Origin of the sequence: Ferrovibrio sp., from assembly GCF_041906005.1 — a bacterium.
GTDB lineage: Bacteria > Pseudomonadota > Alphaproteobacteria > Ferrovibrionales > Ferrovibrionaceae > Ferrovibrio.
The window spans coordinates 112306-168705 of record NZ_JAYRJY010000002.1 but is presented as its reverse complement, the minus strand read 5'-3'; the positions used below and the strand labels follow the sequence as shown (position 1 = coordinate 168705).

Here is a 56400-nt window from a genome sequence, read left to right as displayed (position 1 = left end):
ACTGCCGCGCTTCGGCGATGGAGAATTCGCAGACCTGGCCGATATTCAGACCGCCGACCTTCACCGCCAAAGCCTCGGCCTTCAGGCGATAGCCGCCGCAGGTTTCGCAGGCGGTCTGCGACTGATAACGCGACAATTCCTCGCGGATCATGTCGGACTCGGTTTCGCGCCAGCGCCGTTCGAGATTGGGCAGCACGCCCTCGAAGGGGCGTTTCACCGTGTAGGTGCGCATGCCGTCGTCATAGGTGATCGGCACGATGTCGTCACCCGAACCATGCAGGATGGCATTGCGGGTTTTGGCCGGCAGATCCTTCCATTTGGTCGCCAGCGAGAACTTGTAGAATTTGGCCAGCCCTTCCAGCGTCTGCAGGTAGTAGGGCGAGGGCGTGGCGGCGCGCGACCATGGCACGATGGCGCCGTCGCGTAGCGTAACCGCCTCATCCGGTACCACCATAGCCGGATCGAAATACATCTTTGAACCCAGGCCGTCGCAGGTGGGACAGGCGCCATGCGGGCTGTTGAACGAGAACAGCCGCGGTTCGATCTCCTCGATGGTGAAACCGGAAACCGGACAGGCGAACTTTGCCGAGAAGATGGTGCGTTCGTCCTTGTCGGCGTTTTCGGCAAAGGCGATGCCATCGGCCAGGTTCAGCGCGGTCTCGATGGAATCCGCCAGACGGGTCTGGATGCCGTCGCGAACCACCACGCGATCGACCACCACCTCGATGTCGTGCTTCAGCTTCTTGTTCAGCGCCGGCACTTCGGCAATCTCGTGCAGCTTGCCGTCCACCTTCACGCGCTGGAAACCGCGTTTCTGCAGATCCTGCAATTCCTTTTTGTACTCGCCCTTGCGGCCGCGCACGATGGGCGCCAGCAGGTACAGGCGGGTGCCTTCCGTCATGGCCATGACGCGGTCGACCATCTGGCTGACTGTCTGGCTTTCGATCGGCAGGCCGGTCGCCGGCGAATAGGGCACGCCGACGCGGGCGTAGAGCAGGCGCAGGTAGTCGTAGATTTCGGTGACCGTGCCGACGGTGGAGCGCGGGTTCTTCGAGGTTGTCTTCTGTTCGATGGAGATCGCCGGGCTGAGGCCGTCGATGTGATCGACATCCGGCTTCTGCATCAGTTCCAGGAACTGGCGCGCATAGGCCGACAGGGATTCGACATACCGTCGCTGGCCCTCGGCATAGATGGTATCAAAGGCCAGCGAAGATTTGCCCGACCCGGACAGGCCGGTCAGGACCACCAGCTTGTCGCGGGGAATATCGACGTCGACATTCTTGAGGTTGTGCTCGCGGGCACCGCGGACCGAAATGAACTTCTGCATGGTTTTTGCGCCGAGTCTCTGGGGGGCCGAATATTGCGCTTTTCAGGACAGTTCTTCACTATACGCCATTCGCATGATATAAGATCACTTCGTGAACGGATAGGGGTTAAGATATGGCTGGCAGCGTTAACAAGGTGATCCTGGTCGGGAATCTAGGGCGCGACCCCGAAATCCGTAGCATGCAGTCCGGCGAAGAGATTGCCCAGCTCTCCATTGCCACCTCGGAGACTTGGCGCGACAAGGCCTCGGGCGAGCGCAAGGAACGCACCGAATGGCATAGAGTCGTGATTTTCAACGAAAATCTGGTCAAGGTCGCCAAGCAGTTCCTGAAAAAAGGCTCCAAGGTCTATATCGAGGGCTCGCTCCAGACCCGGAAATGGACCGACAAGGACGGCCAGGAGAAATACACCACCGAAATCGTGCTGCAGCGCTTCCGCGGCGAGCTGACCATGCTCGACGGCCGAGGCGAGGGTGGTGGTGGCTCCTTTGGCGGCGGCGACGACTATGCCGGCGGCGGTTCCTCGGGCGGATTCGGCGGCGGCGCGGGTGGCGGTCGGTCCTCCGGTGGCGGCTCGCCGGCCCGGCGCGACGATCTGGACGACGAAATCCCGTTCTGACCCGAATTCAGACCCGGAATGTAAAAAAGGCGCAGACCGGAATCTGCGCCTTTTTTCGTTTCCGATGGTCTAGCGCCGGATCAGCGAGGTGAGAAGCACCCCAAGTCCTGCTGCAATTCCAACTGCGGCAAGCGGGTGTTCACGTGCCACCGGCTCGATCTGGCTGCGCAGTTTCTCGACCTCGTCCTGCAAGCCATGGCTTGGCCAGTATTGCCAGAGCAGAGCCGCGATCATGCCCAGTAGAACGATCAGCCCGACGAGAGTGCCGCCCGCAGCCACCGCCGCCCAGACGGGCAGCATGCTGGCGCCATAGGCCAGGAACAGTGACCAGCCGAACAGCATGAAAGCGGCCAGCAGCGCGGCGCAGGCTATGGTGCCTAGGCCGGCCACCACGGCGATCCGCTGTCGCTGTCGGCGGGACGCAGCGGCCTGCACCCCGCCAATGAGCAGGCCAGGCAGCAGGCTTGCCAGCGGGCCGAGCATTATTTGCGCAGCAACAGGGTGAGGGCGGCGCCTGCGGCGAAAGCCGCCAGCAGGCTGGAGCCCGGATGCTCCTTCACCGTTTCCTCGACTCGACCGAGGGCTTCACGGCCGCGATCTTTCCAGTCGCCGGCCAGCGACTGAATGCGGCTCTGCAATTCCGATAATTCGGCCTCGGCCAGTGCGGTGCCCTCCTTCTTGGCGCGGGAGATCAGGGCACCAAGCTGGGTGCCGATATCGGAGACCTGCTCGCGCAACTCGGCCAGGTCGGCTTCAGCGGCAGCGGTTTGGTTTTGTCGGATCATGCGGGCCATAACTCTACTCCTTGAGTTCAATGAGACTCAGTGGCGGCGTTCGGTGTGCGACAGGTCGTTCAGCCAATCGGCAACCTGGCGTTCCGCCTGATCGGTGATGATGCCGTAGCGTTCCTGGATTTTGCCCACCAGTTGCTCGCGCCGACCATTGATGACGGCGATGTCGTCATCCGTCAGTTCGCCCCAGCGTTCACGGGCCTTGCCGGAAAACTGTTTCCAGTTGCCCGCGATGCGATCCCACGACGGCAGGGCGGCTTTCACATTGGCTTCCACGCGTTTTCCTGTATTCGGCATGATGCAGTCTCCTCAAATTGGTTTGATGTGATATCGGGATGCCGTTACTTGGACTGGGCTTTCTCCCATTCGTCCACCTGTTTTTCGGCCTCGTTCTTGGCGATGCCGTAGCGTTCCTGGATCTTGCCGACCAGTTCCTGGCGCTTGCCGTTGATCACGGTGATGTCGTTGTCGGTGAGCTTGCCCCAGCGCTGCTTCACCTTGCCGGCAAACTGGTTCCAGTTGCCTTCAACCTGATCCCAGGTGCCACTGGCGGCGTATACAGCCGCAGGCGGAGCGGCAGCCAGAAGGGCGATCGCGGAAATGGCGGCAACAGCGATCTTGCGCATGCAAAACCTCCTTTGAATATGAATTGTGGAACGTGATGAAAACCCGCAGACGCGGGGATGGTTCCCTGTGAAAAGGCGGGAACTTTCACGTTTACAGACCCTGCTGGACTACAGCGTGCGCCTGAGTTTTCAGAGAATAATCAAAGCCTGTGGCCAGGCTGTGGAAATGCCGAGGTCATTCTGCGACCAAGATGTGGCGGGAATACGGCCAACTGACTGTTGAATCAGGAGCCGCTTTTTTCTTTTTTCTTCACGATGTTCCAGGCGGCATCCATGGCCGCAAGGTTGCAATCGGTCAACGCCTTGCCTTCGTCGTGCAGGATTTTTTCCATGGCGGTGAAGCGGCGTTCGAATTTGCGGTTCGCGGCGCGCAAGCAGTCTTCCGGGTCGAGCTTCAGGTGACGTGCCAGATTGGCCACCACAAAAAGGAAGTCGCCGAATTCTTCGGCAGTGGCTTCCGCATTGCCTGATGCGATCTCGTGTTCCAGTTCCTGTAGTTCTTCCTTGATCTTTTCGATCACTGGTCGTTTATCGGGCCAGTCAAAGCCAACGCGCGCGGCGCGGTTCTGCAATTTCACGGCCCGCAGCAGGGCGGGAAGACCTGCCGTGACACCGGCCAACACCGGCGACACATCGTCTTTCGAGCTCTCTGGTTTAGCCGCGCGTTCGGCCGCCTTGATGCTTTCCCAATTGGCGCTGACGGCATCCGGACGATCCGCAGAGACGTCGCCGAAGACATGCGGGTGCCGCCGGATCATCTTGTCGCTGATACCGGCCGCTACATCGGTGAAGGAAAAGTGACCGGCTTCTTCCGCCATCCGGCTGTGAAACACCACCTGCAGCAACAGGTCGCCCAACTCGTCCTTCAGCCCGGCGATATCATTGCGGGCGATGGCATCCTCGACCTCATAGGCTTCCTCGATCGTGTAGGGTGCGATGGTGGCAAAAGTCTGCTCCAGGTCCCAGGGGCAGCCGCCATCGGGGTCGCGCAGCTTGGCCATGATGGCCAGCAATTCGGTCAGGCTGGAAAGGTCGGGGGCGGCAGTCATGGGGGCGCACCGGCTCAACAATCGTCTGGGCGCCCAAAATGCGGTCCTGCCGCCTCGGATGCAAGATGCAGATCGAAACCTAAACAGGGGGTGCCGCGGACTTGAGCAATTTGATCACCTGCTCATCCGATACCTGTGGAAATTCATGGTAATGCGCGCCGACGGCGTAAAAATCCGCTGGCGTTTCCAGGCAGACGATGCGGTCGGCCAGCCCCTTGAATTCTTCCAGCGTTGCGGCTGAGGCCACGGGAATCGCCAGAATGATGGATTTCGGTTGGGCCGCGCGCAGCAACATGAGGGCCGCCTTGGCCGTCGCGCCCGTGGCAATGCCGTCATCCACCACGATAACGGTGCGCCCGTTCACATCGGGATGCGGCTGGCCAATATCGTAGCGTTTGCGACGGCGCTCGATCTCGGCAAGTTCGCGCTGAGCGGCGGCGCGCAGGTAGTCATCGTCGACATTCAGGCTGTCGGCCACTTCACGGTTCACCACCAGCCTGGGTTTCTGGCCATCGGCTACGGCAGCCACGGCCAGTTCGGCATGGTGTGGCGCACCGATCTTGCGCACCAGCAACAGATCCAGCGGTGCCTCCAGCGCCGCGGCGACTTCGGTTGCAACCGGAACGCCACCGCGTGGCAGCGCGAGGACAACCGGCTTTTCATCTTTCATGTCCAGCAGTCGTTTCGCCAGTTTCTGCCCAGCCTCGTTTCTATCCAGGAACATCCGCCGCCTCGCTTTGCAATAGATGGTGGCTGAACCATGTGCTGGCATGGCCGATTGCCTGATCGAGGGTACCGGGTTCCTCGAACAGATGCGTGGCACCCTGCACGATCTGCAATTTGGTCGTGCAATGCATATGCGCCATGGCCTGGCGGTTGAGGCCCAGCACTTCACGATCCAGGCTACCGACGATCAGCAAGGTGGGGGCCGTCACCAGCGGCAACGCCGCGCCGGCCAGATCGGGCCGGCCGCCACGACTGACGATGGCGCCAACAGGACAATCCGGCTGGCTGGCGGCCACCAGGGCGGCAGCCGCGCCGGTACTGGCGCCGAAATATCCGATACGTGGGGCAACGCGCTCCATGCGGTGGCTCAACCAGCTCGTGGCCAGCATCAAACGTTCGGCCAGCAGCTCGATATCGAAAACAAGATTGCGATTGCCAGCCTCGGATTCCATCAGAAGATCGAATAACAGAGTGCCAAATCCTGCCTGCTGGAGTGCGGTCGCCACATGCTGATTGCGGGGGCTGTGGCGGCTGCTGCCACTGCCATGGGCAAATACGATCACGGCACGGCATTCGGTCGGTCGCACAAGCAACCCTTCAAGCCCGAATGGCGGAATGGCCACCAGCTCTTCCGTATATTGCCCCTGTTGTTTTCTCCCAGGCGTCATCCGCGTCATCCGTCGGCACTGACTGCTGAGACGGATTTATAGCTGGCTGCCGGTGGACCGGCGTTGATCTGGATCAGCCCTCGCCGAAGCCGGCGCGGACCAGATCGATCAGACGGCCGATCCGGCTGGCTAGGCCAAGCCGCTGTTTGGGCGGCGTTGTCCTCGTTTCATGGTGCTGGTCTTCCTGCAGCAGAACCATACCGGCTTCGGAGCGCTGCAGCTGTAAATGGCGCGTAAAAAAACCATTCTGGCCGCTGTGATGGCCGACTGCCAGGATGGTGGTCTCGGGCAGCATGTCACCAAGGATATGCATAAGCGCAAGTTCGGATTGTTCATCCATCCCATCCGTCGCCTGATCGATCAGAATCCACGATGGACGGTGGAGCAGCAGCCGGGCAAAGCCGATCCGTTGCAAATCGCCGGGACTGAGGATCTGGCTCAATTCGGCTTCCGCATCCAGTTGCGGCACGAGGAATTCAAGGCCAACATGGCGAAGGGTCTCGGCTAGCGTGGCGTCATCAGCCTGGGTCGGTGTTTCAGGATAGAGCAGGGCATGGCGTAAAGTGCCCGGCGGCATGTAGGGGCGTTGCGGCAGCAGGGCAAGCGGTTCCACCGGCACCTCGATCCGCCCGCTGCCCCAAGGCCATACGCCGGCCACGGCCTTGCACAATATGGCCGCGGCATGCTGATCGCCGGTCAGCAGTACGCGCTCGCCCTTCTGGATGCTCAGCGACAGGCCGGTGGCGAGAATACGTTGGTCTGGCTCTGCCAGTGTCACGTCATGGAAGAACAGGACCGGTTTTTCACTGGTGGCGACGATGATGCGCTGCGCGGATTGTTCGGCTGCGGCTCGCGCCTCGGTTTCGGTGACTGCGTTATGCAGTTCCAGAACGCGTTCAGCCGACGCGCGCAATTCGGCCAGACGCGGAAAATTGTCGATCGGCCAGGACAGCGCCGAGGTAGCCTGCTGGAAAGCCTGCGCCGTCTGCATCAGGCCGCCCAGGCTGATTTCTCCCAACAGATACCGCGGCGTGCTGACCAGGATGGGGAAGACAGTCGCGACGGTGCTGTAGGCCGACGAAAACAGGATCAGCCGGCGCAACCCAGACGTCTGGTTGTGCCATGATTCAGCCACCGGCGAAAACAGACGCAGCAGGAAGCCCCGTTCGTCGGCTTCGCCCCTGGCAATGGCTATCGCTTCGGCATTCTCGCGACTGCGACCCAGCGCATAACGCAAATCAGCTTCCACCGTCTGGCGCAGGTCGGCGGCCGATACCAGCGTGCGGCCGATGAACAGCGCCAGGGCTGAACCAACACCGGAATAGAGGAAAGCCAGCCAGACCATATGGCCGGGCAGATCGAATTCGAAACCGTCAACATGCACGGGGAGGCTGCCGGACAGGCCCCACAATATGCCGATGAAACTGACCAGCAGCAGGATGCAATAGATCAGCGAGTGGAACAGATCGACGGCTGCTTCGGTGGCGATACGGATATCCTCGGCGATCCGGCCGTCAGGGTTGCTGTGGTTGCCGGGTATCATCGCCAGCCGGAATTGCCGGCCGTCCTGCATCCATTCATTGACCAGCCGGGCGGTGAGCCATTCGCGCCAGCCGAGTTGCAGCTTGCGCTTGAGGTGAAGGTGCACGGCATTGACGGCCATCGTGCCCAGTACGATCACGACGAAAACAACCACCTGACGCATGAAGCCTTCCATCGAGCGGCGTTCCAGTGCGTCGAACAAGTCGGCATTCCATAAATTCAGCCGGATGGCCAGCAGCACCTGTGCCACCGCCAGCACTATGATGGCGATCAGCAGAAACCAGGCCGTCCACCGTTCGGGTCCGCCCCAGTATGGTCGCGCAAGATGCAGGAAGTCCGATGTCAGTCCGATGGACGTGACCCGCGGTTTGCGATTGCTGTCGGGCGGCTGCACCGGTTGGGCTCCTAAAGGGCTTCGGCCGCGATCATGGCCTGCAAACCCAGAATAGCAGGTTCGGGATGCAGAATCGCGTATACTGGCAGCGGCGCGAGATACTCGCGAAGCCGCCCTTTGGTCTCAAACCGTTCCCGGAAAGCGGATGCCTCCAGCAGGTCGACCATGTGCGGCAGGATTCCACCGGCAAGAAAAATCCCGCCGCGGGCGCCGAAAGCCAAGGCCATATCGCCGGCAAACCCCCCCAATAATTGGCAAAACAGGCTCACCGTACGGACACACAGGTCGCAGTTTTTTTCACGGGCTGCGGCAACGATACCGACGGCTGTATGAGCCGCGACGTCCTGGTGCGACACGGTGGCCAGGGCGCGATGCAGGTTCTCCAAACCGGGGCCGGATAAAGCCCGTTCTGCCGATACATGCCCGAACCACGTCCGCAATTGGGCGAGGACCGAGTCTTCCTCGGCATTTTGCGCAGCCAATGTGATATGGCCGGCTTCGCTGGAGATTACGGTGCCTCCTCCGCGTTCGTCCGGAACAAAGGCGCTGACGCCAAGGCCGGTGCCGGGACCACAAACCACTTTCACGCCGCCGGGATCTGCCCGTGCTCCATTGATCTGATGAATGTCAGCGGCCGACAGGCTTGGCAAAGACCAGGCGGTGGCAACGAAATCGTTCACCAGATGCACGGAAGAGATTTTCAGGCGATCCTGCAATTGCCTGGCATCGACCGGCCAACCCGTATTGGTCATCACGACATGGTCGTTCTGTAATGGCCCGGCAATCGCCAGCACCGCTTTGTCCGGCGGAGGAGAATCTGATGCATCAAGATAGGCGGCGATGGCGTCGCCAAGGCCGCCGTAATCGGCGCGATGCAGTGTGGTGATCGGGCTGCATTTCCCCTGCGCGGCCAGCGTAAAACGCAGATTGGTGCCGCCAATGTCGCCGAGCAGAAATCTTTTACCGCGGGTCATGGTCTGCTGGCTGGATGGGTTGCGGTTTCGCGTGCGATCCGGTCTGCATACCAGCGTGCAGAGGCTTTTGGGATGCGGCGCAGGGTGGGGTAATCGACATAAACCAGGCCGAAACGGTCGCCGTAGCCGGCACCCCATTCAAAGTTATCCAGCAGTGACCAGACGAAATAACCGCGCACATCCGCACCGGCGGCAATGGCCGTCTGCATGGCGCTGATATAGGCATTCAGATAGTCGATGCGATGCTGGTCTTTCACCCCGCCGGCGTGATCGAGTTGGTCGCGGCCGCCGGTACCGTTCTCGGTCACAAAGATGGGCAGGCGATAGCGTTTCGAGGCATCCAGCAGAATGTCGCGGAATGCATCGGGCTGTACCTGCCAGCCAATCTCGGATTGCGGCATGCCGGCCGGTGGTCCGGCCCAGGCGTAGCCAAGCGGCGCCTCCTTGTCGCCGCGGGCGTATATCGGGGAATAGTGATTGATGCCAAGCCAGTCGAGCGGCCGGCAGATGCGCGCCATGTCGCCAGGGGCGATCTGGGGCGCCAGTTCTTCGGCCAGTGTTTTCGGGTAATAGCCGAGGATTTGCGGATCCGGGAATGCCTGATTCCAGTGCATGTGCAGCCGCGCGGCAGCGGTCAGGTCTTCCAATGCGGCCGAAGCCGGCAGGCAGGGTTGCATATTGTGGATCACGCCGATGCTCGCACCGGATACCCCGGATCGCAGGGCGTCGACGGCCGCGCCATGCGCCAGATTGACGTGATGGATCGCTTTGCGATGGGCGTCGGCATCGATAACGCCGGGCGGCTGCCAGCCAAAACCGAAGCCAAACAGGGCGAACACCCCGGGTTCGTTGAAGGTGGCGAAACGCTTCACCCGATCACCATAGCGCCGGGCCACCAGGGTCGCGTAATCGGCAAACCAGCCTGCGGCATCGCGGCTGAGCCAGCCGCCTTCGTCATCAAGTGCCTGGGGCAGATCCCAGTGATACAGGCAGAGCCATGGCTCGATACCGGCCTCGAGCAGTCCGTCTATCAGCCGGTCGTAAAAGGCGGCGCCCGGCTCGTTGAAATGGCCCCGGCCGGTAGGCAGCAGGCGCGGCCAGGCCACCGAAAAACGATAAGCCTTCACACCCATTTCGCGCATCAGCGCGATGTCTTCGGGAAAGCGGTGATAGTGATCGCAGGCGATGTCGCCGGTATCGCCGTTCGCAATACGGCCCTTCTGCTGGCAGAAGGTATCCCAGATGCTGGCCCCCCGGCCATCGGCCTTGGTGGCCCCTTCGATCTGGTAAGAGGAGGTGGAGACACCCCAGATAAACGTCTCGGTGGGGCGGGCTGATAGTTGATTCATGTATTCAGGCCTTCTGTGCCAGCCCAGTGATCGGTTAGGCTGTGGCGATGGGAGAGAGTATTGCCGAAATATCGGATGGCCGTCTGCAGGTATCGCTGCGGATGGCCGCGCCATTGACCCTTCATACTCCGGATTTTGCCCGCACCGACGCCAATAGCCCCATGCTGAGTGACCGGAACGGCGCGTTGCTCTTCTTTTCGCATTACCAGCCGCGCGGCCATTCCTACCGGCGACTCTTTGACGTCGGATTGCGGGATGGGCAGGCACCACAAACCGTGCGCTGGATCGACGAACCCGAACCCATGTTGGGCAAATGGATCGAAGCCGTCTGGCGCGATCCCGGCACGGGCCGCCTGTATGGCTGGTATCATGCCGAGGAATTTGTTGGGGGGCCGGCTAAACTGTTCGTACCGCATATCGGCGCCATCGCGTCGGATGACGATGGCCTGTCTTGGCATTTCCTGGGCGAGATGCTGCGGGCGCCAGCCCACCTCACCGATATCGGATATTGCAACGGTTTCCTGGCTGGCGGTTATGGCGACTTCTGCGTCGTCCCGGATCGGGCAGGGCAGTATTTTTATCTCGCATTTTCGAGCTATGTCGCCGACGAAGCCGCGCAGGGCATTGCCATGGCCCGTTACCCGCTCGATACGCGCAATGCTCCGGCTTCGGCGCTTGAATTGTGGAATGGTTCGGACTGGGTCGCTGCTGCAGGCCGTTTGCCGGTCCCGTTGTGGCCCGTGCGGCGTGGCTGGCGGCATGCCGATCCGGATGCCTTCTGGGGACCGGCGATCCATTTCAACCGGCAACTCGATGCCTATGTCATGCTGCTCAATCATACCGCTGGCGGCTATCACAACATGCTCCAGGAAGGCGTTTACGTTTCCGTCTCGCGCACACCGGAAAACCCGGCATCATGGAGTGCACCGCTGCGGTTGATTGCCGGCGGCGCCTGGTATCCGCAGGCTATTGGCCTGGCTGCAGGCAGCGGCGACAGTTTCATCGATGGACCCGCGCGATTCTTCATGGCCGGACACTCCGCCTGGGAAATCGAATTCAGCTGGGCCTCTTCGCCTGAACCGAAAGACCGCGTCCTGGAAGCAACCAAACCTTTGTACTACAGCCTGTTCGGCGACCGGTATCCGGCGCCGTGGTGACCTGCAACCTTGATAATCCCAATCGCGTTGCGGGGTTTTGATTCTGGTCAACGGTCAGGCCGGGATGGCCAGGTCGCGGTCCCAGACCGGGTCCGGCCCATACAGCTCCTGCAGATAGGCGATAAAGGCATGCACGGCGGCCGGAACGAACTTGGCCGGCGGATAGACGGCGAAAATCCCCACATCGCTGGCCCCCGGATGTTCGGGTAACACCACCTGCAGACGGCCAGACCGTAAATCCGGGCCGATATCCCAGGTCGATCGTAGGGCAATGCCCATCCCGGCCAGCGCCAGTTCACGCACAACCTCGCTGGAATTCGTGCGCACGATGCTCTCGCCCGGCACGATCACCGGTCCGTTGCGGCCCTGCAGCCGCCAGGGCAGTTGCGCCGCCGCCGCCAGCAGGCAGTGGCGGTTCAGGTCGCCCAGTTTTTTGGGCACGCCATGAGTCTTCAGATAATCCGGGCTGGCGCATAGCACGCGCCGGTTCGGGGCCAGCCGCAGGCCGGTCAGCCCGCTGCCGATCGCAGGTGCGATGCGGATCGCCAGGTCGATCCGTTCGGCCAGCAGGTCGACATAGGCATCGGAGAGATTCAGCTCCAGTTTCAGGCGCGGCCAGCGATCCAGGAATGGCTTCAGGTGCGGTGCCACATGCAGGCGGCCGAAGGAGGTGGGGGCGGTAATGCGCAACCTGCCGGCCGGGGCGCCATCGGCCGCGCTGACCAGGCTTTCGGCCTCGCGCGAGGCGGCCAGGATATCGACCACGCGCTCATAAAATCGCTGTCCGGCTTCGGTAGTGGTGAGTTTGCGGGTGGTCCGGTGCAGCAGCCGGGCACCCAGCCGTTCCTCCAGCCGGGCGATCCGCTTGGAGACCATGGCTGGCGACAGCCCCATGGTGCGGCCGGCGGCGGCCAGGCTGCCGGTCTCGATCACGCGGGCATACAGCTCGTATTCCCTGTCCATGATAATTATTTCCCATATGGAACGACTGCTTTCAATTCTTTTCGTCTACAGAATGAATGGCAGGCCTGCTATGGTCGGCGCCACTGAGTCGAAAGCAGAATTCCGGGAAACGCCATGAGCAAAACCACAGACCGCGCCGGCCTTGCCGTGGCCCAGAGCCTTGCCCGCTTCATCGAGGAAAAGGCGCTGCCCGGTACCGGGATCGAACCGAAGGATTTCTGGACCGGTGCGGCGGCCGTCTTCGCCCGTTTCACGCCGGAAAACCGGGCCCTGCTGGCCAAGCGCGATGACCTGCAGGCCAAGATCGACGCCTGGCACGCCGAGCGCCGCGGCAAGCCGCATGATCCGGCGGCCTACGAAACATTCCTGCGCGAGATCGGCTATCTCGTGCCCGAGCCGGCACCGTTCAAAGTCACCACCGCCAAAGTGGATGACGAGATCGCCCGCATGGCCGGGCCGCAGCTTGTGGTGCCAGTGCTGAATGCGCGCTTCCTGCTGAATGCCGCCAATGCGCGCTGGGGCAGTCTATATGATGCTTATTATGGCACCGATGCGATCCCGCACGATCCCAATGAGAAAAAGGGCTACGATCCCGCGCGCGGCACCAAAGTGATCGCAAAGGCGAAGGCCTTCCTCGATCAGGCCGTACCGCTCAGTTCAGGCAGCCACGCCGACGTGAAGGGCTGGTCGGTGAAGGATGGCAAATTGTCGCCCGCGCTGAAAGATGCGTCGGCCTTCGCGGGTTATCGCGGCGATGCGGCAAATCCCAGTGCCGTGCTGCTCAAACACAATGACCTGCATATCGAGCTGGTGATCGATCGCAATCATCCAGTCGGGAAGGACGATCCGGCCGGCATGGCTGATGTGGTGCTCGAAGCCGCGCTCACAACCATCGTCGACCTGGAAGATTCGGTGGCCGCCGTCGATGCGGACGACAAGGTGGAGGCTTATGCCAACTGGCTTGGCCTGATGCAGGGCGATCTCAGTGCCACCTTTGACAAAGGCGGCCGCAGCATGACCCGTGCGCTGGAGCCGGATCGCGACTATGTGGCGTCCGACGGCGGCAAACTGATCCTGCCGGGCCGCAGCCTGCTCTTTGTGCGTAATGTCGGCCACCTGATGACCACGCCGGCAATCCGGCTGCCCGATGGTTCGGAGGCGCCGGAAGGTATCCTGGATGGCATCGTCACCAGCCTGATCGCCATGCATGACCTCAAGCGGCGCGGTCGCTTCGTCAACAGCCGAGCCGGTTCGGTCTATATCGTGAAGCCGAAGATGCACGGCCCGGAAGAAGCGGGATTCACCAACCGCCTGTTCGACGCCATCGAGGATATGCTGGGACTGGCGCGCCACACCGTGAAGGTCGGCGTGATGGACGAGGAGCGCCGCACCTCGGCCAACCTGGCGGCCTGCATTCACGCCGTGAAGGATCGTATCGTCTTCATCAATACCGGCTTCCTGGATCGTACCGGCGACGAGATGCACACCTCGATGCAGGCGGGTCCGATGGTGCGCAAGGCCGACATGAAGGCCAGTGCCTGGATCAAGGCCTATGAGGAGCGCAATGTCGCCATCGGCCTGGCCTGCGGCCTGTCAGGCAAGGCGCAGATCGGCAAGGGCATGTGGGCCGCGCCTGATCGCATGGCCGACATGCTGGACCAGAAGATCGGCCATCCTAAGACCGGCGCCAACACCGCCTGGGTGCCAAGCCCGACGGCCGCGACCCTGCACGCCACCCATTACCATGTCGTGGACGTCTTTGCCCGGCAGGCCGAGGTGGCGAAGCAGCCAGTGCCGCCATTGGCTGCGCTGCTGACCATTCCGCTGGCCACGGGACAGAATTTATCCGAGCAGGATGTGCGCGACGAACTGGACAACAACGCGCAGGGCATTCTGGGCTATGTGGTGCGCTGGGTCGACCAGGGCATCGGCTGCTCGAAGGTTCCCGATATCCACGACATCGGCCTGATGGAAGACCGGGCGACGCTGCGGATTTCATCGCAGCACATGGCCAACTGGCTGCTTCATCGGATCTGCACGGTCGAGCAGGTCGACGCCGCGTTCCGCCGCATGGCGGCCAAGGTAGACACACAGAATGCCGGCGATGCGGCCTATCGCCCGATGGCCGCCGATCCGGAGAACAGCCTGGCCTATCAGGCTGCCCGTGCGTTGGTGTTCGAGGGTATACAGCAGCCCAATGGCTACACTGAGCCGTTGCTGCATGCCTTCCGTGCCCGGGTGAAAGCAGGGGGCTGACGCTTCACTCCACATGCGGGAATACGATCGTGCGTCAGGTCCAGCCGGCGTCGACGATGAAATCCTGTGCGGTGCAGCCTGCGCTGTCGTCGGAGGCCAGGAACAATGCCATGGCGGCGATATGTTCGGGCTGCAGGCGAATGTCGAGACATTGTCCCTCGCGGCGTTCCCGGTCGCTTTTTTCGTTCAGCCAAAGCGTGACCTGTCGTTCAGTCAGGATCCAGCCCGGAACGATGGTGTTGACCCGGATATTGTCGCGGCCGAAATCACGCGCCAGTGAACGGGTCAGTCCCTGCACGGATGCTTTCGCCATCGTGTAGGCCGCCATGCCACCCTGTTTGAGCATCCAGCTCACCGAGCCGAAGTTGATGATCGAGCCGCCGCCAAGCGCCTGCATCTGCGGGATCACGGCCTGGGCGGCAAAAAACTGCGAACGCTGGTTGATGGCGATCCGCTCATCCCAGTAATCCGGCGACACCTCAAGGGTCGCATGCCGTTCGTCATTGGCGGCATTGTTGAGCAAGATGCCGATATTGCCCAGCCGTTCATGTGTTTCGGCAATCGCTTCGCGCAGGGCGGTAATGTCGGTCACGTCGCAGGGCAGAAACAGGGGCGGCGTCTTGACCTCGTTCCGCAACCTGGCAACCAGGGCCTGGCTGGGCTCCACGGCGATATCGACGAAGGCCACCTTCGCTTCCTGACGCACAAAGGCTTCCACCAGTCCGGCGCCGATGCCGGTGCCGCCGCCGGTAATGAAAACGGTTCGGCCTTGGAGACTGGAATAGCGTGCGGTGAGGGGCATGGCCGTTTCCTCCTGGCAGTGCGGCCCGTCCTCCATCCGGGAAGTCGGTACCTGACTGGCTCATATTTGATGTACGAACCTCATTTGTGTCAACCGCCAATTATTTGAATTTATCTCGTTATTACAAAGTATTCACTAAATAAGACTTGTACAAACAATTCCTGTTGCTGCTGTGCACAATAAATAATGAGTTGCGTACCTCATTTTTGTAAGGCAGCATGATCGCCATGGAAAATGCAAGCCTGCCCGCAACGCTGAAGGATGTGGCCCGCCTGGCCGGTGTCAGCCTCGCCACTGTCGATCGCGTGCTGCATGGGCGTAACGGCGTACGGGCGGTTACGGTTCGCCGGGTGCAGGATGCGATCGACCAACTCGGCTTCCGTCCCCATGCTGCTGCCGCGGAACTGGCCCGCGCAGGGCGGTTGCGTTTCGCTTATGTCATGCCGCGCGGCAGCAACGCGTTCATGCACGAAATCAGCGCCAGCGTGAACGAAGTGAAGGGCTGGCTGGCTGGCCGCCGCGCTATCGCCGAGGTGATCGAGACGGATGTCTTCGATCCTGTCATTCTGGCCGCCACCCTGAACGGGTTTGGCGACCGCTATAGCGGCATTGCCGTTGTTGCGCTCGATCACCCATTGGTGCGCGCGGCCATTGACGATCTGGTTGGGCGCGGTGTGCATGTGGTGACGTTGGTTTCAGACGCGCCAGGCTCTCATCGTGCCCATTATGTGGGTATCGACAACACCGCCGCCGGTCGCACGGCAGCCTCGTTGCTGGGGCGATTTCTTGGTGGTCGCAAAGGCAGGATTGGTGTCGTGGCCGGCTCCTTCGCGCTGCGCGATCATGCCGAACGCCTGTCCGGCTTCATGCAGGTCATGACGGGTGAATATCCCGACCTGCAGGTTTTGGCTCCGGAAGAGGGCCGTGACGATCCGGCACTCAATGAGACGATTGCGCGCCGCATGCTGGCCGCTCATCCCGATCTGGTCGGCATCTATAATATTGGCGCAGGCCCAGAGGGCATCGCCACGGCGTTGATGGAAGAAGCGCGAGCGCAGCGCGTGCTGTTCGTCACGCATGAATCCATGCCGGCGACGCGCCGTCTGCTGAATCTCGGCATCGTCGATGCCCTCATCCATCAGGATCCCGGACACGAGGCACGCTCGGCGGCACGGGTGCTGCTGGCTCTGTGTTCAGGCGAAGCAATCCAGGCCGCGCAGGAGAAAATCCGCATCGAAATCATCATGCGCGACAATATGTATTGAGACACGCGTGTTGGCTGCCGCGGTAACGCGGCGCCGTGCGCCAAGAAATACCCTGCTGATGGTTCGGCGGGGGCCACAGGGCGAGGATAACAACGCCCAACAAGGAGGAAAACGATGACGCCCAGGACGAAACTGCTTTCCGCCGTGTTTGCAATGACACTGCCGGTCCTCATCTCTGGTGCTGCGATGGCGCAGGGCCCCGTGATCGGGGTATCGTGGTCCAATTTCCAGGAAGAGCGCTGGAAGACCGACGAAGCCGCCATCAAGGCAGCCATCGCCAAGGCCGGTGGTTCGTATATCTCTGCCGACGCGCAGTCGTCGCCAGCCAAGCAGTTGACCGATATCGAAGGTTTGATCGCCAAGGGCGCGAAGGCGCTGATCATCCTGGCGCAGGATGCCGATGCCATCCGTCCGGCGGTGGAGAAGGCGGCCCAGGAAGGCATTCCCGTCGTGGGCTACGATCGCCTGATCGAAGTCCCCAGCGCCTATTATATTACCTTCGACAACCGCGAAGTCGGCCGCATGCAGGCTCGCGGCGTATATGCGGTCCGGCCCAAAGGCAATTATGTCTTCATCAAGGGCTCTTCCACCGACCCGAATGCGGATTTTCTCCGTGCAGGCCAGGACGACGTTCTGAAGGATGCCATCGCGAAGGGCGACATCAAGAATGTGGGTGAGGCCTATTCCGATCAGTGGCTGCCGGCCAATGCGCAGAAAAACATGGAGCAGATCCTCACCCGCAACAACAACAAGGTCGATGCGGTGGTCGCCTCCAATGATGGTACGGCCGGTGGTGTTGTTGCGGCGCTGACGGCCCAGGGCATGGCCGGATCGGTGCCGGTTTCCGGCCAGGACGGCGACAAGGCGGCGCTCAACCGCGTTGCCCTGGGCACCCAGACTGTCTCGGTGTGGAAAGATGCACGCGAACTGGGTCGCAATGCCGCCGAAATTGCCATTGCGTTAGCTTCGGGCAAGAAGATTTCGGAAATCCCCGACTCAACGACCTTCGCGGATGGCCCCAAAAAGGCGAAGATGACCGCGCGCCTGCTGAAGCCAATCCCGATCACCAAGGACAACCTTGACGTCGTGATCAAGGCCGGCTGGGTGACCAAGGATGTGGTCTGCCAGGGTGTGAAGGCCGGCACGGTCAAGGCCTGCAGCTGATCCGCGACAGACGTATGCGGCGGCCGGGATATGTCGTTCCCGCCGCCGCGCCGCGTCCATTCCCATTGCGGATATGTGTTAGAGGTATGTCATGAGCGGTTTTCTGGCCAAGCTGGAAATCGATGTTCGCCTGCTTGGCATGATCGTCGCGCTAGCGGTCATCTGGCTTGGATTTGATTATTTTTCCGGTGGCTTGTTTCTGACGCCGCGTAACCTGTGGAACCTATCGGTGCAGACGGCTTCCATCGCCACCATGTCCTGCGGCATGGTGCTGGTGATCGTCACCCGCCATATCGACCTTTCGGTGGGATCGATCCTCGGCTTTGCCGGCATGATCATCGGCGTGGTGCAGGCGCGCATCCTGCCCGAGCAGCTCGGCCTGGGCTTCGACCATCCGCTGATCTGGCAGATTGCCGTGCTGACCGGGCTTATAGTCGGCGCCTTGATCGGCACGCTGCACGGCTTCATCATCGCCTATCTCGGCGTCTCTTCGTTTATCGTCACGCTTGGCGGCTTGCTGATCTGGCGCGGTGCCGCCTGGTGGGTCACGGCGGGCCAGACCGTCGCTCCGATTGATGCCCGATTCAGGATGATCGGCGGCGGCATAGAAGGTTCGATCGGTGCGTCGGCGAGCTGGATACTCGGCGTCACTGCCAGTCTGCTGGCGATTGCAATGATGCAGTTTTCCCGCCGCCGGCGCATCTCTTACGGTTTCGCGGTGCGCCCGGTCTGGGCTGAAGCCCTGATCTCTGCAATCATAGCCGCCATGATCCTGGGCGCGACCTGGGTGGTGAATTCCTACAACCTGCCCACCGCAGTTGCGCGCCGCATCACGGAGGCCCGAGGCGATATCTGGCCCGAGGGCGGCCTCAGCATTGCCCACGGCTTTGCGATCCCGGTCCTGATCGCTCTCGGCGCCGGAATCATTGTGACCTTCCTCGCATTGCGAACCCGCTTCGGTCGATACGTCTTTGCCATTGGCGGAAATCCCGAAGCGGCTGAGCTTTCCGGCGTCAACACAAGACGCACGCAGATGCTGGTCTTCACCCTGATGGGTTTGCTGTGTGGCGTCGCCGCCTGCATCTCCACCGCGCGGCTTCAGTCGGCCACCAACGCCGCCGGCACTTTTGACGAGCTCTATGTCATTGCCGCCACAGTAATCGGCGGCACTTCGCTCGCCGGTGGAGCCGGCACCATCTATGGTGCCATGCTGGGCGCCATAGTCATGGGGTCGTTGCAATCAGGCATGCTGCTGCTCGACATGCCAACACCACTGCAGAACATCGTCGTGGGCTGCGTTCTGATCATCGCCGTGTGGGTAGACAGCATGTTCCGCCGTCGCGTGAAATGAGGGCAGGGAGGTCTTCATGAGTAATTCCTCTGCAACACCCCTTGTCGAGATGAAAGACATCTCCATCGCCTTCGGCGGCATCAAGGCAGTAGACAGTGTTTCGATCGACCTGCATCCAGGCGAAGTGGTCGGCCTGCTGGGTCATAACGGCGCCGGCAAGTCCACGCTGATCAAGATCCTGTCGGGCGCCTATCGACCGGATTCCGGCGAAATCTGCATCAATGGCGCGGATGCACAGATTCATCATCCATCTGATGCCAAAAAATACGGGATTGAAACGATCTACCAGACTCTCGCGTTGGCCGATAACGTCGATGCGGCCGCCAACGTGTTTCTGGGGCGCGAGATTCTCACGCGATGGGGTACGCTTGACGACGGCGCCATGGAGGCCCAGACGCGCAAAGTGATGGCGCGGCTGAATCCACATTTCTATCGCTTCAAGGAGCCGGTGCGGGCATTGTCAGGCGGTCAGAGGCAGTCGGTGGCCATTGCGCGCGCGATCCACTTCGATGCCCGTATCCTGATCATGGACGAGCCTACCGCCGCTCTCGGCCCAGCCGAGACAAAGCAGGTTTCCGACCTGGTGCTGCAGCTCAAGAATGAGGGGATCGGCATCTTCCTCATCAGCCATGATATCCACGACGTCTTCGACCTTGCCGACCGGCTTTACGTGATGAAGAACGGCCGGGTGGTCGGTTCTGCCCGCGTTGCCGATGTGACCAAGGATGAGGTGCTGGGCATGATCATCCTAGGCAAATGCCCGTCAGGCGCCATACCCGGTCCTGGTGCGGCCCGCTGACATGAACCATGAACCGGTTTCAGTTTTCGGCGCCCTGCCGGATGGAGAGCCTGTTCAGCAGGCGCGCCTGACGGGTGGTGACCTTTCGGTCGAGGTCCTCAGCTTCGGTGCGATCATCCGTGCGCTGCGGTTCAACGACCGACCGATGGTGCTTTCGCTCGACCGGCTGGAAGACTATGCCGGCTCCTCAGGGCATATGGGCGCGATTGCTGGCCGCTTTGCCAATCGTATAGCCAGCGGTCGTTTTGAACTGGATGGCAACGTCCATCAGTTGACATGCAATGAAGCCGGCGGCACGCATCTGCATGGTGGAGCCTGCGGCTTCGGTCGGCGCAACTGGCGGCTCGCGGATGTCGCGCCTCAGGCCGTCACGCTGACCTATGACGCGGCGGACAGGGAAGAGGGCTATCCCGGCAGCCTGTCAGCCACCTGCACCTACAGGATTCCGGCCGATGGCGTGCTGGAGATCCGCCTTGAGGCGACCTGCGACCGGCCGACCATCATCAATCTAGCCACCCATTCCTATTTCAACCTGGATAGCGGCGGCCAGATTGCCGGCCATCGGCTGGAAATTCAGGCCGACCGCTATCTGCCGGTTGACTCACGCAAGGTTCCGACTGGCGAGATTGCCGACGTGACGGGAACGCCCTTTGATTTCCGCCGAGCCCGCGCGGTGGGCGACTATCCATACGACCACGCCTTCGTTCTTGCCGGTGGCACCCCGGCAGTGCCGCGTCGGGTGGCCCGGCTGGTCGGGGAGCGAAGCGGCATTGCAATGGCATTGGAAACCACCGAACCGGCGCTGCAAGTCTATGACGGGCGGAACCTGAAGGCCGGACCGCATGGTCCTCGGGCGGGCCTGTGCCTGGAGCCGCAGCGTTTTCCCGATGCCCCGAACCAGCCGGCATTCCCCAGCGCCGTGCTGCGCCCCGGCGAAACCTATCGCCAGATCACACGATACCGGTTCAGCCTGGAATAACCTCGATGGTAGGGAGCCTGTGACGACCTATCCCGGATATCGGATTATCGGATAATGTATATTATGGAAAATTAAAGCTGGATTTATTTCAATAAGTTAGGCAGCAATAGCCAATGTGTGGTTGTCCCATTGTTGTCCAGCCATGCTGCACAGCTCCGTCACGGCGCCGCCTATTGGCCAGGCCGCTATCCGGCCCAGACCGTTACTGACGACGAAGCCCGCACCATCCGCCAGCGTCGCCACGCCGCAGACATCCGGCATCGCGGCCGCCGATAAATAGCGCTGCTCGGCCATGTCCCACAGCAGCATCCGATTGCCGCGCGGACTCGTCACGGCCAGAAACCGGCCGCCATCGTCCATGGCCGCGCTGCCGCAATACTGTCTCAGACCGACGCGCTGCTCTGGCGGCATAGGCAGGAACCGCAGGCCAGACCGGTCTTCCGGCCCGCCATGCCAGGCCACCAGCGGCACCTCATCGGTTTCCGGCCCCTCATACTGCATGGCTATGGCGACCCGGCCATGCCAGTCGATGGCGATATGGCGGATGCTGAGTTGCCGCAACTCGTGGTCTGGCCGCACCTGCCGGATCAGCCGGCCAGTGGCCGCATCCAGGTAAACCAGCGACGGGTCCATGTCCGGGATGTTCAGTTTCAGCCTGGGCATATCGGCCAGCATGAGGATACCGCCATTGGCGACTGCCAGCGTGCGACCGTCAGGCATCAGGCGGATTTCATGCGGATCCAGGCCATGAGTCGGATATTCGCCTATCCGGCGATATCCGTCTGTCGCGGCATAGATGCCCAGTACGCCTTCGCCGGTCGAACCCACAGCCTCGGTCGCGAACAGCAGGCGGCCATCGGCTGCGAACGCGCCATGGCCGCAAAAACTGCGATCCTCGGCAGCAGCAATGCGTTGCCGTTCCTTACCCGTCCATGTTTCGAACACCACGGCGTAATCGCCCGGCCGGCGCGAAAATGCCACGGCGACATCGCGGTTGCGCGCAAAGCTGTGTCCACGTCCCGGCAATGCGAGACTGTATCGGATATGGCCCGCCGCATCGAAACCGGCAACACCGAAGCCGCTTTTGCTGCCATAGGCATTCAGATACAGCCGGTCCGTGTTAGCCCTGACAGTACGCGATTGGGCGATCCCCGTTGGCAACAAGGCCGAAGCCGCCAGGAATCCGATGGCTGTTCGCCGCGAGACGCTGGCCGTCATCTCAGTCACCGTCCAGCGCGTTGAATCCAACCGGTATCTGCAATGCCTCTGGCAGGCGCTGCATCACCACGGCCTTCAATGCCAGCGTATCGGCGGCCAGTTTCTCGGCCGCCTTACGTGCGGCGATGTCCTGCACGGCGTGCTCCAGCGGCATGGGCAACGCCGCAGCCGACGCCTGAGCCTGCGCAAAAGACGCGCGGATGGCCGCATCCAAAGATTTATCCGGCACCTTCGGCGCGAAGGCCGTTGCATATAGATCGGCTGCAGCCGCCAGATTGCGCTGGATATTGCGCAGCGAACGCTCACTGCGCCAGGATTCCGCCAGGCGCGGTCGGGCATCGTCGATCGAGGCGCCCAATGGTCGCGCCAGCTTGTGGTCGGCGGCCAGTTCGATGGCTGTGTAAAGGCTCTTGAACAGTTCAAGCGTGGCTTCCTGCGCATCGCGATAACGCGGATCCGCACCCTGCCCTGGTTTCAGCATCTGCGCAGCAAAACCTATGCCGGGTTCGCGCCATTCCTGCCGCGTCTCTCGTGCCATGACGGCCATATTCTCGGCAATCGCCGTTACATAACCGCAGCGGAAAGCCGCATCCGGGCCCGTCTGCAGCTTTTTCGCATCATCACCAAAAGCCATGCGCTCCATTGCCGGCAAGCCCTGAACCGCCACGCTGCCACGGCCGAGCGTATCCGCATTCAGCGATCCACCGGCATGCTTGGCCAGCAATTCGGACATTTGCTTGCCGATGGTGTTGCGCGGATCGGGCCAGAAGGCAAAACGCTGGCTGCGGAAAAACAGGTCAACCGGACCGAACCGCACATGCTGAATATCCTGCCAGGCATCGGCCGCATCGTGATAGGCCTGCTGTAGGATTTCGATCCGCCGGTCCGCCGCGGGCGCCGCGCAGAAAGCCTTGGCCGTCTGTTCCAGCTTCGCGGTAGCCGCCGCCAGTGCATCGTAGCGCGGCAGTACATGACCATCGACGGCCGCGCGGTTGAGGGCATCGTAATCCTTCATGTCCAGCGCCTTGGCGGGGCCATGCAGGACCAGAAGCGGCAACAGTATCATCAGGCCCGGAATACGCATATCTGTCTCCGCGTTACAGCGAATTGATAAAGGCCAGCAGATCGGCCCGTTCCTGTCGGTTCATGGCTGCCACGCGGTCACGCGCCGCCTGCGCCTCGCCACCATGCCACAGGATGGCTTCCAGCACGCCACGGGCGCGGCCATCATGCAGCAGAAAATCATGACCGCTGACAATGCGGGTCAGGCCAATGCCCCAGAGCGGCGCGGTGCGCCAATGCCGGCCGCTGGCACTACCCTCCGGACGATTATCCGCCAGCCCCTCGCCCATGTCATGCAGCAGCAGGTCGGTATACGGCCAGATGGTTTGTCCCGATTGTTCGGGATAGGCGGCGTCTATTGCCGTCTGATGGCTGGGGATGTGGCAGCCCGCGCAGCCCGCTGCCGCAAAAAGTGACTGGCCACGCCGTACTGCGGCATCATCAGGTTTGCGTCGTGCCGGCACAGCCAGATTGCGCGCATAGAATACCGTCAGGTCAAACATCTGGCGCGGCACTTCGATGCCTCCATCTGGATCGGCGCCCGTAGGCGCATTCCGGCAATCGCGCTGCTCCGCCGTGCATTCGCCATGCGAGGCTTTGGGCAACAGCGGCGTGGAAAGACCAAGATCACCGGCAAAGGCTTCCGCCGTCTGATCGGCCACCGTGGCGGCGCCGGCCTTCCAACCGAAACGGCCAAGCATGGGTCTGCCATGGGCATGGCTCCATACCTGATTGGGTCGGCCCGCGATGCCATCGCGGTCGGCATCCTCCGGATCGGCGTGACGCAGGATATCGGCTTCCGGGATCATCTCCAGCAAGCCAAGGCCAATCATTTGCGGCGTCACACGTGGCGAGATCATGGCTTGCGGATGCAGCGGCCCGTAATTCAGATCGGCGATGCCATAGCGTGGATTACGCAGCGTGATGACCTCGCCATCGGCAAGCGCCACCTCCACGTCGCTGTATCGAATTTCCATGCGGCCTTCGGCCAGCAGACCCTGGACGGAAAAGTTCTGGAGCTGCGTGCCGTAGGTTGGCTCTGGCGTCACATTGCGAAGAAAGGATTCCAGTGCCTGCCGATCTGCCTCGCCTTGCGGCGGAATGCTGAGGCGCAGGAACATCGACACCGCGGCTTCGCCATCTGCCGGCGGTCGGCCGCGACCATCCTTCAGATGGCAGGACTGGCAGGACCGCGCGTTATAGAGCGGGCCGAGCCCGTCCGATGACGTGGTAGAACTCGGCGACGAGGTCCAGAGTTTGCGGAAGATTCCGTCGCCGATCTTGAAATCGAGCTGGCGCTCGAACCGCATGTTGGCGGAAGGATAGGAAAAGATCGAGCTGTTGAGCGGCTTGGTAACCGTCGCTTCTCCACCGGGCCAACGCTCAGCCAACCCGTTCTCCCCCGCCTTGGCCGCCAGCGCCAGCATTGCCGCCAATCCGGCAATGCCAAGCGCCCAGACTTTACTTCCTGCTGACCTTATCGGGCGCATCGAGACTGTCCGAACCTTCGAATGTCGCCTTCAGTTTCAGGGCGGCAACCACCCGTTCCAGCGTCTTTGTCTGGTCGGTCAACCGGTCGATGCCGGCCTGCACCAGCGCATTGCCCTCGGCGTTACCCTCGCCGATCATCTGGTCATAGGACTCCCTGGTTTCGGCACGCTGCTTGATCGCGCTGAAGGCATCAATGGTCGCCTTCAGCTTGCCGCGCATCTCGGTATCCAGGTCCGGGGCAACCACGCGCACCAGATGCGTCATGCCCTGTCCCTTCACCAGGCTGCCATTGATCCGTTTGTATTCGCCGCCATAGACATTCAGCATGCCGGCCACGTCATAGTAGTGCGCATTGTGGGTGTTGTCGGAGAAACAGTCCTGCTCCTCCTCCGGATCATGCAGCAGCAGACCAAGCTTCATGCGCTCGCCGGCCAGCTCGCCGTAAGACAGGCTGCCCAGACCGGTCAGGATCGCGCCGATACCGGCATCCAGGCCTTTCTCGGTCAGCGCCTTGCGTGCCGAGCCATCAGCCTGCCACTGCCTGGCCATCCAGGCCAGGTCGTCGACCAGCATCTGGGTCGCCACCGCCAGATACTGGGCGCGACGGTCGCAATTGCCGTTGGTGCAGCCCTGTTTGGCATAATCGGTCCACGGCCGGTTGCCCGCACCCTGGCGCGTACCGTTCAAATCCTGGCCCCAGAGCAGGAATTCGATGGCGTGATAGCCGGTTGCGACATTGGCTTCCACACCACCAACTTCATGCAGTTTCCGCAGCAGCTTCCAGTCGATCTTTGTCGCATCCAGAACCTTGCCGCCGAACTTGATCTGCTTGTTGGCGATCACGTTTGCGGTATAGAGCGGGTTCTCGTCGGATTCCTCGCCGTAACGATCGGCATCTACGTAATCGATCAGCCCCTCATCGAGCGGCCAGGCATTCACGCGGCCTTCCCATTCATCGACCACCACATTGCCAAAGCGGAATACTTCGCTCTGCATGTATGGCACGCGCGCGGCAATCCAGGCTTCACGCGCCGCCTTCAGGTTGGCCTCAGATGGCGCCGCGACCAGGGCAGATATGGTCTTCTGCAGGTTGCGCGCCGAGATCAGCGAGTCCTCAAAAATCGCCTGGGCGATATCGCCATAGGTCTTCAGCACTGCCGCCTTGATGTCATCCTGACTGGCGGCGGAGGCATTCCCGCCAGCAATCAATCCGAATACGAAAGCAAGCGCGACGGCTAGACGATGCATGGAAATACGTCCTCTAAACGGAATCATTTCAGGAAAAACTGGATTGGCACAACCACATCGAGGCTGTCCTTGCCCAATGCAGCCGGGATCGGTGGCAATGGCGATGCCTTGGCGATCATACGCTCCACGGCGTCGTCGAGCGTATCATGCCCCGTACTCCGCTCGATGCGGTGAGCAATGACACGACCCTGTCCATCGATGGTGAAACGCAGATGCGCAACACCTTCCATACGGCGCAACTGAGCCCGGCGCGGATATTCCTTGTGCCGTTCCAGCCATGCCAGCAACGCGGCATAGTAACTGGCTTCGGCATTCGGGTTCACCGCCACCCGGGGTGCCGCCATCACCGGGCCTGGCGGAGCCGGCGGCGCGGCGGCAACCTGAGGCCGCGCCGGAGCCGGTTCCGCCGCGGGCGCGGACGGTTCCACCGGCGCTTTCACCGGTTCTGGCTGTGGCTTGGGCGGTTGTGGCTTCAGCGGCCGCTGCGCCACGGGCTTGGGCTTGGGCTTGGGCGGCGGCACCGGGTCGACGTCCGGCTCCATTGCAGTCGAGGTGATCGGTTCCGGTTCCTTGATCGGTTCCGGCGGCGGTGGCGGTGGGACATGCTCCACGACGGGCTGCGGCGGCGCCGGCACTTCCATGGGGGGCGCACTCGCCATCAACAGCACTTCCACGCCCTGAAACTTTTCTTCAGCCACGATCGGTTTGGTGAAGAATGGCACGCCGAACAGCAGCGCGGATGCCACGGCCAGATGGGCAGCCACCGATACTGTCCAGGACGAGACCTGGGTTTTCATCGCCCCTTACCGCGTTGGTGCGCCGGCGGCGGCTGGCTTGGTCGCGCCTTCGGCCACCAGAGAAATTTTGCCGTAGCCAGCCTGACCAACCAGGCTCATCAAATCCATGATGCGGCCATATTCCAGGGCCTTGTCGCCGCGGACATAGACCACGGTGTCGGCCTCAGTATTACGCATCTCGCTCAATACCCGCACCAGATCACCCTCTTCCACCGGCTCCTTGCGGATGAACAGCTTTCCGTCCTTGTCCATGCTGATAACCAGCGGCTCCTTGGGCGGCGTTACCTTGGTGGCGGTGGTCTTGGGCAATTGCAATGGTACGCCGACCATCATCAGCGGCGCCGCCACCATGAAGATGATCAGCAGCACGAGCATGACGTCGACAAACGGCGTCACATTGATATCGGCCAGCGGTTTGTAGCTGCCGAAATCGTCAGCCTCGAAGCCGCCACCACCACCGCCTATGGGAGAAATCGCCATTGCGTTTCTCCTACTGACCGGCTTCGGCGTGGCTACGCGTCGTATGAGCGCTGCCACGGGCGAACTGCCTCGCGGCTTCGGAAATCGCGGCATTGAAGCGCTGGGCCAGCCGGCCAAGGTCGGTGCTCAGCTTGTTGTAGGCGATCACGGCCGGGATGGCGGCGACCAGCCCGAGCGCCGTGGCGAACAGGGCTTCGGCAATACCCGGCGCCACGACAGCCAGGCTGGTGTCGTTCGAGCCGGCAATCGCCGTGAAGCTGTTCATGATGCCCCACACCGTGCCGAACAGGCCGACGAACGGCGCGGCCGAACCCACGGTGGCCAGGAACGGCAAGCCGGGTTCGATCTGGCGCAATTGCTGCGCCATGGCCTGACGCATCGCTATTTCCAGACGAGCGCGGAAGTCATGACGGCTTTCGCCGATATCCTGCCCGTCCCGCTTCTCGCGCGCCGCGGCCGCCAGGATGGCGCCTTGCAGGCCATCCAGCGCGGTCTTGCCGCCCGAAGCCAGCAGGGCATCGGCCTTGACTGCCGCCTCGAAAGCCGCTGCTGCGCGGCGGGCGCGGCCGAACTTGGCCAGCTTCTCGATCATGATGGCCCAGCAGGCGATCGAGGTGATAACCAGCATGGCCATCACGATCTGGACGATCGGATCCGCATTGAGGACCATCGCCATGAAGGAAAATTCATGGTTCATCAAAGCATTACTCCAATTGTGGCCGCATCTGCGCGCGGCTTACCGCCCGGGGACTCGGCTATTAATAATGAGAAACGGTCGCAAAATAAAGCCGAATGGCATAAGATAGTTATACTATAACATAAAAATTAGATGCGGAAGATATTCGAGTCCGGTGCGGACTAGATCCAGCCCAGGCGTTGCCGCACGTCCTGGGCGATATGGTCCATGTCATCCAGGCGCCGGCTGTCCCATTGCATCAGGCGGCCATCGAACCACTGGATCAGCCCTTGTTTGAGCAGGCTATCGAAAAAGGCATCGAAACGTTTCGATTGTCCGGGCAGTTTCGCCACCAGCACCGGTTTTCCGGTCGAGCAGGCTTCGGAAATCATCGACACAGAGTCACAGGTCACCACTATGGCATCGGCCAGGCCCAGGAATCCGAAATAGGGATTTGGCCCCTTCCCGTCCCATAGTGCGGCTGGCAGGCTGGCGAGCCCTCCACGCAGGATGTTGGTTTCGGCTTCGCCGCTGCGGCGCGAGATGGTTGCCATGATGCCGCAGCCCGAGCGTTCGCACATGCTGCGCAGCTGGGCGACAAAACCATGCATCCAGTCTTCATCCAGCGTGTAATAGCGGTTGTTGCCGCCAATCAGCACCGCCACTCGCGGGTGCGGCAGATGTGCGTATTCCTGCCGGATGGCCTCGGCGCCCGTCTCCAGTTTCAGCCGGGTCACGCGATGGAGTGCGCCCTTTGAGATCAGCACATTGGGCCCACGCGCGCGATCATGCTCGGGCACAATCAGCAGATTCCAATAACGGGGCGATGCCTTGGGATCCTGGATGTGGATCAGCGTGGTGCGACCACCGCTGGCTTTTTTCACCGCCAGGGCCCAGAGCGCCGATTTGCGGCCGCAGGTGATCAGCACATCCGGCCATGGCTGGTCGCCGAACAGGGCCCGGTTTTCCGGCGTCAGTGCATTCAGGCTGGCGAAAGCGGGATGCATCGGCGCCCAGGTATAGGGCCACCGATACTCGACCTCGAAGCTCTGCGGCAGGCCAAAACCGCCGCCGTTGAACAGGGCCTCGGCCAGACCGAGTGCCTGGTTGAGCATGCCGGCAGCACCCTTTTGCGTCACCGCCCAGATCGACTTCAGCATTCCAGCACCATGCCGTCATAAGCTGGCTCGACGCCAGGCGGCAGCTCGTTTTTCAGTTTGTTGTAATCCAGATCGATATGCATGTTGGTCAGCACGGCGCGTTGCGGCTTGACGCGCGCAATCCATTCCAGCGTCTGTTCGACATGACTGTGGGTCGGATGCGGCGTATAGCGCATGGCGTCGACGATCCACAATTTCACACCCTCCAGGGCCGCGAAGGCATCGTCGTCCAGACCCACCACGTCGTTGGAATAAGCCAGATCGCCGAAGCGAAAACCGAGGGAGTCGATATTCCCGTGGCGCTGCCGGACCGGCGTCACGTTGATACTTCCCACGCTGAACGGCCCATCGATCAGGCGCGGCTCGATGATCGGCGGATAACCGTCCCCGGCTTTCTCGAAACAATAGGAGAATTTGCGACCCAAACGTTCATGGGTGAACGCGTCGGCATAGCCCGGTACGCGCTGACGCGAGGTATAGGCCAGAATGCGCAGGTCATCCACGCCATGGGTCTGATCGGCATGATCGTGCGTCCACGCCACCGCGCTTACCCATTTGATGCCATTGGCCAGGAACTGGCTGCGCAGGTCGGGGCTGGTGTCGATCAGCAGCCGTGTATCATCCTGCTCGACCACAATGGAGCAGCGGCTGCGACGATTCTTCGGCTCACTCGGGTCACAGGCGCCCCAGTCGCCGTCAATGCGGGGAACGCCGGCCGACGTGCCGCAGCCTAGGATGATGACACGCATCGTCTGGCGTCAGGCCGCCCGGCGGTCGATCACCGCCGCCTGCGGTACCTTGTCGAACAGCCGCAGGAAATTTGCCGTGGTCGCCTCGGTCACCTCGGCGATCCCGATCTGCTTCAGCTTGGCCAGGAAGGCCGCCGTATGCACCACGAAAGAGGGTTCGTTGCGCTTGCCGCGCAGTGGTACCGGCGCGAGGTAAGGCGCATCGGTTTCCACCAGCAGATTACGCAGCGGCAGGGTCTGCGCCGAATGCTGCACCTCGCGGGCCTTGTTGAAAGTCAGGATACCCGAGAACGACACCATCATGTCGTGCTTCACGGCCAGTTCGGCCAGCGCGTGACCCGACGAGAAACAATGCAGCAGGCCCTTGAACCGGCCCTTGGTCATCTCGGCATCGATGATCGCGGCGGTATCCTCGTCGGCGTCGCGGGTATGGATCACCACCGGCAGGCCGGTTTCACGCGCGGCCTGGATATGCGCGAGAAAACATTTTCTCTGCGCTTCGCGGTCGCTGTGTTCGTAGAAATAATCCAGTCCTGTCTCGCCGATGCCAACTACTTTGGGATGTCTGGTCAACTCGACCAGCTTTGCGGCGGCCACACCCACATGATCGTCGGCTTCATGTGGATGAATGCCAACGGTGCAATAGACATCGGGATAGGATTCTGCCACAGCCAGCACGCGGTCGAACTGGTCCAGTCGCGTCGAGATGGTCAACATCAGACCGACGCCGGCTTGGCGCGCGCGCTGGATGATCGCATCGCGTTCCTCGGCAAAATCGGGGAAATCCAGATGGCAATGGCTGTCGATCAGCAGGGCCATGTCAGGCGCCTTCCTTCGTCGCCTCGACATAACGCGGGAACACGCCCTGCGGCGCCGGCAGCGGCGTGCCAGCCCGCAGACGGCCCATCTCGCCCAGATGATTGAAGCTGCGCGCAGCTTCCGAGACGCCGAGTTGGTCGAGCATTTTGGCTGCCGAGCTGGGCATGACCGCTTGCGCCAGGATGGCGAGCTGGCGGATCGCTTCCAGCAATGTCCACAAAACGGTTTCCATACGCGCCGGATCGGTCTTGCGCAGGGTCCAGGGCGCGGCAACGTCGATATACTTGTTGGCCGCATCGACCAGGTCGAACCATTGCTGCAGAGCGGCATGGATCGCCTGCTCGTCCAGAGATGCGCGCATGCGGTCAGCCAGGCTGTCGGCCTCGGCCAGCAGAGCCTCGTCCATTTCAGTCAGAGGACCGGGCGTCGGCACGGCCGCATTGGTGTTCTTGGCGCAGAAACTGAGTGTGCGCTGCGCCAGGTTGCCGAAGCCGTTGGCCAGTTCGCTGTTGATACGGCCGACGATGGCAGCGCGGCGAAAGTCGCCGTCATTGCCGAACGGCACTTCGCGCATCAGGAAATAGCGGGTCTGTTCCAGCCCGAATTCCTCGATCAGCGCCAGCGGATCGATCACGTTGCCCAGCGATTTAGAAATCTTCTGGCCCTCGTTGGTCCACCAGCCATGGGCGAAAACGCGTTTGGGCGGCGCCAGATCGGCGGCCATCAAAAAGGCCGGCCAATAGACGGCATGGAAACGCAGAATGTCCTTGCCCACCATGTGCAGGTCGGCCGGCCAGAATTTTTTATAGGTGTCGCTGTTGGTATCGGGATAGCCGGCAGCGGTGATGTAATTGGTCAGCGCGTCGAACCATACATACATCACATGCGCTTCATCGCCCGGCACCGGTATGCCCCACTTGAAGGTGGTGCGCGACACCGAGAGATCCTTCAGCCCGCCCTTCACGAAGCTGATCACCTCGTTGCGACGGCTGGCCGGCAGGATGAAGCCAGGATTCTCTTCGTAGAATTTCAGCAGGCGGTCGCCCCAGGCTGACAGCTTGAAGAAATACGATGGTTCCTTCACCCATTCCACGGGCGCGCCGGTCGGCGCCAGCTTCTGGCCGTTCGGGCCGTCCTGCAGTTCATCTTCCTGGTAGAAGGCCTCGTCGCGCACGGCGTACCAGCCTTCGTAATGGCCCAGGTAGATGTTGCCCGAGGCAGCCACCTTCTGCCACAGCGTCTGCACCGACTTTTCATGCCGCGGCTCGGTGGTACGGATGAAATCGTCATTGGAGAAGTTCATTGCCTTGGCCAGATCGCGGAAGCTCTGGCTGACCCTGTCGCAGAAGGCCTGCGGATCGATGCCGGCCACCTCGGCCGCCTTCTCCACTTTCTGGCCATGCTCGTCGGTGCCGGTGAGGAACATCACGTCATAGCCGTCCAGCCGCTTGAAGCGTGCCAGCACGTCGCAGGCCAGCGACGTATAGGCATGCCCGATATGCGGCTTGTCGTTCACATAGTAGATCGGCGTGGTGATGTAATAGGTTTTGCGGGTCATGGGCTTAAACTAGGGTCAAGGCGCCGGCGATGCCAGCGGCGGGCCCTGTGCTATCACCTGGAGCCCGGTTTTTCCAGCGATTCCAGGCTGTTTGCCACAGTTTGCAGCACCCCGGCCCAACCGCCGCCGGCAGGAGGGCGGAAAATCCGCATCTGCGGATACCAGGGCGTGCCCTCGCCCGCCCCCATCAGGTAGAAAAAGCGGCTTTTGCCTTCCGGCGCCAGCAGCCAGACCGGCTGCCCCAGCGCGCCGGCCAGATGCGCCGTGACGTTGGATATCGTCAGCACCAGATCCAGCGCCGCGATCTGGGCAGCCAGTCCATCTAGGTCGCTTTGGGCATCGATCGCCGGATCGTGGATATAGCGATCGCCGAACATCGAGCGGAATGCCGCATGCTCGGCTTCGGTCGCCCCGTACTGCAGGCATACGAAGCGGCAATCCGGCAGGTCGGCCAGCGGCGCGAAAGCCTCAGGCCGGAGGGACTTTGCCGCCCCCAGTGCCGCATTGGCGCTGCGCCATGACAGGCCAATCAATCTCTCGTCACCACGCCGATAGCGCGTCGACAGTTCCGTGGCCCGTGCCGCATCGGCCTGCAAATACGCTTTGCCCGGCGGGGCGCGGCGCGGCAGGTTGCCCATCGGCAGATGAGCATCGAACGTGCCGGCCAGCAAAGCCGGGTCGGCCTGCGGGGCTTCGGCAGCGAACCGCATCTGCGGAAAACTGCGGCGCAGCAACGGGATCAGGCGCGGATCGGTTTCCAGCGTCAGGTCGGCGTTACCGGCGGTCAGCAGATCAGGCAGGTATTGCAGGAACAGCAGCCGGTCGCCCAGGCCCTGCTCGCCCCACAGCAACAGCTTTTGCGGCACGGTACCGTCGCCCGACCATTCCGGCCAGGGCCAGCTTCTGTGCGGCAGCGGCGGTTCGGCCTTGCGCCAGCGCCAGCGATAGGCCAGCCAGCCATTGGCGAAATCGCCCTGCGCCAACGCCGCCAATGCATAATTCCATTGCCCTTCGGCATCCTGCGGCCGGCGCGACAGCGCCTCGCGGTAAGCCGCGACGGCCGCCGGCAGATTGCCCAGCACGTGCAGGGCCTGGGCCTGGGCCAGCCAGGCATCAGGATGGCCCTGGGTTAGTTGCACCGCCTGCCGCGCCAGCGCCAGCGCGGCATCGGCCTGTCCGGTTTCGCGCAGCGATCCGGCCTTGTTGATCAGGGCCAGCGGGTAATTCGGGCGCAGCCGCAAAGCCTCGTCGAAATGGCCAAGCGCCGTGGCGTGATCGTCCTGCGCGGCCATCAGGCCGCCCAGATTGTTGTGGCATTCCGGCGCTTGCGGCGCGAGTTTCAACGCGCGTTTTGCCGCCTCCAGCGCACCGGGCCGATCGCCCATCTGTCGCAGGCAGTCGCCGAGTTGCAGCCAGGCGCCGGCATGGCCGGGTTTGCTCGCCAGCAGCTGACGATAACCGCCGGCTGCCATCTCCCAGGCACCGGCCAGGCGTTGCGCTTCCGACCACAGATAGAGGACATCGGCATCGTTCGGCGCCAGCCGGCGCGCGGTTTCGGCGGCTTCGCGCGCCTGCACGACCTGCCCTGCTGCCAGCAGGCATTCGGTATAGCTGAGCCACAGGCCGGCTTCGGCCGGCGAACGGTCCAGTGCATGGCGCAGCAGCGGCGCGGCTTCGGTCGCCCGCCCCACCTGCACCAGCAGGCGCGCCAGCAGGTTCGCCGCATCCAGCGTCTCCGGAGCTGCCGCCAGCACGGCGCGATACAGTTTTTCAGCCAGGGCCAGGTCGCCGCGGCGATGCGCATCGAGGCCGGCCTGCAACTGCTCGAGCGCAGCCGGATCTAGTCTGAGCGCGGTGTTGCTCATGTCTCGAAGCGGAAATCGGGCACGTCGATGCAGCGATCCAGCATCTGTTTCATGCGCTGCTCCACCTCGTCGTAGAGCATGCCCATGTTTTCCGGGATCAACTGCGGCGGCACATTGGGCAGGATGTCGCGGCGGAACTCAGCCAGCACATCCTGCTGCATCAGAAACACGGCCTGGGCGAAGAAATTGATCATGCCTCGCTTGTCCAGCACCGTGAGATAGGCGCCGATGCCGCGCAGCAGCGCATGGAAGGCGCGCACCTTCACAGCCGTCACTTCATGCAGGATCGGCTCCCGGGTTACCGGCGGCATGTCTTCCAGTTTGCTTTCGATCACATCGCAGAAGGACAGGAATTCCTGCACCCGGCGGAAGGCGTCGGCATAATCGGAAAAACTGATCAGCACCGCCCGTTCGTACAGGTCGGTGGTGATAGCCTGCATGTCCTGCGCCCGGCCATTCAACACCTGCAGCAGGCGCACGGCCTGGCTTGCGGCCGTATCGGCGGCCACAACGTCGATCTGGTTCTGGCGATAATCCTGCACCATGGCGATCAGCAGAGCAGAAAATGGTTAATGGTTTCGTTGCTGGCCGGCTGCGATTGCTGTATGAAGATTCGTCAAATGTCAGCCAGTCGCGCCGCCAAAACCGCCGAACAGCCCGGCCACGGGTCACCGGTGCCGTTTCCCCACCGCCATCTCCTTGGAATCGAAGGGCTTTCTGCTCAGGATATCGAAATCCTGCTGAATCGCTCCGACTATTACGTGGACCTGAATCGGGCGGTGGAGAAGAAGCAGTCCAGCCTGCGCGGCCGCACGATCATTAATCTGTTCTTCGAGAATTCGACCCGCACCCGCACCTCGTTCGAGCTGGCCGGCAAGCGACTCGGGGCCGACGTCATCAACATGTCGGTCGCCACTTCCTCGGTGAAAAAGGGCGAGACCCTGATCGACACCGCGATCACCCTCAATGCCATGCACCCGGATCTGCTGGTTGTGCGGCACCAGGATTCCGGCGCGGTCGCCCTGCTGGCCCAGAAGGTCGGCTGCGGCGTCATCAATGGCGGCGACGGCAGCCACGAGCATCCCACCCAGGCCCTGCTCGACGCCCTGACCATCCGCCGCCGCAAGGGCCGGCTCGACGGCCTGCTGGTGGCGATCTGCGGCGACATCCTGCACAGCCGCGTGGCGCGCTCCAATATCCATCTGCTGAATACCATGGGCGCCCGCGTGCGCCTGATCGCCCCGCCCACCCTGCTGCCGGCCTTTGCTGAGCGGCTGGGCGTCGAGGTCTATCACGACATGCGCAAGGGCCTCACCGACGTTGACATCGTCATGATGCTGCGCCTGCAGATGGAGCGCTTCCACGGTTCTTTCGTGCCGTCCACGCGCGAGTATTTCCATTTCTACGGCCTCGATCATGAAAAGCTGGGCTTCGCCAAGCCTGATGCGCTGATCATGCATCCCGGCCCGATGAACCGCGGCATCGAGATCGATACTGAGGTGGCTGACGACATCCACCGCAGCGTGATCCACGAACAGGTCGAGATGGGTGTCGCCGTTCGCATGGCCTGCCTCGAATTGCTGGCCCAGCATCTGCCGAACTGGCGCGGCACTACACCGGCCGGAAGCTGAAGACTTAAAACCATGGCCCGTCGCCGCACGCTCTACAACAATGCACGCCTGCTCGACCCTTCCTCGGGGCTCGACGTGAAAGGCGCCCTGCTAACCGAGGGCGACAAGATCGTCGATCTGGGCCCCAAGCTTGCCAGCGGCAGTTTCGCCGGCGATACCGAGGTGATCGATTGCCAGGGCCATTGTCTTTCGCCCGGCCTGATCGACATGCATGTCTGGCTGCGCGAGCCGGGCGCCGAGCATCAGGAAACCATTGCCACCGGTGCCCGCGCGGCGGCGGCCGGCGGTGTCACCACCATGGTGGCGATGCCCAATACCGACCCCGTGATCGACGAGGTCGCGCTGGTGGAATTCGTTGCCCGCCGCGCCGCCGATACGGCGGTGGTGCGCATCCTGCCCGCCGCTGCCGTCACCAAGGGCACCAAGGGCGAGGAGATGACCGAGCTTGGCCTGCTGGCTCAGGCCGGCGCGGTTGCCTTCACCGATGGTGAAAAGCCGGTTGCATCGTCGCGTTTGATGCGTCGCGCGTTGTCCTACGCCACCACCTTCGACCTGCTGCTGATGCAGCATTGCGAAGATCCGTCGCTGGCCAAGGGCGGCGCGATGAACGAGGGCGAGATCGCCGCGCGCCTGGGCCTTGCCGGCATTCCGGCCGTGGCCGAAACGATCATGCTGGAACGCGACCTGCGCCTGCTGGAAGTCACTGGCGGCAAGCTGCATGCCGCCCATCTTTCCACGGCTGAATCGCTGGATGCGGTGCGTCGCGCCAAACAGCGCGGCCTGCGCATCACAGCCGGTGCCGCGCCGCACAACTTCGCGCTCAACGAACTCGATGTCGGCGACTACCGCACCTTCGCCAAGGTAAAGCCGCCGTTGCGCGTGGAAAGCGATCGCAAGGCCGTGGTGGATGCCATCGCCGACGGCACCATCGACGTGATCTCCTCGGCCCATGCGCCGCAGGACCCGGAAAGCAAGCGGCTGCCCTTTGCCCAGGCCGAATTCGGCATCATCGGGCTGGAGACGCTGCTGGCCCTCACGCTGGAACTCTATCACAACGGTTCCGTCCCGCTGCTCAAGCTGCTGGCCTGCCTCACCTGCAACCCCGCCAGCCTGCTCAAGCTGCAAAGCGGCCGCCTGGCGCCAGGCGCACCGGCCGACCTGCTGCTGTTCGATCCCGATACGCCGTGGCGCATCGACGAGAAGAAATTCCGCTCCAAGGCCAAGAACTCGCCCTATGATGGCCGCCGCGTGCAGGGCCATGCCCTGCGCACCGTTGTCGGCGGCGAAACCGTCTTCCAGCGCAAGCGCGAAAGCTAGGCCATGATTGATCCCGCTCTCTGGGCACACGAACCGCCCTATTACGTGGCGGCTGCCGTGCTGGGCTACATGCTGGGCGCCATCCCCTTCGGCCTGGTGCTGACACGCCTGAGCGGCATGGGTGACATCCGCAAGATCGGCTCGGGCAATATCGGTGCGACCAACGTGCTGCGCACCGGCCGCAAGGATCTGGCCGCACTCACCCTGTTGCTGGATGGCGGCAAAGGCACGGCGGCGGCATTGATCGGCGCGCGATACGGCCTCGATATCATGCTGGTGGCTGCCTTCGCGGCTTTCATCGGCCATCTGTTTCCGGTCTGGCTGAAATTCAACGGCGGCAAGGGTGTAGCCACCTTCCTCGGCGTGTTGTTGGGTGCTGCCTGGCCCGTCGGGGTGTTTGCCTGTGCCACATGGCTGCTGGTGGCATTCACCCTGCGCTATTCCTCGCTCTCGGCCCTGATCGCCGCTTTGCTCAGCCCGATCTTTGCCTGGTTCATGATCGGGCCCGAAGTCGCGCTTCTGGCGGCAGTCATGGCTGTGCTGGTCTATATCCGCCATCACCAGAACATCGCCCGTCTGCTGAAGGGCGAGGAACCAAAGATCGGCCAGAAGAAAAAGGATGACGGGGCGCCCGCCGCTTCTGCCTGACTCTGAAAAGCGCGACTGGCTGCGGCTGATCCGCAGCGCGTATCTTGGTCCGATCACATTCCATCACATACTCCGGTATTACGGCAGCGCGGCGAATGCCATCGAACGCTTGCCTGAAATGGCGAAACGCGGCGGCACGAAACGCCGGATTGAACTGGCAGACCTGAAAATCGTTGATGCCGAACTGAAGGCCCTCAAAGCCTGCGGCGCGAAACTGGTCGCCTGGGGGGAACCCGGATATCCGGTTTGCCTCATGCAGCTCGACGATGCACCGCCCTTGCTGGCGGCGAAGGGCGACCCGCTCATTTCGGAGGGTGCCGGCATTGCCATCGTCGGTGCCCGCAATGCTTCGGCCATTGCCCAGCGGTTCACACGCGATATCGCCGGTGAACTCTGTCGACAGGATTTCATCATTGTCTCCGGTCTTGCCCGAGGCATCGACAAGGCCGCCCATGACGGTGCCCTGCAAGTTCATGGCAAAACCATGGCCTTCATCGGCACGGGGATCGACATCACCTTCCCGCCCGAGAATGCCAAACTGCATGACGAAATCGCCGAGCGCGGCGTGATCTTCGCCGAAATGCCGGCCGGCACGCCGCCGCTGGCACAGAATTTCCCGCGTCGCAATCGCCTGATCTCGGGCGCCTCGCTCGGTGTGCTGGTCGTCGAGGCCGCGCTGAAATCCGGCTCGCTGATCACCGCGCGCATGGCAGCCGAGCAGGGCCGCGAGGTGATGGCCGTGCCGGGCTCGCCACTCGATCCACGATGCCATGGCAGCAACGACCTGATCCGCCAGGGTGCCACGCTGGTCGAGCGCATCGACGATATCCTCGCGGTGATCGCGCCGCAGCGGCCGGCAGTGCCGCAAGCTCCGATACGCTCCGTTGCCCTGCCCACACCGGTGGCCGATGACGATCTCGCACGCGCCCATGCCGAGCTCGACCGCCTGCTCTCGCCCAATCCCGTCGACATCGACGAACTGATCCGCCTCAGCGGCCTGCCTTCGGCCACGATCCTCATGGTGCTGACGGAAAAGGAACTGGCCGGTCGGGTGCACCGCCATCCGGGCGGCAAGATATCGGCCAGCTAAAATCCGCTTGCCTTTTGCCACGCTGGCGATAGCTTTCTGCTCCATGGGGACAACGCGGTCTCCCCACCAGATACCCTCCGCCACTCCGGTATCCAAGCGCCGCTACTGAACTTCACGCCCTGATCTGGCGTGACGAGGTAGCATCATGGATACCAACGCCCTGCCCTCCATTTCTCAATCTTCGATTTCCGTGGCCGAACTGGCGCGCGATATTGCCGCTGGCCGCTTTCCATATCTGATCGATGCACGGCGCGAGGAGCGCTACGCCGAGACCGATGCCGTGATCCGGGGCGCGCGGCGGCGCCGACCGGATCAGGTGACGCTCTGGGCGACCGAATTGCCGCGTGATGCCGAAATCGTCGTCTATTGTGTGCACGGCCATGAGGTCAGTCAGGGCACCTGCGCCACGCTGCAATCCCTTGGCCGCCGCGCGCGCTATCTCGCCGGCGGGATCGAAGCCTGGCGCCAGGCCGGCGGACCGTTGCAGGGCAAGCCGCCGGCCGAACCAAGCCGCTGGATCACCCGCGAACGGCCCAAGATCGACCGCATCGCCTGCCCTTGGCTGGTGCGGCGTTTCATCGACCCCGACGCGCGCTTCCTGTATGTGCCATCGGATCAGGTCTTCGCCCGGGCGGAGGACTGGCAGGCCACGCCCTACGATATCCCCGGCGCGGCCTACAGCCATGACGGCGCACTGTGCAGCTTCGATGCCTTCATCGCGCGCCACGGCCTGCATGACGACCCGGCGTTGGGGCACCTGGCCCAGATCGTGCGCGGCGCCGATACCGGCCGGCCCGGTCTCGCCCCGCAGGCACCCGGCCTGCTCGGCATTTCCCTCGGGCTGTCGGTCATGTGTCAGGATGATGACGCCCTGATGCTGGAGCGCGGGATGCTGGTGTATGACGCGCTCTATGCCTGGTGCGCCTCGGCCCAGGCTGAACGTCATGGCTGGCCGCCGGCCGCCTGAAGGGTTAGAGATTGAACATGAACACGACGAATCAGACCGTCAACCAGGCCAGCGTCCCCAGCTTCGGCGAGGCCCTGCGCACCTGGGCCAAGATCGGCCTGCTGAGTTTCGGCGGCCCGGCTGGCCAGATCGCCATGATGCACCGCATCGTGGTGGACGAGAAGAAATGGGTCAGCGAGCCACAATTCCTGCATGCGCTGAATTTCTGCATGCTGCTGCCCGGCCCCGAGGCGCAGCAGCTCGCCACCTATATCGGCTGGCTGCTGCACCGGGCGAAGGGTGGCCTGGCCGCTGGACTGCTGTTCATCCTGCCGGGCCTGGCCGTGATCCTCGGCCTGAGCACCATCTATGTGTTGTGGCGTGACGTGCCACTGGTGGATGGCGTGTTCTTCGGCCTGCAGGCGGCCGTGCTGGCCATCGTGATCGAAGCCGTGCAGCGCATCGCCAAGCGCGCCATCAAGACCCGCTTCCTGCTCGGCATCAGCGCGATCGCCTTTATCGGCATCTATGGCCTGCAGATCCCTTTCCCGCTGATCGTGCTGGGTGCCGCATTGATCGGCTGGCTGGTTGGCCGCAGCAGGCCGGACTGGATCGTCGCTTCGGCAGTAAAGGACGATGCCGACGTGCTACCCAGCGTGCCGCCAAGCTGGTCGCGCAACCTGATCGTCATCGCGATCTTCGGGCTGCTCTGGGGCGGGCCGCTGCTCTGGCTGTTCGCCACGCTGGGTGAAACCCATGTCTTCACCCAGGTCGGCGTGTTCTTCAGCAAGATGGCTGTGGTCACCTTCGGCGGTGCCTATGCCGTGCTGGCTTATGTCGGGCAGCAGGCGGTGGAGGTTTATGGCTGGCTGAATGCCGAGGAGATGCTGCATGGCCTGGGCCTGGCTGAAACCACACCCGGCCCGCTGATCCTCGTGCTCACCTTCGTGGGCTACCTCGCCGGCTTCCGGCTCGGCGGCATCGATCCGGTGCTTGGCGGCCTGGCCGGCGGCGTGCTGGCGACCTGGGTTACCTTCGTGCCGTGCTTTTTGTGGATATTCCTCGGCGCGCCTTACATCGAGCGAATCCGTCATGTGCGCGCCTTCAGCCACGCGTTGGCGGCGATTACGGCGGCCGTGGTTGGCGTGATCCTCAATCTCGCCATCTGGTTCGGCCTGCATGTGCTGTTCAAGCGGATGGAGAGCGTCTCACTCGGTCCACTGAGCTGGGACGTGCCGGTGCTCTCCAGCCTCGATCCCTGGATGGCGTTACTGTCGGCGGCGGCGCTGATCGCGGTCTTCCGCTTCCACCTCGGCCTCAGTTGGCTGCTCGGCGGCACCGCGCTGGCCGGTATGGCGCTACGTCTGTTTCTTTAGCACTCAGCCGAAGCCGAGGCTTTTGCCGGCATTGCTCAGCATCTGCCCGCCGGCAGCCCTGGCATTGTTCAGTGCTTCGCCGAATTGTTGGCCCTGCTTCTCCAGTTCGGAGAGCTGCTGGCGGGCCTGTTCCACGGTCTTGGCCGTGTTGCTGCCGGCCTGACCTGCCTGCTGTTCGATCCAACTGCGTAGCTGAGCGGCCTTCTCCTCCGCTTCTCGCCTTTTGCCGTCAAGGAAGGCGATCCCACCTTGCAGCATGTTCCAGGCATCGACGAAGGAATTCTTCTCGCCACCACCACCGGCGCCGCCGCAACTGCAGCCAGCGCTCGCCGTAGCTAGGCATTGCAGGAACTTCGCCGGATCAATGCCCGGCGGCAATCCTGGCAAAGGGAAAGGTAGACCCGGGAATGGGAATGGGAATGGGAATGGCAGGCCACTCCCGCCCATTGGACCGAGGAAACCGGCCATGGTGGTATTTGCCGGCACTGCCGGTTGTTGATGGCAACCGGCGACAAAATAAGTGGCGAGGGTAATGGCCACACAGACTGCGAAGACAAATGCGATGGCACCGCCTCCCAGCAATGCAGCCACGCCGACCTTCACAAGAATGGCCGCCAAGGGCAGCAGAATTCCAGTCAAAGTCAGAACGCCACTGGCCGCCATGCAGGCGGCACCCACTGCGAAAATCAGGCCGCCGATTCCAAAGGCCAAGGTTAGAAGAAAGATGAGAATGCGCATTCCTGCGCAGGCGGTCGCCGACATCACCCCCTCCATGCGTTGCTTCTGACGATCACGCTTTGCGGCTTGTGATTATAAGGCAGGACCGAGAAATCGCACAGAAGAGGGAAATGATTGGTGCCTCACGACAATTGCGCGCTGATTACACCTGTCTCCACCTCGGCGCGCAGAATCTGTGCACGGAGCAGCACGCGATCTTGTATCGGCGGCATGGAACAAAAAAAAGGGAGAGGCTAGCCTCTCCCTTTCGAATGCAATTGGCGCAGACCTATCCAGCCCGCATTGTCAGCCGTCCTACAGACCGACCTGCGTGATGAACTTGGTGTTCAGATAGGCTTCGATGGCTTCCGAGCCGCCTTCCGAGCCGTAGCCTGAATCCTTGATGCCGCCGAACGGCACTTCCGGCAGGGCCAGGCCGTGATGGTTGATCGACACCATGCCAGACTCAAAGGCCGCGCCGATGGCGGCCGCCGTCTTGGCCGACTTGGTATAGGCATAGGCGGCCAGGCCGAAGGGCAGACGGTTGGCTTCCGCCACCACATCGTCGAACTTCGAGAACGGCACGATCGGTGCCAGCGGGCCGAAGGGCTCCTCGTTCATGATGCGCATGTCGGTGTTGATGCCGGTCAGCACCGTAGGCTCGAAGAAGTTGCCCTTGTTGCCGATGCGCTTGCCGCCGGTCTCGACCTTGGCGCCTTTGGAAACGGCATCGGCGACGAACATCTCCATCGCCTGCACGCGGCGGTCGTTGGCGAGCGGACCCATGCGGGTATCCTTGTCGAGGCCGTCGCCCACCTTCAGCGACTTGGCAAAGGCCGTGAAGCCCTCGACGAACTTGCCATAGACCGATTCATGCACCAGGAACCGCGTCGGCGAGACACAGACCTGGCCGGCATTGCGGAACTTGTTGGCGCTCAGCACCTTCACGGCGGTGTCCACGTCGGCGTCGTCGAACACGATGGCCGGGGCATGGCCGCCGAGTTCCATGGTGATGCGCTTCATGTGCTGGCCGGCCAGCATGGCGAGATGCTTGCCCACAGGCGTCGAGCCGGTGAAGGTGATCTTGCGGATCACCGGATGCGGGATCAGGTATTCGCTGATCTCCGACGGCACGCCATACACCAGCTGGATCGCGCCCGCCGGCACGCCGGCATCGACGTAGGCCTGCACCAGGGCGGCGCAGGAAGCCGGAGTCTCTTCCGGGCCCTTGAGGATGATCGAGCAGCCGGCCGCCAGGGCGGCCGAGCATTTGCGTACCGCCTGATTGATCGGGAAGTTCCACGGCGTGAAGGCGGCGACCGGGCCGACCGGCTCCTTCACCACCAGCTGATACACGCCTTCAGCGCGCGGCGGCACGATGCGGCCATAGGTGCGGCGCGCCTCCTCGGCAAACCAGTCCATGATGTCGCCGGCCAGCAGGGTCTCGCCCTTGGCCTCGATGAAGGGCTTGCCCTGCTCCATCGACATGATCTTGCCGATCTCGTCGGCGCGGCCGCGGATGATGTCGGCGGCCTTGCGCAGCACCTTGTACCGGTCGTAGGGCGAGACCTTCTTCCAGGCCTTGAAGCCCTTGTCGGCGGCGGCCAGCGCGCGGTCCAGATCGGCCTTCTCGGCATGGGCGACCTTGCCGATTTCCTCGCCGGTGGCCGGGTTCAGCACCGGAATGGTCTTGCCGCCGGCGCCCTTGGTCCAGGCGCCATCAATATACAGGGAAACTTCGGGGTACATGCTTCCTCCTCGCCACATCCGGGGACTGAAAAATCAGGCCCGGGATTATGGCGGAAAGGGTCTGTCCCCGCTAGGCGTTGGCGCGGCGTTCAGGCCGCCTGAACCGGCTGGTTCGGATAGGCCAGTTCGTGGCGGGCGCGCCATTCCGGGATCACGTAGTTGACGATGATCGAGCGGCGCACGCCCCTGATGTCGCGCGGCTCGAAACCATGCCAGGTGTCGTTGCCAGGCACGAAGATCAGGCCCTGGTCGAAACCGGCGGGCGCGCGGCCCACATGGCGTTTCTCGTTATCGTAGATATCCGTGCCCCAGTTCGCGCCATCCGGCGCGGTCGAGAGGTAGACCAGCATGGTGAACTTCTTGGCGCCGATATCGGTATGCGGCTCCAGCCAGAAGCCGCCCTTGTCCTGACAGTATTCGATGCGCAGGTAGTTGCCGGCCAGATCGGCGCCGGTCGCTTGCTGCAATGCGGCAATCGTTTCCGGCGCCTGGAAACAGGCCGCCACGTCGCGACAGACGGCATGGTCAGCCATCATGTCACCGGCAAAAAACACCCGGCTTTCGTTGTGGCTGTCGCGCTTGCCGTGGGTGTCGTCGATCTCGGCCGGGCGGACCGGCAGGTCGACGATGGCCGACGCGGCTTCCAGCGGCAGGGCCCGGTCCAGCAGCCAGTGGCGATAGGGCTGCTGCGGTGCCTTGGCGGCCTGCAGGCTGGCGAGGAAATGGCGGCGGATCGGGGTGGTTTCAGGCATGGCAGCGCTTCCTTTTCCCGCAGCTTTACCCTGTCCGCCGGGCCGGGTATTGATCTGAAACAAAGCACCCCCGACAAGGCGAAAAATCCATGGCCTCCCGTCCCAAGAAAGCCGTCAAAAAAGCGTCCCGCCCAGCCGCCACCAAGGCCGCCCCCGCGCCGGCCGATGCCGCGCTGCTGCTGCGCATCGCCGATGCGCTGGAACGCCTCGCCCCCCCGCGGGCGCCGGACTGGGACGAAACCGCCGCCGATGCCTTCGTGTGGCATGCCGAGCCCTTGCCGGGCTGGCTGGAAGCCGTGCCGCAGGTGAATGCCGTTTCCATCGACCTGCTGCAGGGTGTGGACCGCGTGCGCGACATCCTGCTCGACAACACCACCCGTTTCGCCAGGGGCCTGCCGGCCAACAACGCCCTGCTGTGGGGTGCGCGCGGCATGGGCAAGTCGTCGCTGGTGAAGGCCGCCATCGGCGCGATCAATGCCAAGAAAGCACATGCTCTGGCGCTGGTGGAAATCCATCGCGAGGATATTCCCTCGCTGCCCATGCTGCTCAGGCTGTTGCGCAAATCGAACCGCCGCTACGTGCTGTTCTGCGACGATCTGTCATTCGACGCGGAAGACCAGCATTACAAGTCGCTGAAGGCCGTGCTGGATGGCGGCATCGAGGGCCGGCCCGACAACGTGATCCTTTATGCCACCTCCAACCGCCGCCACCTGCTGCCGCGCGACATGATGGAGAACGAACGCTCCACCGCGATCAATCCGCATGAAGCCGTGGAAGAAAAGGTTTCGCTGTCGGACCGTTTCGGCCTCTGGCTCGGCTTCCACTCCTGCAGCCAGGAGGATTTCTTCGCCATGCTGGATGGCTATTGCGCCGCTTACGGCCTGAAGATCGATCAGGCCCAGCTGCGCGCCGAGGCCGTGGAATGGTCGATGACGCGCGGCGCGCGCTCGGGCCGCGTGGCCTGGCAGTTCATCCAGGATCTGGCCGGCAGGCTGGGCAAGCCGCTGAAGCCCGCGAAGTAAGACTCAGGCGACCGAGAGGAACTTGGCGGGGTCCACCGCCTGGGTGCCCTTGCGAATCTCGAAATGCAGTTGCGGCTGACTCACGCCGCCGGTACTGCCCACCGTGCCGATCGCCTGGCCGCGCGTCACCTTCTGGCCCTTCTTGACCAGCGCCTTGTCCAGATGGGCGTAGGCGGTCATCCATCCATCGGCATGGCGCACCAGCAGCAGGTTGCCGAAACCCTTCAGTTCGCTGCCGGCATAGACCACCACGCCATTCTCGGCGGCGATCACCGGCGCGCCGGCCCGCGCGGCGATGTTTATGCCATCGTTGTGCAGGCCATCGGGTTTCGGTCCGAAGGTGGACAGCACGCGACCACGCACCGGCCACGAGAAGGTGCGGCCCGAACGGGGCGGCAATACGGCTTCCTGCTGCGGCGCTGCGGGTTCGGCAGCCGGCGATGGAGTGGATGACGGCGCGCTGCCCGATGGTGCGCTGCCCGGTGGTGCAGTGGCCACCTGCGGATCGGCGGTTTCGGCCTGCGGAGCGCTATGGCTGCGCGCCGGAATCGTCGTCTCGGGCAAGGGCTGCGGCGCGGCCTGTTCGGCCGGCTGCTGTGGCACCGGCGGCAGGCTGGCGGCAGCGGGTTCCTGCTGCGAGGCGGCCGGTGTTCCGGGCGGCGGCGGCAGCGCCTCGACCTGGAAACCACGTGCGGATGGCGTGGCGGCAGGCTGCGTCGTGGGAGATGAAACCGGTGCCGGCGCGGTGGCCACCGCATAGCCGCTTTGCGACGGGATGCGCAGTTGCTGGCCCACGCTGATCGTGTAGGGCGGCTGCAGGTCGTTGCCCTGCGCCATGCTGTAAAGATCGACGCCATAGCTGCGCGAGATGCTGTACAGCGTCTCGCCACGCTGCACGGCGTGGAAGCGACCGCCCGGCAGGCGAAGGCGCTGGCCCGATTGCAGCGTATAGGGCGGTTGCAGGTTGTTGTCGTCGATCAGCGCGCGCACTGGCCGGTTATAGCGCCTTGCCAGCGAATAGACCGTGTCGCCCGCCTGCACCGTCACGCTCTCGGGCACGGCTTCGGGCGCCACCTGCATCGTGTTGACGGCAGAGGTTTGCGTGCTGCCACGGAATTCCACGGCCTGCGGCAACGAGCCCGAACGATGGCCGAACACCACCGGCGCCGGCGGCTGCTGGCCGCAGCCAGCCAGCAGGCCGAGCGTGACAAACACGGCAATTGCCCGAATCCGTTGCATCGGCGGGGAGTCTAAGCCCCTTCCCCGTCCGCGACAATGCAGGCTGACCAAGGTGTTACGCGGATATTACGGGGTTGGAGGCTACTGCGCCGCCGGGCTGGCCTCGCGGGCGATGCCGGGCAGCAGCGGCACGAAACGCACCGGCAACAGCCGTTCCTCCTGCACGTCCTCGCCCCGGCGCGTATAGCGGATCACATCCTGCTCGGTGCTGGTCACCGCCACCGGCGCCACCATGATGCCGCCTTCGGGCGAAAGCTGGGCAATCAGGGCATCCGGGCGCCTGTCCGCCGCTGCCGTCACCAGGATACGGTCGAACGGCGCCTGTTCGGGCCAGCCCTTGTTGCCGTCGCCCAGCCTGGTCACGACATTGGTGATCTGCAGGTCGGCCAACCGCCTTTCCGCCGTCACCAGCAGGGAACGGTAGCGTTCGATGGTGTAGACGCGGCGGCCCAGTTTGGAGAGCACTGCCGTCTGGTAGCCCGAACCGGTGCCGATCTCCAGCACCTTCATGCGATCGCCCAGTTGCAGCGCCTCGGTCATATAGGCCACCACATAGGGCTGGCTGATCGTCTGGCCCTGGGTGATCGGCAGCGCGATGTTGTCGTAGGCGTGTTTGAGGAACTGGTCGGCGACGAAGCGTTCGCGCGGCACCCGTTCGACAGCCGCCAGCACACGGGTATCGGCGACGCCCTGGCGCCGCAATTCCATGATGAGCTGGATAACCCGCGGGTCCACAGTCAGGCCGGACTCAGCGCAAGGCCGTCTTCAGCGCCTTCATGCTGGCGTCATGAGTCAGGTCGAGCTGCAGCGGCGTGACCGAGATCGCGCCATTCTCGGTGGCGCCCAGATCGGTATGACGCTTGGCCTTGCTTTTCTGGCGGCGGAAACCGACCCAGTAATACGGCACGCCACGCGCATCCACGCGCGCATCCAGCAACAAATCCGTTAAGTCGCGCTGGCCCTGCGGCACCACTTCCACGCCGGTCACCTTGTCGGCCGTCACGTCGGGGAAGTTGATGTTGATCAGCGTGCCTTTCGGCCAGCCCGACTTGATCAGCTTCTTGATCACCTTCGGCGCGTGGTGTTCGGCCGTGCCCCATTTCACCGGATGGCCGTGCTGGAAGCACTGGCTCATCGCGATCGACGGCACGCCCAGCAGCGAGCCTTCCATGGCCACCGCCACTGTGCCCGAATAGGTCACGTCCTCACCCAGATTGGCACCGCGGTTGATCCCGGACAAAAGCAGGTCGGGCTTCTTGTCCTTGAAAATCTCATGCATCGCCATCATGACGCAGTCGGTCGGCGTGCCGCGCACGGCGTATTTGCGCGGATTGATCTTGCGCAGGCGCAAAGGCAACGTCAGCGTCAGCGAATGCGAAGCGCCCGACTGCTCGAATTCCGGCGCCACCACCCACACATCCTTCGACAGCGTCCTGGCGATCTTCTCCAGGATTTTCAGGCCCGGCGCGTGGATACCGTCGTCGTTGGAAACCAGGATACGCATCACTTGCCCGCCTTCTCGATTTTGTTCAGCCCGCCCATATAGGGCTTCAGGGCATCCGGCACGCTGATGCTGCCGTCCTCGTTCTGGTAATTCTCCATCACCGCGATCAGCGTGCGGCCCACGGCAAGGCCCGAGCCGTTCAGCGTGTGCACGAAACGGGTCTGCTTCTCGCCCGGCGCGCGGCAGCGGGCGTTCATGCGCCGCGCCTGCCAGTCCCAGCAGTTCGAGCAGGACGAGATTTCACGATACTGGTCCTGGCCCGGCAGCCAGACCTCGATGTCATAGGTCTTGCGCGCCGCGCCGCCCATGTCGCCGGCGCACAACAGCATGGTGCGGAACGGCAGGTCCAGGCGCTTGAGCACCTCTTCAGCCGCACCGGTCATGCGCTCGTGTTCTTCCACTGATTTCTCGGGCGCGACGATGCTCACCAGCTCCACCTTGTCGAACTGGTGCTGGCGGATCATGCCGCGCGTGTCGCGGCCGGCCGCACCCGCTTCCGAGCGGAAACAGGCGGTCAGGGCCGTGAAGCGCCAGGGCAGCTCGCTCTCGTCGATGATCAGGTCGCGCGCCAGATTGGTCAGCGGCACTTCCGCCGTCGGGATCAGCCAGTAGCGAAAGCGCGGCTCATCCATTAATCGTTTAGTTTCTTCATAGTACAAACTCATTTTATCAATAGGATTGATGTCAACTTGAGCTCTTAAGTTCTGTAAGAACTTTTCCTGCTCTATAGATATTTCCGATCTATTTAACGTGCGAAACAGGTCGTCGCCGAATTTCGGCAACTGGCCGGTTCCGAACGCCGTGGCGTCGTTCACCAGCATCGGCGGCTGCATTTCGGTATAGCCGAATTCGGTGGTGTGCAGGTCGAGCATGAACTGCCCGAGTGCACGCTCCAGGCGGGCCAGCTGGCTCTTCAGCACCGTGAAGCGTGCGCCGGCCAGTTTCACGCCGGACGCGAAATCCATGTAGCCCAGCACCTCGCCCAGGTCGAAATGCTCCTTCGGCTTGAAGCCGTAGGTCTTCGGCACGCCGGTGCGGCGCAGCTCGACATTCGATTTTTCGTCCAGCCCCTCGGGCACGTCGTCGCCCGGCAGGTTTGGGATGCGTGACAGCGCATCGGCCAGCGCCGCCTCGTGTTCCTTCTGCTCGGTTTCCAAAACGGCTAGACGATCTTTCAGCGATGCGACTTGCGCCATCAGCTCGGCCGCGCGGGCCTCGTCCTTCTTGCCCTTGGCGATGCCGATCTCCTTCGACAGCGCATTGCGCTTGCCCTGCAAATCATCGAACTCGACCTGCGCGGCACGGCGCTTCTTGTCCAGTTCGATCAGGGCCTGGGCCTGCGGCGCCACGCCACGGCGGGCAATCGCCCGGTCGAAGGCTTCCGGATTGTCCCGGATCGCTTTGATGTCATGCATGGTGAACTACCTTCAAGCGGCCGGCGACGGGCCGGCTTCGTCCTTTTCGGCCTGCTCGGCGGCGGCCTTTTCCTCGGCCTCCCGCTTGGCGCGGTCGCGCTCGATCATCTTCACCGAAATGATGGAGATTTCGTAAAGCAGGATCAGCGGCACGGCCAGGCCCACCTGGCTGATCACATCCGGCGGCGTGACCACGGCGGCGAAAATGAACATGCCGACGATCGCATATTTGCGCTTCGACGCCAGTCCGGCCGAGGTGGCGATGCCCACCTTGCCCAGCAGGGTCAACAGCACCGGCAGCTCGAAGGCAATGCCGAAGGCGAAGATCAGGGTCATCACCAGCGACAGGTATTCGCTCACCTTGGTTTCCAGCTGGATCGGCAGGGCATCGGCACCGCCCAGGGTCTCGAAACCGGCGAAGAATTTCAGCGCCAGAGGCATGATGAAGTAATAGACAAAGCTGCCGCCCATGGCGAACAGCACCGGCGTCGCCACCAGGAAGGGCAGGAAGGCCTTCTTCTCGTGCTTGTACAGGCCCGGCGCCACGAACATCCATACCTGGCTGGCGATCACCGGAAAGCTGATCAGCGCCGCGGCCCAGAAAGCGAGCCGGATCTGGGTGAAGAAAGCTTCCTGCGGCGCCGTGAAAATCATGCGCCGGCCTTCCATGCCGATCGCCTCGATCAGCGGATGCATCAGGATGTTGTAGATCTGCGGCGCGAAGAAATAGCAGGCACAGAAGGCGATGAAAATCGCGCCGATGGAATACATCAGGCGATTGCGCAGCTCGATCAGGTGATCGAGCAGCGGCATGCGTGAGGCTTCAACCTCGTCTTCCGGCTTGGCGTTGGGCTCGCTCACGGCTTGGTCTCGGTCTTGGCCGCGGCAGCGTCCGCGGATTCAGCCGGGCCGGGTTCAGCTGGCGCGGCGGACGGTCCCGGATCGGCGATCGGTGTCGCGGCTGGCGTCGCGCCCGAGATATCTTTCGAGATATCCATGTCCCTGGTGGCGTCCATGATCGCCTGATTATGCTCGGCGAACTGCTTTTCCAGCGACCCGTCGGGATCGAAGGTCTTCTTCACTTCGTTCTCGATGGAAAAATCGCTGACCTGCTTGGCCGCCTTGCGCAATTCGTCCAGCTCGGCCTCGCGCACCATGTCGTCGAGGCCGCTCTGGAACTCGCGCGCCATGGACCGCGCCTTCGCGGTCCACTGGCCCACGGTGCGCAACACTTTGGGCAGGTCTTTCGGGCCGATGACGACCAGCGCCACCACCGCGATCACTCCCAGTTCCGACCAGGCAATGTCGAACATCGCCGCCTACTCTTTTTCCTGCTGCCGCGCCGCGCCGGGGATTCCGCCGCGGCTGTCCATGATCAGCGCTGCGCGGTCTTGTCGGCCGGCTGGCTGCTGGGAGCGGCCCCGCCGGTCGGCTGGTTCTGCTGGTCGATCACCGGGGGCTGGCCGGCGGCGGCGGACTTGTCCTCGCCCTCTTCCTTCATGCCCTTGCGGAAATTCTTGATGCCCGACGCCAGATCGCCGGCCACCTTCGGCAGTTTGCCGGCGCCGAAGATGATCAGGATCACCAGCAGGACAATCAGCCAGTGCCAAAAACTGAACGTACCCATACCCTTATCTCCTCCTGCGGGCCGCCCCGGCTGCGGGGCGGCGCCTGCCGCTGCAGGGCGGCACTATGGCAGAGATAGCGCGCCGAAGGCAATCTTCCGCCCCCGAACTTCGTGCACGGAAACCGCCTCAGGCAGCGGGAAAAACGAAGCAGAAATCCGGATTAAGACCAAAGTGAAGCACCGTGCCGGTGGGCGGCAGCGGCCCGGCCGGCAACCGGGCGGCAAATCGCAGCATGCCCGTGCTCACCTCCAGCCGGCGATAGGCCCCCAAAGCGGTCGCCCGTTCCACTTTCAGCGCCAGCCCATGACCCGTCTCCCGCTCCTGCAGGGCTTCGGGGCGGAACATCAGCAGGGCCTCGCTACCCTCCGGCAATGCACCGGCCGGCAATGCGCCGAACGGGCTCTCGACCCGGCCGCCGGCGGTCACACGCAGGCGGATTTCGTTGGTCTCGCTCAGAAACCGCGCCACGAAGGGCGTGGCCGGCGCGGCATAGACGCGGTCGGGACTGTCGACCTGCTCGATGCGGCCGGCCTGCATGATGGCAATGCGGTCGCCCATGCGCATCGCCTCTTCCGGATCATGCGTCACCAGCAGGGTGGCCGTGCCTGCCTGTTTCAATACTTCAACGGTTTGGTCACGGATCTGGTCGCGCAGGCGACTGTCGAGGCTGGAGAACGGTTCATCCAGCAGCATCACCCGCGGCTCGGGCGCCATGGCGCGGGCCAGCGCCACGCGCTGCTGCTCGCCACCTGACAGGCGATGCGGATAGCTGTCGATATGCGCGGCCAGGCCCAGGCGGCCGGCCCAGTATTCGGCGCGCTGGCGCCGCTCGGCCGCCGGCAGCCGGCCCAGGCCAAAGGCGATGTTGTCGGCCACGCTTAAGTGCGGAAACAGCGCGTGATCCTGGAACACCATGCCGACATGGCGCTGCTCGGTCGGCACGCTGCCGCCCGGACCGGCCATCACCTCGCCGCCGATGCGCACCTCGCCTTGCTGCAGGTCTTCAAGTCCCGCCGCCAGACGCAATGTGGTGGATTTGCCGCAGCCCGATGGACCCAGCAGGCCGAGGATTTCGCCGCGCGCGACCTTCAGGCTGACATTGTCGACGGCCAGACGGGCGCCGTAGCGATGGCTCACGCCGGTCAGATCGAGCCCGGCCGCCTCACCTTTCGGCTCAGGCATCGCTTTCGGACGATTGCGCTTCCGCCTTCTTGGCGTCGGCTTCCTCGTCCACCAGCGGCTCGAGGTATTCGCGGCCGTCGTCGTCCTCGTCCAGCGGATCTTCCGGCGCGGTATCCAGCGCCTCGCCCGGCATCGGAATGCCGCCAGACGCCGGCAGGGCCTCCAGCAGGCCGGAGGCGCGCAGTTCCTCGATGCCCGGCAGGGCATCGGCGCTTTCCAGACCGAAATGCACCAGGAATTCGTCGGTGATGCCGTAGGTCACCGGACGGCCTGGCACGCGGCGACGACCGCGCACCTTCACCCAGTTGGCTTCCATCAGCACGTCCAGCGTGCCCTTGCTGAGGCTGACGCCACGGATGTCTTCGATCTCGGCGCGCGTGCAGGGCTGGTGATAGGCGATGATCGCCAGCGTCTCGATGGCGGCGCGCGACAGCTTGCGCTGCACCTGGCGATGCTCTTCCAGCATATGCTGCAGGTCGGGCGACGTCATGAAGGCCCAGCGGCCGGCCACCTTCTTCAGGTTCACGCCACGCGGGCGGTACTGGTCCTCCAGGGCGGCCAGCACGGCGGGCACACGGGTCCCCTTGGGCAGGCGCTTGCGCAGGGTGGCTTCATCCAGCGGTTCGGCAGCGGCAAACAGCAGGGCCTCGGCCATGCGGATCGCGGTGGCAAAAGCAGCCTCGCGCTCCTCATCGGTCATCGCCGGACCGGCATCCTCTTCGGACTCTTCGCCCTCCTCGGCAGCCGCAGCCTTGCGGGTCCGCTTCGGCTTGGCCGGTGGGGCCTCGGCTACGGCTTCTTCCGCCTCGTCCTCATCGTCGCCGCCATCTTCGTCGTCGGACTCGTCATCCTCATCGGAATCGTCATCGTCCTCCGAGTCATCGTCGTCATCCGACTCATCATCATCATCGTCGTCGGAATCATCATCGTCGTCGTCATCGGACTCATCATCATCGTCCGAATCGTCATCATCGTCGAAATCATCATCGTCATCGTCATCGTCGTCATCCGCGTCGCGCTTGGGCACGGCGGCGGTGGCAAAATCCTCGTCCTCCTCCTCGGCATTCCCCGGGGCGGCGGCGATTTCGATTTCATCCTCCAGCCGGTCTTCACCGACCGGCAACGCGTCGTTGGACTGCATGACGTCTTACTCTTCCGGATTGGAAACGGCCTCGGCCGGCATGTTGCCCTGGCCGCGACGGATATAAATGGGACCGAAGGTCTGCACCTGCTTCAGTTCGATCAGGCCCTGCTTGGCCATCTCGAGGCTGGCATTGAACGTGGAGGCCAGCGCCGATTTCACGGTGAACGGGTCGTCCACCTCGATTGGCAGGAAAGACTGCAGCGTGGCCCAGTCGGGGATCTGGCCGATCATGTTGCGCAGCCGCGCCAGCGCCTCTTCCACCGACACGATGCGGCGACGAGCCATCTTCATGGTCAGCACTTCCGTCGACCCCTTGGAGGCGCGGAACTCGGCATAAGCCTTGAGCAGTTCGTAGAGCGTGGCGTTGTAGACCGACTTGCGGATCACCCGCACGCCCTCGGGCTTGCCACGCAGGAACATGGCCAGGCCGACCTGATTGCGGTTCATCAGCTGGTCGGCGACGCGGCGCATGGCTTCCAGCTTCTGCAACTGCAGCGCCAGGCGCGCCGCCATGTCGGCACCGGAAGGCTCGCCCTCCTTCTCCGGTTCGGGCACCAGCAGGCGCGACTTCAGATAGGCCAGCCATGCGGCCATCACCAGATAGTCGGCGGCGATCTCGATGCGCACCTTGCGCAGTTCGGCGATGAAGGCGAGATATTGTTCGGCCAGCGCCAGGATCGAGATCTTGCGCAGATCGACCTTCTGTTCGCGCGCCAGCGCCAGCAGCACGTCGAGCGGGCCCTCGAAAACCTCGAGACTGAGAACGAACTGCTCGCCGACGCGGACGCCCTCGCCCCCTTCGGCCAGGCCGTCGCGATGCGCCGGCTCGAAAGCCTCGGCGGCGGGAGCAACGGGGGTGTCAGTGGCTTCGGTCACGGGCCTCAAATCCAGGTTGGCCAAAATTTCAAATCGGCTCGCGGTGTTAACCGCTATGCCCTGACAACTCAAGCAGGATATCCCGCAGGCCGGCGACGACCGGGGTGATCAGCTCAAAAAGCGGGTTCCAGTCGGCGCCGAATTCGCGCGCTGCCAGCGGGACGACCAGCAGCAGAATCAGCAGGATGACCATGCCATAGGGCTCCAGCCGGGCCAAGGGCCGCGCCAGCGGCAGGGGCAGCCAGCCAACCGCCACCCGGCCACCATCCAGCGGCGGCAGAGGAACCATGTTAAAAACACACAGTATCAAGTTGATTGAAATGGCATTTTCCAGATTCGCCGCCAGCCAGGCGTCGGGCAGTCCGCCAAACAGCGGCAGCAGGTGGAACAGCAGCATGGCGGCATAGGCCTGGATCAGGTTGATCCCCGGTCCGGCGATCGCCACCACGGCCATGTCGCGCCGCGGCGACGGCAGTTTCCAGAAGTCCACCGGCACCGGCTTGGCCCAGCCGAACAGGAACGGCGCCTTGAACAGCAGCAGTATTCCGGGCACCACCACGGTGCCCATGGGGTCGACATGCCGCAGCGGATTGAAACTCACCCGCCCCAGCCGCTTGGCGGTGTCGTCCCCCAGTTGCCAGGCCACCCAGCCATGGGCCGCCTCATGCAGGGTGATCGCCAGCAGGGCGGGCAGCAGCCAGGTCGAGGCCGCGAACAGGAAACCGGCGGCATCCTCGATCATGCCGGGCCCTCACGCCGCAACAGAAAGCAGCAACTCGGCCAGGCGCGCCCTGTCGGTTTCGGTGAACGGCCGCGCCTGGGCCGGCAGGCCGGCCCGGGCCAGGGCCACCCGGCGGGCGGCAGCCTCCGTCATCGCCGGCAGGGCGGCGAACAGCGCCTGCATCTCGGGCAGGTCGCCAGAGCAATGCAGCACCAGATCGCAACCGGCCCTGAGCGAGGCGACGCCGGTCTCAGCCGGCGTGCCCTTCAGGGCCTTCATGGTCAGGTCATCCGAGATCAGCACGCCATCGAAGCCGATCTGGCCGCGGATCACATCGCCGATCACTCTGGGCGACAGCGTGGCCGGCAGCGTCGCGTCCAGCGCGGCGTAGACGATATGTGCCGTCATCGCCCAGGGTTTGATCCCGGGGGCGTCGCGCAAAGCCACGAAAGGCTCAAAATCGCTGCGCTCCAGCGTGGCCCGGTCGGTATCCACCACCGGCAGGTCGAGATGGCTGTCGGTATGCGAGCGGCCATGGCCGGGAATATGTTTGATCACCGGCAGCACGCCGGCATCATGCAGGCCGCGCATCACGGCGCGACCGATGGCGATCACCGTCTCGGCATCGCGGCCATAGGCACGATCGCCGATCACGTCATGCGCGCCTTCCACCGGCAGGTCGGCCACCGGCGCGCAATCGACATCGATGCCAAGGGCGGCAAGCTCGGCGCCGATGGCGCGGTAATTCAGATAGGCCGCCTCTTCGCCGGCCTTGCGGTCGCGGCGGTAAAGCTGGCCGAATACGGCGCCGGCCGGGAATTTCGGCCAATGCGGCGGCTTCAGCCGCGCCACGCGTCCGCCTTCCTGATCGATCAGCACCGGTGCCAGCGGGTTGCCCACCACGCCACGGAAATCGGCGATCAGCGCCCGCACCTGCGCCGGGTTGTCGATGTTGCGCGCGAACAGGATCAGGCCCAGCGGCTTGCGCACGCCAAACAGCACGCGCTCCTCGGCCGTCAGTTGCTGGCCGGCGCACCCGACCACCACGGGGGCATAGGTTGCCCAGTCAGTCGCCACGTCAGCGGCCGACAACGATGCAGCCCTGGTTCTTGGCCGCCAGCTGCTGACAGGCATTCTGCGCCGCCGCGCGATCCTTCAACGGGCCGGCCTGCAGACGGATGAAGGTGCCCTTCCCCGCGATCTCCACCTTTTCATAGGACGGCTGCAGACCGCCCAGCACATCGGGGAATTTCTTCTGCAGTTGATTCCAGGTGGCGGTGGCCGCTGCCTGGTCTTTCAGCGAAGCCAGCTGGATCTTCGCGCTGCCGCCCGGCGTGGCGGTCACGCTGGGGGCCGCTGCCGGGGCCGTTGCGGTCTGCGCCGGCGCGCGTGCGGCGGGCGCGGCAGATGGTTTCTCTTCGGTTTTCGGCGCAACAGGTTGCGATGCGGCCGGCGCATTCAGCGTCGATGGGCTCGGCGCATCGGTGCGATTGGGCACGCTGCTGGTCGCCGGAGCCTGAT

General features: G+C 63.2%; 57 protein-coding genes (2 of these 57 cut by a window edge). 15 read left to right on the top strand and 42 right to left on the bottom strand.

The annotated features are described in order from the left end of the window. On the bottom strand, positions 1-1327 hold the 5' portion of the coding sequence (uvrA, locus tag ACE3OO_RS17930; RefSeq protein WP_374304956.1) for an excinuclease ABC subunit UvrA. 1562 nt of this gene lie to the left of the window's left edge; only the first 1327 of its 2889 coding nucleotides appear in the window; its start codon is at positions 1325-1327; the stop codon falls past the left edge of the window. Positions 1328-1440: 113 nt separating this feature from the next. On the opposite strand from uvrA, the gene ssb reads away from it, so the two are divergent. Beyond that, a complete protein-coding gene (ssb, locus tag ACE3OO_RS17925; protein ID WP_374304954.1) occupies positions 1441-1944 on the top strand; it encodes a single-stranded DNA-binding protein in 504 nt (167 codons plus the stop codon). Positions 1945-2013: 69 nt separating this feature from the next. Here ssb and ACE3OO_RS17920 read toward each other — a convergent pair whose 3' ends face one another. The 10 genes from ACE3OO_RS17920 to ACE3OO_RS17875 form a co-directional block, all read right to left on the bottom strand. After that, positions 2014-2427, bottom strand: coding sequence for a hypothetical protein (locus tag ACE3OO_RS17920; RefSeq protein WP_374304952.1), 414 nt, complete (start codon positions 2425-2427; stop codon positions 2014-2016). Further along, complete coding sequence (locus ACE3OO_RS17915) at positions 2427-2738, bottom strand: hypothetical protein (protein WP_374304950.1); 312 nt, start codon at positions 2736-2738, stop codon at positions 2427-2429. Before ACE3OO_RS17915 ends, ACE3OO_RS17920 begins: the two co-directional genes overlap by 1 nt. A gap of 27 nt (positions 2739-2765) precedes the next feature. Next, a complete protein-coding gene (locus tag ACE3OO_RS17910) occupies positions 2766-2987 on the bottom strand; it encodes a CsbD family protein (RefSeq protein ID WP_374305440.1) in 222 nt (73 codons plus the stop codon). An 89-nt stretch (positions 2988-3076) separates the two neighbouring features. Beyond that, positions 3077-3319, bottom strand: coding sequence for a CsbD family protein (locus ACE3OO_RS17905; protein WP_374305438.1), 243 nt, complete (start codon positions 3317-3319; stop codon positions 3077-3079). Positions 3320-3585: 266 nt separating this feature from the next. After that, positions 3586-4410, bottom strand: a complete 825-nt coding sequence (gene mazG / locus ACE3OO_RS17900) for a nucleoside triphosphate pyrophosphohydrolase (RefSeq protein WP_374304948.1) — start codon at positions 4408-4410, stop codon at positions 3586-3588. A 79-nt stretch (positions 4411-4489) separates the two neighbouring features. Further along, positions 4490-5134 carry a phosphoribosyltransferase gene (locus ACE3OO_RS17895; RefSeq protein WP_374304946.1) on the bottom strand — a complete coding sequence of 215 codons (645 nt, stop codon included), beginning with the start codon at positions 5132-5134 and terminating at the stop codon, positions 4490-4492. After that, positions 5121-5804, bottom strand: a complete 684-nt coding sequence (locus tag ACE3OO_RS17890; protein WP_374304944.1) for a dienelactone hydrolase family protein — start codon at positions 5802-5804, stop codon at positions 5121-5123. The genes ACE3OO_RS17895 and ACE3OO_RS17890 overlap by 14 nt, the downstream gene beginning before the upstream one ends. A 73-nt stretch (positions 5805-5877) precedes the next feature. Continuing rightward, a complete protein-coding gene (locus ACE3OO_RS17885; protein ID WP_374304942.1) occupies positions 5878-7740 on the bottom strand; it encodes an ABC transporter ATP-binding protein/permease in 1863 nt (620 codons plus the stop codon). 11 nt (positions 7741-7751) lie between these two features. After that, complete coding sequence (glk, locus tag ACE3OO_RS17880) at positions 7752-8714, bottom strand: glucokinase (RefSeq protein WP_374304940.1); 963 nt, start codon at positions 8712-8714, stop codon at positions 7752-7754. Then, positions 8711-10063: a GH1 family beta-glucosidase gene (locus ACE3OO_RS17875; RefSeq protein WP_374304938.1), complete on the bottom strand. Its 1353-nt coding sequence runs from the start codon at positions 10061-10063 to the stop codon at positions 8711-8713. The genes glk and ACE3OO_RS17875 overlap by 4 nt, the downstream gene beginning before the upstream one ends. A gap of 47 nt (positions 10064-10110) precedes the next feature. On the opposite strand from ACE3OO_RS17875, the gene ACE3OO_RS17870 reads away from it, so the two are divergent. Beyond that, positions 10111-11220 (top strand): hypothetical protein, encoded by a 1110-nt coding sequence (locus ACE3OO_RS17870; RefSeq protein ID WP_374304936.1) that lies wholly within the window; start codon positions 10111-10113, stop codon positions 11218-11220. A 54-nt stretch (positions 11221-11274) separates the two neighbouring features. Here ACE3OO_RS17870 and ACE3OO_RS17865 read toward each other — a convergent pair whose 3' ends face one another. After that, entirely contained in the window at positions 11275-12183 is a 909-nt protein-coding gene (locus tag ACE3OO_RS17865; RefSeq protein WP_374304934.1) for a LysR family transcriptional regulator, read from the bottom strand. A 114-nt stretch (positions 12184-12297) separates the two neighbouring features. Here ACE3OO_RS17865 and ACE3OO_RS17860 point away from each other — a divergent pair, with 114 nt between their 5' ends. Beyond that, entirely contained in the window at positions 12298-14439 is a 2142-nt protein-coding gene (locus ACE3OO_RS17860; protein WP_374304932.1) for a malate synthase G, read from the top strand. 34 nt (positions 14440-14473) lie between these two features. On the opposite strand, the gene ACE3OO_RS17855 is transcribed toward ACE3OO_RS17860, so the two are convergent. Further along, on the bottom strand, positions 14474-15241 hold the full coding sequence (locus tag ACE3OO_RS17855; protein WP_374304930.1) for an SDR family NAD(P)-dependent oxidoreductase: 768 nt from the start codon (positions 15239-15241) through the stop codon (positions 14474-14476). 227 nt (positions 15242-15468) lie between these two features. Between ACE3OO_RS17855 and ACE3OO_RS17850 the strand changes: the two genes are divergently transcribed. The 5 genes from ACE3OO_RS17850 to ACE3OO_RS17830 all read left to right on the top strand — a co-directional run bounded on the left by ACE3OO_RS17850 (position 15469) and on the right by ACE3OO_RS17830 (position 20799). After that, complete coding sequence (locus ACE3OO_RS17850; protein ID WP_374304928.1) at positions 15469-16506, top strand: LacI family DNA-binding transcriptional regulator; 1038 nt, start codon at positions 15469-15471, stop codon at positions 16504-16506. A 114-nt stretch (positions 16507-16620) separates the two neighbouring features. Beyond that, positions 16621-17670, top strand: a complete 1050-nt coding sequence (xylF, locus tag ACE3OO_RS17845) for a D-xylose ABC transporter substrate-binding protein (protein WP_374304926.1) — start codon at positions 16621-16623, stop codon at positions 17668-17670. 91 nt (positions 17671-17761) lie between these two features. Continuing rightward, a complete protein-coding gene (locus ACE3OO_RS17840) occupies positions 17762-19021 on the top strand; it encodes a sugar ABC transporter permease (RefSeq protein ID WP_374304924.1) in 1260 nt (419 codons plus the stop codon). 16 nt (positions 19022-19037) lie between these two features. Next, positions 19038-19820 (top strand): ATP-binding cassette domain-containing protein, encoded by a 783-nt coding sequence (locus ACE3OO_RS17835; protein WP_374304922.1) that lies wholly within the window; start codon positions 19038-19040, stop codon positions 19818-19820. Position 19821: 1 nt separating this feature from the next. Then, positions 19822-20799: an aldose epimerase family protein gene (locus ACE3OO_RS17830; RefSeq protein WP_374304920.1), complete on the top strand. Its 978-nt coding sequence runs from the start codon at positions 19822-19824 to the stop codon at positions 20797-20799. Positions 20800-20895: 96 nt separating this feature from the next. Here ACE3OO_RS17830 and ACE3OO_RS17825 read toward each other — a convergent pair whose 3' ends face one another. From ACE3OO_RS17825 to ACE3OO_RS17765, 13 genes are all read right to left on the bottom strand, one after another. After that, positions 20896-22017, bottom strand: a complete 1122-nt coding sequence (locus tag ACE3OO_RS17825) for a DUF1513 domain-containing protein (protein ID WP_374304918.1) — start codon at positions 22015-22017, stop codon at positions 20896-20898. Between the two features lies 1 nt (position 22018). Then, positions 22019-23101 (bottom strand): imelysin family protein, encoded by a 1083-nt coding sequence (locus tag ACE3OO_RS17820; RefSeq protein WP_374304916.1) that lies wholly within the window; start codon positions 23099-23101, stop codon positions 22019-22021. A 13-nt stretch (positions 23102-23114) separates the two neighbouring features. After that, complete coding sequence (locus ACE3OO_RS17815) at positions 23115-24506, bottom strand: di-heme oxidoredictase family protein (RefSeq protein ID WP_374304914.1); 1392 nt, start codon at positions 24504-24506, stop codon at positions 23115-23117. Positions 24507-24540: 34 nt separating this feature from the next. Then, complete coding sequence (locus tag ACE3OO_RS17810) at positions 24541-25818, bottom strand: imelysin family protein (RefSeq protein WP_374304912.1); 1278 nt, start codon at positions 25816-25818, stop codon at positions 24541-24543. Between the two features lie 23 nt (positions 25819-25841). Continuing rightward, complete coding sequence (locus ACE3OO_RS17805; protein ID WP_374304909.1) at positions 25842-26615, bottom strand: energy transducer TonB; 774 nt, start codon at positions 26613-26615, stop codon at positions 25842-25844. A gap of 6 nt (positions 26616-26621) precedes the next feature. Beyond that, positions 26622-27095: an ExbD/TolR family protein gene (locus tag ACE3OO_RS17800; protein WP_374304907.1), complete on the bottom strand. Its 474-nt coding sequence runs from the start codon at positions 27093-27095 to the stop codon at positions 26622-26624. A gap of 10 nt (positions 27096-27105) precedes the next feature. Further along, positions 27106-27792, bottom strand: a complete 687-nt coding sequence (locus ACE3OO_RS17795; RefSeq protein ID WP_374304905.1) for a MotA/TolQ/ExbB proton channel family protein — start codon at positions 27790-27792, stop codon at positions 27106-27108. Positions 27793-27953: 161 nt separating this feature from the next. Then, positions 27954-28931: a mitochondrial fission ELM1 family protein gene (locus ACE3OO_RS17790; protein ID WP_374304903.1), complete on the bottom strand. Its 978-nt coding sequence runs from the start codon at positions 28929-28931 to the stop codon at positions 27954-27956. Beyond that, complete coding sequence (locus tag ACE3OO_RS17785; RefSeq protein WP_374304901.1) at positions 28925-29680, bottom strand: MBL fold metallo-hydrolase; 756 nt, start codon at positions 29678-29680, stop codon at positions 28925-28927. Before ACE3OO_RS17785 ends, ACE3OO_RS17790 begins: the two co-directional genes overlap by 7 nt. A 9-nt stretch (positions 29681-29689) precedes the next feature. Next, positions 29690-30493 (bottom strand): TatD family hydrolase, encoded by an 804-nt coding sequence (locus ACE3OO_RS17780; RefSeq protein ID WP_374305435.1) that lies wholly within the window; start codon positions 30491-30493, stop codon positions 29690-29692. A 7-nt stretch (positions 30494-30500) separates the two neighbouring features. Beyond that, positions 30501-32057: a methionine--tRNA ligase gene (gene metG / locus ACE3OO_RS17775; RefSeq protein ID WP_374304899.1), complete on the bottom strand. Its 1557-nt coding sequence runs from the start codon at positions 32055-32057 to the stop codon at positions 30501-30503. A 53-nt stretch (positions 32058-32110) separates the two neighbouring features. Beyond that, on the bottom strand, positions 32111-33922 hold the full coding sequence (locus ACE3OO_RS17770; RefSeq protein ID WP_374304897.1) for a tetratricopeptide repeat protein: 1812 nt from the start codon (positions 33920-33922) through the stop codon (positions 32111-32113). After that, a complete protein-coding gene (locus ACE3OO_RS17765; RefSeq protein WP_374304895.1) occupies positions 33919-34467 on the bottom strand; it encodes a hypothetical protein in 549 nt (182 codons plus the stop codon). The genes ACE3OO_RS17770 and ACE3OO_RS17765 overlap by 4 nt, the downstream gene beginning before the upstream one ends. Before the next feature lie 75 nt (positions 34468-34542). Between ACE3OO_RS17765 and ACE3OO_RS17760 the strand changes: the two genes are divergently transcribed. The 6 genes from ACE3OO_RS17760 to chrA all read left to right on the top strand — a co-directional run bounded on the left by ACE3OO_RS17760 (position 34543) and on the right by chrA (position 40930). Continuing rightward, entirely contained in the window at positions 34543-35553 is a 1011-nt protein-coding gene (locus ACE3OO_RS17760) for an aspartate carbamoyltransferase catalytic subunit (protein WP_374304893.1), read from the top strand. Between the two features lie 12 nt (positions 35554-35565). Continuing rightward, complete coding sequence (pyrC, locus tag ACE3OO_RS17755) at positions 35566-36870, top strand: dihydroorotase (RefSeq protein WP_374304891.1); 1305 nt, start codon at positions 35566-35568, stop codon at positions 36868-36870. A gap of 3 nt (positions 36871-36873) precedes the next feature. Further along, positions 36874-37518 (top strand): glycerol-3-phosphate 1-O-acyltransferase PlsY, encoded by a 645-nt coding sequence (plsY, locus tag ACE3OO_RS17750; RefSeq protein ID WP_374304889.1) that lies wholly within the window; start codon positions 36874-36876, stop codon positions 37516-37518. Continuing rightward, positions 37490-38608 carry a DNA-processing protein DprA gene (dprA, locus tag ACE3OO_RS17745; RefSeq protein ID WP_374304887.1) on the top strand — a complete coding sequence of 373 codons (1119 nt, stop codon included), beginning with the start codon at positions 37490-37492 and terminating at the stop codon, positions 38606-38608. The genes plsY and dprA overlap by 29 nt, the downstream gene beginning before the upstream one ends. A gap of 145 nt (positions 38609-38753) precedes the next feature. Beyond that, complete coding sequence (locus tag ACE3OO_RS17740) at positions 38754-39575, top strand: chromate resistance protein ChrB domain-containing protein (protein ID WP_374304885.1); 822 nt, start codon at positions 38754-38756, stop codon at positions 39573-39575. A 17-nt stretch (positions 39576-39592) separates the two neighbouring features. Then, positions 39593-40930: a chromate efflux transporter gene (gene chrA / locus ACE3OO_RS17735; RefSeq protein WP_374304883.1), complete on the top strand. Its 1338-nt coding sequence runs from the start codon at positions 39593-39595 to the stop codon at positions 40928-40930. Between the two features lie 3 nt (positions 40931-40933). Here the strand turns inward: chrA and ACE3OO_RS17730 are convergent, their stop codons facing one another. The 3 genes from ACE3OO_RS17730 to ACE3OO_RS17720 all read right to left on the bottom strand — a co-directional run bounded on the left by ACE3OO_RS17730 (position 40934) and on the right by ACE3OO_RS17720 (position 44148). After that, positions 40934-41692 (bottom strand): hypothetical protein, encoded by a 759-nt coding sequence (locus tag ACE3OO_RS17730; RefSeq protein ID WP_374304881.1) that lies wholly within the window; start codon positions 41690-41692, stop codon positions 40934-40936. Positions 41693-41962: 270 nt separating this feature from the next. Beyond that, complete coding sequence (locus ACE3OO_RS17725) at positions 41963-43396, bottom strand: NAD-dependent succinate-semialdehyde dehydrogenase (RefSeq protein WP_374304879.1); 1434 nt, start codon at positions 43394-43396, stop codon at positions 41963-41965. 89 nt (positions 43397-43485) lie between these two features. Further along, positions 43486-44148: a 2OG-Fe(II) oxygenase gene (locus ACE3OO_RS17720; RefSeq protein WP_374304877.1), complete on the bottom strand. Its 663-nt coding sequence runs from the start codon at positions 44146-44148 to the stop codon at positions 43486-43488. 89 nt (positions 44149-44237) lie between these two features. Between ACE3OO_RS17720 and ACE3OO_RS17715 the strand changes: the two genes are divergently transcribed. Further along, positions 44238-45170 carry an ATP-binding protein gene (locus ACE3OO_RS17715; RefSeq protein ID WP_374304874.1) on the top strand — a complete coding sequence of 311 codons (933 nt, stop codon included), beginning with the start codon at positions 44238-44240 and terminating at the stop codon, positions 45168-45170. Positions 45171-45173: 3 nt separating this feature from the next. On the opposite strand, the gene ACE3OO_RS17710 is transcribed toward ACE3OO_RS17715, so the two are convergent. From ACE3OO_RS17710 to ACE3OO_RS17650, 13 genes are all read right to left on the bottom strand, one after another. Beyond that, positions 45174-46385 (bottom strand): peptidoglycan DD-metalloendopeptidase family protein, encoded by a 1212-nt coding sequence (locus ACE3OO_RS17710; protein WP_374304871.1) that lies wholly within the window; start codon positions 46383-46385, stop codon positions 45174-45176. Between the two features lie 105 nt (positions 46386-46490). Beyond that, positions 46491-47150, bottom strand: a complete 660-nt coding sequence (locus ACE3OO_RS17705) for a protein-L-isoaspartate(D-aspartate) O-methyltransferase (protein WP_374305433.1) — start codon at positions 47148-47150, stop codon at positions 46491-46493. A gap of 7 nt (positions 47151-47157) precedes the next feature. Beyond that, positions 47158-47913, bottom strand: a complete 756-nt coding sequence (gene surE / locus ACE3OO_RS17700) for a 5'/3'-nucleotidase SurE (protein ID WP_374304869.1) — start codon at positions 47911-47913, stop codon at positions 47158-47160. Continuing rightward, positions 47913-49328, bottom strand: coding sequence for a serine--tRNA ligase (gene serS / locus ACE3OO_RS17695; protein WP_374304865.1), 1416 nt, complete (start codon positions 49326-49328; stop codon positions 47913-47915). Before serS ends, surE begins: the two co-directional genes overlap by 1 nt. Positions 49329-49340: 12 nt before the next feature. After that, positions 49341-50189, bottom strand: a complete 849-nt coding sequence (tatC, locus tag ACE3OO_RS17690; RefSeq protein WP_374304862.1) for a twin-arginine translocase subunit TatC — start codon at positions 50187-50189, stop codon at positions 49341-49343. Then, positions 50186-50641, bottom strand: a complete 456-nt coding sequence (gene tatB, locus ACE3OO_RS17685; RefSeq protein WP_374304859.1) for a Sec-independent protein translocase protein TatB — start codon at positions 50639-50641, stop codon at positions 50186-50188. Before tatB ends, tatC begins: the two co-directional genes overlap by 4 nt. A 62-nt stretch (positions 50642-50703) precedes the next feature. Next, positions 50704-50955: a twin-arginine translocase TatA/TatE family subunit gene (locus ACE3OO_RS17680; protein ID WP_374304857.1), complete on the bottom strand. Its 252-nt coding sequence runs from the start codon at positions 50953-50955 to the stop codon at positions 50704-50706. Positions 50956-51082: 127 nt separating this feature from the next. Continuing rightward, on the bottom strand, positions 51083-52138 hold the full coding sequence (locus tag ACE3OO_RS17675) for an ABC transporter ATP-binding protein (RefSeq protein WP_374304855.1): 1056 nt from the start codon (positions 52136-52138) through the stop codon (positions 51083-51085). After that, a complete protein-coding gene (scpB, locus tag ACE3OO_RS17670; RefSeq protein WP_374304853.1) occupies positions 52131-53279 on the bottom strand; it encodes an SMC-Scp complex subunit ScpB in 1149 nt (382 codons plus the stop codon). Before scpB ends, ACE3OO_RS17675 begins: the two co-directional genes overlap by 8 nt. A 6-nt stretch (positions 53280-53285) precedes the next feature. Further along, positions 53286-54158: a ScpA family protein gene (locus tag ACE3OO_RS17665; RefSeq protein ID WP_374304850.1), complete on the bottom strand. Its 873-nt coding sequence runs from the start codon at positions 54156-54158 to the stop codon at positions 53286-53288. Between the two features lie 46 nt (positions 54159-54204). Beyond that, a complete protein-coding gene (locus ACE3OO_RS17660) occupies positions 54205-54900 on the bottom strand; it encodes a site-2 protease family protein (protein WP_374304848.1) in 696 nt (231 codons plus the stop codon). A gap of 9 nt (positions 54901-54909) precedes the next feature. Next, positions 54910-55971 carry a beta-N-acetylhexosaminidase gene (nagZ, locus tag ACE3OO_RS17655; protein ID WP_374304846.1) on the bottom strand — a complete coding sequence of 354 codons (1062 nt, stop codon included), beginning with the start codon at positions 55969-55971 and terminating at the stop codon, positions 54910-54912. Next, on the bottom strand, positions 55958-56400 hold the 3' portion of the coding sequence (locus tag ACE3OO_RS17650) for an SPOR domain-containing protein (RefSeq protein ID WP_374304844.1). 424 nt of this gene lie beyond the right edge of the window; the window shows 443 of its 867 coding nt (coding positions 425-867); its start codon lies off the right edge, out of view; the stop codon is at positions 55958-55960. Before ACE3OO_RS17650 ends, nagZ begins: the two co-directional genes overlap by 14 nt.

What these genes read in the sequence shown, in the direction of transcription:
- ssb (WP_374304954.1), top strand. Translation starts at nt 1,441, where the DNA reads ATGGCTGGCAGCGTTAACAAGGTGATCCTGGTCGGGAATCTAGGGCGC.
- ACE3OO_RS17840 (WP_374304924.1), top strand. Translation starts at nt 17,762, where the DNA reads ATGAGCGGTTTTCTGGCCAAGCTGGAAATCGATGTTCGCCTGCTTGGC.
- ACE3OO_RS17810 (WP_374304912.1), bottom strand. Translation starts at nt 25,818, where the DNA reads ATGCATCGTCTAGCCGTCGCGCTTGCTTTCGTATTCGGATTGATTGCT.
- serS (WP_374304865.1), bottom strand. Translation starts at nt 49,328, where the DNA reads ATGCATGACATCAAAGCGATCCGGGACAATCCGGAAGCCTTCGACCGG.
- ACE3OO_RS17920 (WP_374304952.1), bottom strand. Translation starts at nt 2,427, where the DNA reads ATGCTCGGCCCGCTGGCAAGCCTGCTGCCTGGCCTGCTCATTGGCGGG.
- glk (WP_374304940.1), bottom strand. Translation starts at nt 8,714, where the DNA reads ATGACCCGCGGTAAAAGATTTCTGCTCGGCGACATTGGCGGCACCAAT.
- ACE3OO_RS17870 (WP_374304936.1), top strand. Translation starts at nt 10,111, where the DNA reads ATGGGAGAGAGTATTGCCGAAATATCGGATGGCCGTCTGCAGGTATCG.
- ACE3OO_RS17740 (WP_374304885.1), top strand. Translation starts at nt 38,754, where the DNA reads ATGGATACCAACGCCCTGCCCTCCATTTCTCAATCTTCGATTTCCGTG.
- metG (WP_374304899.1), bottom strand. Translation starts at nt 32,057, where the DNA reads ATGACCCGCAAAACCTATTACATCACCACGCCGATCTACTATGTGAAC.
- ACE3OO_RS17875 (WP_374304938.1), bottom strand. Translation starts at nt 10,063, where the DNA reads ATGAATCAACTATCAGCCCGCCCCACCGAGACGTTTATCTGGGGTGTC.
- ACE3OO_RS17825 (WP_374304918.1), bottom strand. Translation starts at nt 22,017, where the DNA reads ATGACGGCCAGCGTCTCGCGGCGAACAGCCATCGGATTCCTGGCGGCT.
- ACE3OO_RS17835 (WP_374304922.1), top strand. Translation starts at nt 19,038, where the DNA reads ATGAGTAATTCCTCTGCAACACCCCTTGTCGAGATGAAAGACATCTCC.
- ACE3OO_RS17895 (WP_374304946.1), bottom strand. Translation starts at nt 5,134, where the DNA reads ATGTTCCTGGATAGAAACGAGGCTGGGCAGAAACTGGCGAAACGACTG.
- ACE3OO_RS17660 (WP_374304848.1), bottom strand. Translation starts at nt 54,900, where the DNA reads ATGATCGAGGATGCCGCCGGTTTCCTGTTCGCGGCCTCGACCTGGCTG.
- mazG (WP_374304948.1), bottom strand. Translation starts at nt 4,410, where the DNA reads ATGACTGCCGCCCCCGACCTTTCCAGCCTGACCGAATTGCTGGCCATC.
- ACE3OO_RS17805 (WP_374304909.1), bottom strand. Translation starts at nt 26,615, where the DNA reads ATGAAAACCCAGGTCTCGTCCTGGACAGTATCGGTGGCTGCCCATCTG.
- ACE3OO_RS17760 (WP_374304893.1), top strand. Translation starts at nt 34,543, where the DNA reads ATGTCAGCCAGTCGCGCCGCCAAAACCGCCGAACAGCCCGGCCACGGG.
- ACE3OO_RS17865 (WP_374304934.1), bottom strand. Translation starts at nt 12,183, where the DNA reads ATGGACAGGGAATACGAGCTGTATGCCCGCGTGATCGAGACCGGCAGC.
- ACE3OO_RS17850 (WP_374304928.1), top strand. Translation starts at nt 15,469, where the DNA reads ATGGAAAATGCAAGCCTGCCCGCAACGCTGAAGGATGTGGCCCGCCTG.
- ACE3OO_RS17800 (WP_374304907.1), bottom strand. Translation starts at nt 27,095, where the DNA reads ATGGCGATTTCTCCCATAGGCGGTGGTGGTGGCGGCTTCGAGGCTGAC.
- scpB (WP_374304853.1), bottom strand. Translation starts at nt 53,279, where the DNA reads ATGCAGTCCAACGACGCGTTGCCGGTCGGTGAAGACCGGCTGGAGGAT.
- ACE3OO_RS17770 (WP_374304897.1), bottom strand. Translation starts at nt 33,922, where the DNA reads ATGAGCAACACCGCGCTCAGACTAGATCCGGCTGCGCTCGAGCAGTTG.
- ACE3OO_RS17890 (WP_374304944.1), bottom strand. Translation starts at nt 5,804, where the DNA reads ATGACGCCTGGGAGAAAACAACAGGGGCAATATACGGAAGAGCTGGTG.
- ACE3OO_RS17730 (WP_374304881.1), bottom strand. Translation starts at nt 41,692, where the DNA reads ATGTCGGCGACCGCCTGCGCAGGAATGCGCATTCTCATCTTTCTTCTA.
- surE (WP_374304869.1), bottom strand. Translation starts at nt 47,913, where the DNA reads ATGCGTATCCTGGTTTCCAACGACGACGGTATCCACGCGCCGGGCCTG.
- pyrC (WP_374304891.1), top strand. Translation starts at nt 35,566, where the DNA reads ATGGCCCGTCGCCGCACGCTCTACAACAATGCACGCCTGCTCGACCCT.
- plsY (WP_374304889.1), top strand. Translation starts at nt 36,874, where the DNA reads ATGATTGATCCCGCTCTCTGGGCACACGAACCGCCCTATTACGTGGCG.
- ACE3OO_RS17855 (WP_374304930.1), bottom strand. Translation starts at nt 15,241, where the DNA reads ATGCCCCTCACCGCACGCTATTCCAGTCTCCAAGGCCGAACCGTTTTC.
- ACE3OO_RS17785 (WP_374304901.1), bottom strand. Translation starts at nt 29,680, where the DNA reads ATGCGTGTCATCATCCTAGGCTGCGGCACGTCGGCCGGCGTTCCCCGC.
- ACE3OO_RS17675 (WP_374304855.1), bottom strand. Translation starts at nt 52,138, where the DNA reads ATGCCTGAGCCGAAAGGTGAGGCGGCCGGGCTCGATCTGACCGGCGTG.
- dprA (WP_374304887.1), top strand. Translation starts at nt 37,490, where the DNA reads ATGACGGGGCGCCCGCCGCTTCTGCCTGACTCTGAAAAGCGCGACTGG.
- ACE3OO_RS17795 (WP_374304905.1), bottom strand. Translation starts at nt 27,792, where the DNA reads ATGAACCATGAATTTTCCTTCATGGCGATGGTCCTCAATGCGGATCCG.
- ACE3OO_RS17715 (WP_374304874.1), top strand. Translation starts at nt 44,238, where the DNA reads ATGGCCTCCCGTCCCAAGAAAGCCGTCAAAAAAGCGTCCCGCCCAGCC.
- ACE3OO_RS17815 (WP_374304914.1), bottom strand. Translation starts at nt 24,506, where the DNA reads ATGCTGGCGCTGGCGGCCAAGGCGGGGGAGAACGGGTTGGCTGAGCGT.
- ACE3OO_RS17915 (WP_374304950.1), bottom strand. Translation starts at nt 2,738, where the DNA reads ATGGCCCGCATGATCCGACAAAACCAAACCGCTGCCGCTGAAGCCGAC.
- ACE3OO_RS17820 (WP_374304916.1), bottom strand. Translation starts at nt 23,101, where the DNA reads ATGCGTATTCCGGGCCTGATGATACTGTTGCCGCTTCTGGTCCTGCAT.
- ACE3OO_RS17680 (WP_374304857.1), bottom strand. Translation starts at nt 50,955, where the DNA reads ATGGGTACGTTCAGTTTTTGGCACTGGCTGATTGTCCTGCTGGTGATC.
- chrA (WP_374304883.1), top strand. Translation starts at nt 39,593, where the DNA reads ATGAACACGACGAATCAGACCGTCAACCAGGCCAGCGTCCCCAGCTTC.
- tatB (WP_374304859.1), bottom strand. Translation starts at nt 50,641, where the DNA reads ATGTTCGACATTGCCTGGTCGGAACTGGGAGTGATCGCGGTGGTGGCG.
- ACE3OO_RS17720 (WP_374304877.1), bottom strand. Translation starts at nt 44,148, where the DNA reads ATGCCTGAAACCACCCCGATCCGCCGCCATTTCCTCGCCAGCCTGCAG.
- ACE3OO_RS17725 (WP_374304879.1), bottom strand. Translation starts at nt 43,396, where the DNA reads ATGTACCCCGAAGTTTCCCTGTATATTGATGGCGCCTGGACCAAGGGC.
- ACE3OO_RS17830 (WP_374304920.1), top strand. Translation starts at nt 19,822, where the DNA reads ATGAACCATGAACCGGTTTCAGTTTTCGGCGCCCTGCCGGATGGAGAG.
- ACE3OO_RS17765 (WP_374304895.1), bottom strand. Translation starts at nt 34,467, where the DNA reads ATGGTGCAGGATTATCGCCAGAACCAGATCGACGTTGTGGCCGCCGAT.
- ACE3OO_RS17790 (WP_374304903.1), bottom strand. Translation starts at nt 28,931, where the DNA reads ATGCTGAAGTCGATCTGGGCGGTGACGCAAAAGGGTGCTGCCGGCATG.
- ACE3OO_RS17860 (WP_374304932.1), top strand. Translation starts at nt 12,298, where the DNA reads ATGAGCAAAACCACAGACCGCGCCGGCCTTGCCGTGGCCCAGAGCCTT.
- xylF (WP_374304926.1), top strand. Translation starts at nt 16,621, where the DNA reads ATGACGCCCAGGACGAAACTGCTTTCCGCCGTGTTTGCAATGACACTG.